The following is a 56,884-nucleotide window of genomic DNA, read 5'->3' on the forward strand; positions in this document are numbered from 1 at the left end:
CAGTGGACCTACCTGGTGCGTAGGTTGTGCTGACGTGCAGGGGATAGCTGCCGGGCGGAGTACCGGCCGGCGTGGTGACGGACCACTTGGTCGACACGTCATGGCCGGGCGGCAGCACGGGGTAGAACGTCGTCGTCGTCGCCTTGACCGTCCAGCCGGCGGGGCCGGTGAGCTTGACGTCACCGAAAAGTCCGGGCAGGACACCGTCGTTGCTGGTGACAGTGGTGACGGTGGTCGTGGTGCCGGGCTGCACGAGCGCGGGCGCGCCGGGATAGGGGACCGGCAGGTCGGCGCTGGTGTGCACGGCCGGCGGGTTCGACCACCAGTCGCCGCCCGAGTGCACCCGGAACATCGCGGTGCCGTGCGCGGGCACGGTTGCGCTGATCTTGCCGGCGGTCTCGGTGGTCCGGTGCGACCACAGGTCGTCGAGCTGGTAGCCGAACGCCTTCGGCAGGCCGACGGCGGCAGCGGTGGTGCTGATCGTCGCCGGCGTGGTGTTCTCGTTGAACAGCGCCACGGCACGGTCACCGTTGGCCAGCGGCTTGGCGATGACGTGCAGGCCGTTCGCGTTGGACAACTCGGTTCCCTGAATTCCCAACGGATCCTGGTCGACGGCGATGATGTCCCTGTTGGTCAGGATGCTCATCGTGGCCGGCGTCGCCTTGCGGATGTCGCTGCCGATCAGCAGCGGCGCCGCCATGATCGACCACAGGCTGAAGTGGCTGCGGTACTCGGTGTCGGTCATGCCGCCGTTGCCGACCTCGAGCATGTCCGGGTCGTTCCAGTGCCCCGGGCCGGCGTACTGCGCCAGCACGACGTTCTTCTTGAAGTTGGCCAGCATCGAGCTGAACTTGTCGCTGATGTCACCGGTGGTGCGCCAGGAGTTGCCGACGTCGGTGGCCCAGTTCCACGGCTGGTTCTGGCCCCACTCGCACAGGCTGTACAGGATCGGCCGGCCGGTAGCGGCGAGCGCGTCCCGCATCGCGGTGTAGCGCTGCACGGCGTCGACGCCCTGGTTGTTGCAGTTGTCGTACTTCAGGTAGTCCACGCCCCGCGACGCCCACAACGCGGCGTCCTGCTTCTCGTGCCCGAGACCGCCGGGGAAGCCCGCGGAGTTGCAGGTTTTCGTGCCGGCGCTGGAATAGAGGCCGAACTTGAGGCCCTTCGCGTGCACGTAGTCGGCGACGGCCTTGATGCCGTCGGGGAAACGCACCGGATCGGGTACCAGGTTGCCGCTCGCGTCGCGGCTGGGCAGCGCCCAGCAGTCGTCCAGGTTGACGTACTGGTAGCCGGCGTCCTTCAGCCCGGACGAGACGAACAGGTCGGCGATGCCCTTGACCATCGCCTCGTTGAAGTCGCCGCTGCAATGCGTCGCGTTCCAGTTGTTGAACCCCATCTGCGGGGTGCGCGCCAGACCGTTGTCCAGCGCGACGGCCGCCGGGGCCGAGACCAGCGCCAGACCGGCCGCCGCGGTGGCCACCGCGACCCCGATCGCCGCCAGCCGTAACCGGACAGACATCGGACCTCCTTGTCGAGATGGGCGGTGTGGCCCATCACACAAGGCGCGTCAGGATGGCACAAGACGTCGAAAGACCACTTGACAGCGGTCAGTGCAGCGCGCCGCCCGTGATGCGCAGGTCATCGGAGGTCTCGACACAGGCGCGGGTGAAGGTGGCGAGCCCGTCGGCGATGGTTCGGGTGGACAGCGCCGGTTGGTCCGGGACCGCCATCTCGGCGCTGTAGGGCACGTGCACGAAGCCGCCGCGCACGTGCGGCCGCTCCGTGGCGATCAGGTGCATCAGGCCGTAGAACACGTGATTGCAGACGAACGTGCCGGCGGTGTGCGACACCGCCGCCGGCACGTTCATCGCCTGCATCGCCTGGACACCGGCCTTGACCGGCAGACCCGTGAAGTAGGCGGCCGGGCCACCGTCGACGATGGGCTCGTCGACCGGCGACCGGCCGGCGTTGTCCGGGATCCTGGCGTCGTCCAGGTTGATCGCCACCCGCTCCGGCGTGATCGCGTCGCGCCCGCCGGCCAGGCCGACGGCGATCACCACGTCCGGGTCGTGCTCCCGGACCGCCTGCCGTAAGGCGGTGATCGAGGCGCCGAAGACGCAGGGCAGCAGCTGCTTGGCCAGCTCGACACCGGGCACGTCGACCAGGCGGACCGCCTCCCACGACGGATTGGCGGCGTCCCCGCCGAACGGCTCGAACCCGGTCAGCAGCACTGTGGTCATCAGAATCCCATCAGGTACATGATCGCGATGTTGCACACCAGCAGCGGCACCGCGGTCGGCAGCTGCGCCTTGATCGGGCCGTAGCGGTCCTTCATCTCCAACAGCACCGCCGGCACGATGTTGAAGTTCGCCGCCATCGGCGTGCACAGCGTGCCACAGAAGCCGGCGAGCATGCCCACCGCGAACACGATCGCCGGGTTGCCGTGGAACTGCTGGACCAGCACCGGCCAGCCGACCGCGGCGGTCATCACCGGGAACGCGGCGAACGCGTTGCCCATGATGATCGTGAACAACGCCATGCCGAGGCAGTAGACGATCACCGCGAGCAGCAGTGAGCCCTTCGGCAGCACGCCGGAGACGATCGTGCCGACCGCCGTGCCGACGCCCGAGGTGGCGAACACCAGGCCCAGCACGGCGAGCATCTGCGGCAGCACCACCGCCCAGCCGATGGACTGCAGCAGGCGGGTTCCCTCCTGCAGGGGGAGGGCGAGCCTGAGGCCGCCCGCGGGGCGCAGCAGCACGAGGCCGACGGCCGTGGCGACGACCGCGCCGACGCCGAGACCGGTGAGGGTGGCGGTTCCCGTTGCCAGCAGCGGCTTTCCGCCGACGGTGATCGACGCGACCATCGTGCCGAAGATCAGGGCGACCAGCGGGATCATCAGCGCCGGCACGAAGAGCTTGGCGCGCAGGGTGTTCGCGGCGGTGATGCGGTCGGCCTGGGTGGTGGTGGCGATTTCCGTCCGGCCGAGGGCGCCGAAGCCGGCGAGGCCGGCGATGACGATCACGGCGATGCCCAGCGGCCAGGGCGGGGCGGATTTGTCGACCACGAACGTGGAGTAGCAGAAGGACAGGCCCAGCAGCGCCCAGAACGCGGCGCCGCCGTACTGCGCGCGGCGGTAGCTGAAGCCCGCGCCGACGAGGAAGAACAGGCCACACAGCCAGTACAGCCACTCGGCGTCGATCATCGCGCCGCCACCTCCGGCTTCGTCGTCGTGCGGGCGAGGGTGCGGTCCAGCCAGAGCAGGCGGGCGCCGTGGATCAGGTAGGCGCAGATGGCGGTGGGGATCGCCCAGACGGCGATCTGGAGGGCGTCGAGCTTGAGGTGGTAGGTGGAGTCGACCAGGCTCGTGATCAGGAGGATCGAGCCGACCGCGATGAAGATGTCCTCACCGAAGAACAGGCCCACCGTGTCGGAACTGGCGGAGAACGCCTTGACCTTTTCGATCTGGGGGTCGGTGAGTTCGCCGTGGCGGCGGATGGCGGCGGCCAGGGCCATCGGGGAGATCAGCGGGCGGACCGTCTGGGCGGGGCCGCACATGCCCGTCAGGCCGAGGGCGGCCGTGCCCTGGCGGATGAGCATGTACGTCGCCAGGAGGCGACCTGTCGTGAGGGCTCGGAGCTTGCCGATCAGACGGGCGGCCTGTTGCTGGAGGCCGTACCGTTCGAGCAGGCCGATCGCCGGGAGGGTGATCACGTAGATCGTGACCGAGCGGTTCGTGGCGAAACCGGAGCCGAAGGTGTCCAGGATGGCGACGGGGTTGAGGCCGCCGAGCAGGGCCGTGACGATGCCGGAGACGGTGACGACCAGCATCGGATTCAGCCGCAGCGCGAAGCCGATCACCACCAGGGCGACGCCGATGAGGACGACCATGTGACCTCCTTCACGGGATGGGGTCCCTGGAGGGTAGGTCTTGTTCAACAATCCTACAAGATGGGGTTACGGTGGGTAGTGGGGGTGGGTGCGCGGTTTGGGGTAGCGGAGGTTGGTGAGGGGATGCCGTCGTTGCCGGGCCGCCCTTTCCCTCTTGCCGCTTTTTGCCTCACCGTCCTCGGCGGCATCTGCCTCGGCGGCGTATGCCTTTGTGTTCAGTGTTCGAAGGGTGGTTGGTGTAGTGGCGGCCTTGCGGGGTGGTCCAATGGGTGGTGCCGTCGGGAGTCATTCGCACCGTGGACCTTCTGGCGAACAACGGACTGCTCGGTCTGGTGGGTGGCCAGGGCTACTTCGGTCGTGTCGCCAAGCGCGTTCAACAGCCGCATGGCGACGTGCCCAAGCCGCGCCTGAGCCTTCCGGGCCACGACAATGGCGGCGAGCATCCCCTGTGCTGACAACCGTTCAGGATCCGCGCCCATGGGCAGATCAAAGACGGCGCCGGTCGGCACTGCCTTCTCCAACTCTGAGGCGAGTCCATACCTCAAAGAATACTCGTAAACAAGATCGAACTCGAATCGCCGGTGGGCGAAATGGCAATGCGAAAACAGGCTGAAGATTGGTTCGGGTATGTCACCGATTTGGGTGAAATTACCGACTTTCGGCGGGTGGCGGGGGGAGGGGAGGGGCGCTGAACTGGTGGACTACTGCTACACGGTGTCACTGTCCTGGGAAGGATCCCCTGCCATGCGCAAGCCCGGCCTCAGCGCACTGCTCGGCACACTGTTCGGCGCCCTGCTCGCGACCACGGCGGTCACAGCACCGACGGCAACCGCCGCGCCGTCGGCCATCGACTTCTCCGGCACCGTCGCCCTGAGCAACTGCTCGGGCTCCCTGGTCAAACTGGCCAGCGCCCCCACCTCGGGCCCGGCCCTCGTCCTCACCAACGGCCACTGCTACGAGGGCGGCTTCCTCAGCCCGGGCCAGGTCCTGGTGAACAAGTCCTCCACGAGGTCCTTCACCCTGCTCTCCCCGACGGGCAGCAACAGGGCGACCCTGCGCGCCACCAAGGTCGCCTACGCCACGATGACCGACACGGACATCACGCTCTACCAACTCAACACCACCTACGACGCGATCAGGTCCAGCTACGGCATCAGCCCGCTGGAGATCGCCACCACCCACCCGACGGCGGGCACGGCGATCAAGGTGGTCTCCGGCTACTGGAAGCGCATCTACAGCTGCAACATCGACGGCTTCGTCTACCGCCTCAAGGAAGGCGACTGGACCTGGAAGGACTCGATCCGCTACACGTCCACCTGCAACACCATCGGCGGCACCTCCGGCTCGCCCATCGAGGACCCCAACGGCAAGCTCATCGGCATCAACAACACGGGCAACGAGGACGGCGAGCGCTGCACCGTCGACAACCCCTGTGAGGTCGACCAGAGCGGCAACGTCACCGTGCACCAGGGAACGAACTACGGCGAGGAGACCTACCTCCTGGCCGGCTGCATGACGGGCAGCACGGTCGACCTGACCAAGGCCGGCTGCGCGCTCCCGAAGCCGTAGCGACTCAGGCCGGCGGCGCCGTGGTCGCGCGCACGATGAGCTGGGTGTCCAGCTCATCGTGCCGCACCTCGGCGTCCCGGTTGGCCAACCGGTCCAGCAGCAGGTCCACGGCCAGTCGCCCGGCCGGCACCACCGGCATCGCCACCGTGGTCAAGGGCGGCTGGCACAGCGCCCCGAACATCAGGTCGTCGAAGCCGGTGAGCGACACGTCGTCCGGCACCCGCACGCCGCGATCCCGCAGCCGTGCCAGCACACCGAGCGCCATGATGTCGTTGTACGCCACGATCGCCGTGACGTTCTCCGCCATCGCCAGGTCCGCCGCCTGCAGACCGCCTTCGTAGCGGGGCGGGAACGGTCCCATGTCCACCAGGTCCACGTCGTGCTTCTGCACGGCGATGCGCAGGCCCCGACGGCGCTCCTTGTTGGACCACGAAGTGCGAGGCCCGTTCAGGTAGGCGATGCGGTGGTGGCCGAGGGCCACCAGGTGGTCGATGACCTGCCGCATGCCGGAGCCGCTGTTCATCAGCGCTGCCGGCACGCTCCGCATCCGCCGGTTCAGCAGCACCAGGGTCGTCGTGTCGGCCAGCTCCCGCACCTGCTGCTCGTCGATGCCCGGCGAGCACAGGATCACGCCGTCGACCTGCTTGGCCATGGCGCGCACCAGCTGCTCCTCGGCCGCCGGGTCCTCGTCGCTGTCCGCGACGAACACCGCGTGGCTGGCCATCCGGGCCTGGTTCTGCACGCCCTTGAGCACCCCGGTGAAGAACGGGTTGTTCAGGTCGGGCACCACGATGCCGATGTTGCCGGTCTTGCCGGTGATCAGCCCGCGGGCCGCCAGATTGGGCTGGTAGCCCAGGTCGGCCGCGACCGCGAGGACCCGTTCCCTGGTCGTCGCGCGGACCAGGTCGGGGGACGTCAGCGCGCGCGACACCGTGGCGACCGACACCTGTGCCTGCCGCGCCACGTCGCGGATGGTCACCGCCACCGACACCCACCTGCCTTCCTGCAGCAACCGGAACTGTACGGGATCTTCGCGTCAGGTCGCGTCAGGTTCCGGAGTGCGACCCGGCTGGGCCAGGAAGTCGAAGTCGCAGCCCTGGTCCGCCTGCATGATGTGCCGGCTGAACATGGCCCCGTAGCCTCGGGTGTAGCGCGGCTCCGGCGGCGTCCACGCCGCCCGCCGGCGGGCCAGTTCCGCGTCGTCGACATGCATGTGCAAAAGCCGTTTCGTCACGTCCAACGTGATGAGGTCACCGGTTCGGAGTAATGCGAGCGGTCCGCCGACGTGTGATTCGGGTGCAACATGCAATACGCAAGTGCCGTAACTGGTGCCGCTCATTCGCGCGTCGGAAATCCGTACCACATCGCGGATGCCCTCACGCAGCAGCTTTTTCGGGATCGGCAGCATTCCGTGTTCCGGCATGCCCGGACCGCCGAGCGGGCCGGCGCCCCGCAGCACCAGCACCGAGTCCGCGGTGACGGGCAGGTCCTCGTCGTCGATGCGGCGCTGCAGGTCCCCGTAGCCGTCGAAGACGATCGCCGGGCCGGTGTGGCTGAGCAGCTCGGGGCGGGCCGCGATGGGCTTGATGACGGCCCCGTCCGGCGCGAGGTTCCCTCGCAGCACGGCCAGTCCGCCGTCGGCGGCCAGTGGATCGTCGAGCGTGCGGATGACCTCGTCGTTGAACACTTCCGCGCCCGCAAGGGTTTCGCCGAAGGTCTTGCCGGACGCGGTCATCCGGTCCAGGTGCAGGCGGTCGCGTAGCCGGGTCAGCAGGCCGCGCAGCCCGCCGGCGTAGTAGAAGTCCTCCATGAGAAACCGGCCGCTCGGGCGAAGATCGGCCAGCACGGGGACGGTTCGCGAGGCCTCGTCGAAGTCGTCGGCGGAGATCTTCACGCCGGTGCGGTTGGCCATCGCGACCAGGTGGATGACGGCGTTGGTGGAGCCGCCCAGCGCCAGCACGGTGGTGATGGCGTCCCGGTAGGCGCGCTCGTCCAGCAGCATGGACGGCCGCAGGTCCTCCCGGACCATGTCGACGATGCGCATGCCGGACGCCGCCGCCATCCGCTCGTGGCCGGAGTCGACGGCCGGGATCGACGCCGCCCCCGGCAGGGTCATGCCCAGCACCTCGGCGACGGAGGTCATCGTGGAGGCGGTGCCCATGGTCATGCAGTGGCCGGGGGAGCGGGCGAGGCCCTCCTCGAGCTCGCTCCACTGCCGGTCGTCGACGAGCCCGGCGCGGCGGTCGTCCCAGTACTTCCACATGTCGCTGCCGCTGCCCAGCACCTCGCCGCGCCAGTTGCCGCGCAGCATGGGGCCGGCCGGGACGAAGATCGCCGGCAGGTCCATGCTGGCCGCGCCCATCAGCAGCGCGGGCGTGGTCTTGTCGCAGCCGCCCATCAGCACGGCCCCGTCGACGGGGTAGGAGCGCAGCAGTTCCTCGGTCTCCATCGCCAGCAGGTTGCGGTACAGCATGGCGGTGGGCTTCTGGAACGTCTCGCCGCCCATCGAGCCGGCCGGCAGCTCGACCGGGTAGCCGCCGGCCTGCCACACGCCGCGCTTGACCGCCTCGGCGCGTTCCCGCAGGTGGCTGTGGCAGGGGTTGAGGTCGGTCCACGTGTTGACGATGGCGATGACGGGTTTGCCCAGGTGCTCGGGCCCGCCGATGCCCAGCTGGCGGGTCCGGGTCCGGTGGCTGAACGCGCGCAGGCCCTCGCCCTCGTACCACCGTTGACTGCGCAACATCCGCTCGCTCCTCCTTCGCTCTGGACACCGCCATTGAAAACGTTTACTGTGTGTTTCAGCAACCAGGGTACGCCCCAGGGAGCAGCACAGACCCCGGTGTGGGTTGACATGCGCGGCGGCTTCGTCAACCCACACCGGCCCTAGTGCCCGGCAACGTGAAACATGCCCCGAAATGCGTTGTGCTCTTTCGTCTCCGGTCTTTGGCACGGCCGTCCCAGCGTTATCCCCTATCCTGAGCCGTACGTGATCGGGATGGGGACGGTGACAGATCCGTCGGCCAATTCCGGATGAGAGGGTGCTTGCATGGGCGCGAGGGGTCCGCGTACCGACAACGACCGGTTGTGGATCGGCTACCTGTCGGCGGGCGCCCTGGTGATGCTCGCCTACTACCTCGTCCCCCCGGACGGGGCCGGCGCCGGCGTCAGAATCACCCTCTACTGCCTCGACAGCGCCTCCGCCGCCGTGATGGTGATCATCGGCCTGATCCGGCACCGGCCGCGGCCGCAGCTGCCGTGGCTGCTGCTCGGCCTGAGCCAGGTCGTCTACGCCGCCGCCGACACCAGCTTCTACGTCGCCCACTACGCGTTCGACAACCTGGAGTACCCCGGCGTCGCCGACCCGCTGTACGTCGCGCACTACCCGCTCGTGGTCGCCGGCCTGATGCTGCTGATCCGCCGCCGCACCCCCGGCCGTGACCTGCCCGGCGTGCTGGACGCCGCCGTGATCGGGGTCGGCGCGGCGATGCTGTCCTGGCTGTTCCTGATCGCCCCGAACGCCCGGCTGGACGCGCCGGTGGTCGTCAAGGCGTTCTCGCTCGCGTACCCGGTGCTCGACCTGCTGATGCTGACCGTCGCGCTGCGGCTGATCCTGGGCGGCGGGCGCAGGCCGGCCTCGTTCTTCCTGTTGACGTTCAACATGCTGGCGTTCGTCGCCGCCGACACGATGTACGTGTCACAGCAGCTTGACGGAACCTATGTGACCGGCAACTTCCTGGACGCCATCTGGCTGGCCGGGAACCTCGCGCTGGGCGCGGCCGCGCTGCATCCGACGATGGCTCGGCTCACCGATCCGTCCCCGGTTCGGGACGCCAGCATCGGCCCCGCCCGCATCGCCGCGCTGTGCGGGGCCGCGCTGATCGCCCCGGTCACGCTGTACATCCAGAGCGCCCGCGGCGACCTGCGAGACATCCCCGTGATCGCGCTGGCCTGTGCGCTGCTGTTCGGGTTGACGATCGCTCGGCTTGCCGGGCTGGTGTCCGACCAGCGGCGGCTGGCCATCACCGACGCGCTCACCGGCCTGCACACCCGACGGTTCTTCGAGGCCCAGCTGCCGATCGAGGTGGCACGGGCGCGGCGGGCCGGCAGCTCGCTCGCCGTGTTCATCGTGGACGTCGACCACTTCAAGTCGATCAACGACCACTACGGGCACCCCGCCGGCGACCAGGCGCTGATCGAGATCGCCGCCCGGCTGCGCGGCGCGGCCCGCGGCGGGGACGTGCTGGCCCGGTACGGCGGCGAGGAGTTCGCGCTGCTGGTGCCCGAGGCCAGCCTGAGCGAGCTGGCCACCATCGCCGAGCGGCTGCGGATGCGGGTCGCCAGCAGCCCGGTCGCGCTGTCCGAGGACACGTGGATCGCCGTGACCGTGTCCGTCGGCGCCGCCTGCTTCCCGTTGCACGGCGACAGTCCCAACGAGCTCGTCGCCACCGCCGACCGCGCGCTCTACGTGGCCAAGGCGCGGGGCCGGGACCGGGTGGTCGTCGGCGAGGCGGCCGCGACCAACACCGCCGTCGTCACCGACCACACGGCGATGATCGACTACCTCAGCCACGTCGCCGACGAGGTCGACGCCCTGCTGCACGCGCACGACCACAGCCTGGCCATCAGCCGCTGGGCGCACACCCTGGCGACCGCGCTCGGCCAGGACGAGGCCACCGCCCGCAACGCCGAGCTCGCCGGGCGGCTGCACGACATCGGCAAGATCGTCATCCCGGAGGCCGTGCTGACCAAGCCCACCGCCCTCACCGAGGACGAGTGGCGGCTGGTCCGGCAGCACCCCGAGTACGGCTACCGGCTGGCCCGCATGGTGCCCGGCTTCGGCGTCGTCGCCGACATCATCCGCCAGCACCACGAGCGCTACGACGGCAACGGCTACCCCTCGCGGCTGGTCGGCAACGGCATCCGGGTCGAGGCCCGCGTGCTGGCCATCTGCGACTCCTGGGCCGCCATGCTCGTCGACCGGCCCTACCAGCCGGCGCTGAGCGTCGAGGCCGCCGCCGAGCAGCTGCGCCAGGGCCGCGGCACCCAGTTCGACCCGGACGTCGTCGACCTGTTCCTGGACCTGCTGAGCAAGGGTCAGGTCGGCGACCTGAAGAGGCCGACCGAGCTGACCCCCGAGCAGCAGCCCTGACCTAGCCGACCCGGCTGCGCAACAGCTTCTTGTCGGGCTTGCCGGCGTCGGTGAGCGGGATCGCGTCCACCACAGTGATCGCGGACGGCGCGTACTGCCGGCCCATGTGCTCGGTGACGTGCGCGCGCACCGTCTCCAGGTCGAGTTCGGACCGCGGCACCAGGGCGGCGTGGACGTGCTCGGTGCCGTCGGAGTCCCGCACGCCGAAGACGGCCGCGGCGGCGATGGACGGGTGGGTGAGCAGGACCGATTCGACCTCGGCCGGGTACACGTGCCCGCCGACGACGATGATCATGTCCTTGAGTCGGTCGGTGACGTGCAGGTAGCCGTCGGCGTCGAGGAAGCCGACGTCGCCGGTGTGCACCCAGCCGTCCCGCCAGACCTGGGCGGTCAGCTCGGGGTTGTTGAGGTAGCCGCGGGAGTCGCCGCTGGAGCGTTTGACGATCTCGCCGCTGCCGCCGGGCGGCACGTCCCGGCCGTCGGCGTCGACGATGCGGATCTCGACGCCGGGCAGCACCTTGCCGACGGTGCCCAGCAGTTCGGGCCGCGTGTGCTCCTGCGGCCCGAGCGCGCTGACCGCGCCGGCCTCGGTCTGGGCGTAGAACTGCGTGAACACGGGCCCGAAGGTCTCGACGGCCTCGGCCACCTTGACCGGAGACGACGAGGCGCCGCCGTAGATGACGGCGCGCAGGCTGGAGGTGTCGCGTGGCCGGCGGCGCTGCTCGTCGGTGAGCTGGTAGAGCAGCGCGGGCAGCAGCCACACGATGTTCACACGGTGCTTCTCGATGGCGTCGAGGGCCCTGGCCGGGTCGTAGCCGGCGTGGATGACCATGCTGCCGCCGGCCGTGAGCACACCGTCGGCCATCATGCCGGCCAGGTGGGCGAGCGTGCTGCAGACCAGCATCACGCCGGGCAGGCGGGGCCGCTTCGGGTCGACCAGCCGCTCGGTGTACGGACCGTAGGGCAGCATGATGCCCTTGGGGTGGCCGGTGGTGCCGCCGGTGTGCCGAATGCAGAAGATGTCGTTGGCGGCCACGGGTTCCGGCGCGATGGGCGTGGTCGGGCCGGTCAGGTCCGCGAACGTCAGGACGTGCTTGATCGGGGCCCGCTCGGCGATGCGCGCCCCGCCGGCGGCGTGGGCGGCGTCGGTGATGAGCACGTCGGTCTCGACGTCCGCGGCGATCACGGCGAGGGTGTCGACGGCCATGCCCTCGTACAGCGAGACGACGCGGGCGCCGAGCAGGTTGGTGGCGTAGCGGGCGGCCAGCACCTCGGCCCGGTTGCCGGACATGATCGACACGGTGGAGCCGCGGCGGATGCCCCGGTCGCGCAGCGCGTGGGCGTAGCGGTGGATGAGGTCGGTGAGCCCGGCGGCGGTGATCGTGCTGCCGTCGGGCTGGTGCACGGCGACCCTGTCCGGATCCGTGCCGATGCCGCTCAGCACGGCCTCTACGTAGTTCTGGTGGTCCATCGGCCCTGTCCCCCAGGCGTATCCATAGATGATGAATGCATTTCTGGACAGGGCTGAGCGTAACGCCCCCGGCGGCGGGCCGGGGGCGTCGGATGGATCTTCGGCCTCTTCGGGTGCGCGGTCAGGCCAGCTCGGCCAGCGTGTTCCAGAACATCAGCTCGTAGCTCTGGATCAGCCGGCCGTACTCGAACGCGGCCTCGGTGCCGCGCCCGGCGTCCAGCCCGGCCTGCACGATGGCGATCGCCGGCTCGTCGCCGTCGGGCGCGGGCGCGGCGAAGAAGTCGAAGAACGAGCAGCCGTCGTCGTCGAAGCCGTAGTGCTGCCGCAGCCCGGCGGCGACCGCCTTGCAGTAGTTGCCCCACGCCGCGAAGTTCGCCACCACGGCCAGCGTGACGTCGGTCGGCTCGCCGTTCAGCGCCAGCCACGCCAGGTACGACGGGTACGCCTGGCAGCCGGCCAGCGGCTTGTAGTCGCGCAGGGCCTGCTCGTCCAGGCCCGCGGCGACGGCGAACTTGCGCAGGTTGTCCAGCGCCAGCCCCTCGCCGGCGGCCAGCCCGGAGAAGAACGCCCCGGCGGCCGGGTCGGCGCAGCGCGAGGCCAGCACGAGGAAGCTGCGCCAGTCGCTGACGATGATCCGGTGCTGCTCGGCGGCCAGCGCGGCGAGCGCTTTCCGCGAGGCCTTGCCGTCGGCGATCAGCGGCACCAGACGGTTCTCGTGCTCGCCCGGCGCCAGGTCCTTCCTAGCGTTCTCCAGCAGTTCGCGTGCCGAAGCGGTCATCGCTGCGTGCTCCCTCAGTAGGCTGTCGGAGCCGCCGGCTGAAACCCAGCACGGCCGCGGCATTCGGCGTCCCGGCGACGGCGGCGGCCAGTGCAGCGTAGATCAACCCGGCCAGCAGCCAGGTCTCGACCGGCACGATGCCGGCGCTCGGCGCGGCGTCCTGGCCGGGCAGCAGGCCGAGACCCCAGGCCCCGAACGCCACCGCCAGCACCACGGCCACCAGGCCGGGCCAGTTGGCCAGCGCCGACTCGCGCCACGTCGGCACCTCGTCCACCCGGCGCCTGCGCAGCAGGAACTGGTCCACGCACATCACCACGGTCATGCTCGGCAGCGCGATCGACGACCAGCTGGCGACCTTGTAGAAGCCGTCCTGCACGTCCGGGAACTGCCAGGTGAACACGGCGGCGATGACGGCCATCAGCAGGCAGGTGTGCCAGCGCTTCCAGCCCGGGACGGCGCCGAGCACGTTCTGGCCGCCGTTGATCATCTCGTAGTAGTTGCCGTCGTTGATCGCGACGATCAGCACCGTGGCCACGATGCCGCCCAGCCACAGCGCGCCGAACAGGGAGTACTCGACGGTGTAGTGGAAGGCGGGGCCGAAGTCGTACTGGCCGGCCCCGGACAGCTGCGCCATCATCCAGCCGCCGGCCACGAACAGCACCAGCCCCACGGCGAAGGCGATGCCGAACGCCGGCGCGGGCCAGAGGAACTTCGGCCTGCCGTAGCGCCAGGTGTCGGGCTCGTTGCCCCACATCACGGAGCCGATGGCGACCCCGACGCCGGTCAGGAACGGCAGCTCCGCGGTCGGTTTCGGCTGCGCCGACAGGGCGTCGTCCGGCATCGTGCCGATGCCCTTGACCACCAGGTAGAGCACCCAGACGATCATCAGCGGCGCGGCGACCCAGCGGGCGAAGGCGGCGATTCCCTTGAAGCCGAACAGGTTGTTGGCGATGCCGAGCACCGCCAGGACCACGCTGACCACGACGACGTGACCCCAGCCGTAGAGGCCGTCGAACAGGGTGGCCAGCAGGTTGAACGCGAACGCCGTCCAGCCGGCGGCGACGCCCACCAGCAGCAGGCTGACCAGGGCGGAGCCGACCTTGCCGAGGATGGAGCGGGTGAGCAGCGCGTGCGTCTGGCCGGTGGTGGAGCCCAGGTAGGCGGCCGGCAGCGCGTAGAGGAAGTAGGCCACGGCGCCGATCGCGCCGGCGGCGATCGCCTGCGGCAGCGAGTAACCCGCGTCGTGGTACTGGAAGCCCAGGAACAGGTAGGTGAATCCGGCGGCGAGCGTCACCCACAGGGCGACGAAGTGGTAGCGCGACCGGCGCTCGTCGGCCGGCACGATCCCGGCCGCGCCGGTCGAATAGTCGTGATCCGCAGTGTCAGCCACCAGCGTGCCCTCTCCCAGTGCTCACAGTGTTGGGAAAGCTACTACACGCAGCGTGAGGACTGACCCGTCGCCAGGGGCAAGGCTCTTAACCCGAAGAGCCCAAAGTTGATCACTTTGGGCAGCCGGATTGCCCGTGTGTACCCCCGAACCGGTGAGAACGGTCAGCCGGCGGAGTCCCGCAGCCGCCGCAGTGACAGTGCCAGCGCCAGCCGGAACCGGCCGATCGGCGTGTCCACGGCGAAGCCCAGCCCCGACTCCGCGCGGGCCAGCCGGGGCGCGATCGAGCTGTGGTGGCGGTGCACCAGCGCCGCCGCCTTGCGTACGGAATCCGTCGCGACGACCGCCGTCAGCACGTCCAGCGTGTCCTGGCCACCGGGCTCGGCGGCCAGGCGGTCCAGCGCCTGCACGTCCGGGATCGCACGGATGTCGGAGGTGTGGAGCTGCTGGGCGATCGGGCCGAGCGCGCCGAGATCGTCCCACTCGATGGAGTCGATCACGCCCGGCGCGGTGAACCGGGCGGCGACCGTCGCCGCCCGCCACGACTGCGGGGCGCGCATCGCCGGCTGCACCGGGCCGACGCCGATCGGGTGTCCGGTTGGGACGGTGGCGTCCGCGGGCGAGAGAACCGCGTGCAGGCTGCCGATCGCCGCCTGCGGGCCGGGCGGGTCGGGCAGCGGGCCGTCCAGCACCGCCAGCACGCGGATCGGCGTCAGCGGGGAGAAACCCAGCAGGTGCAAGGCCCGTGACCGCTCCGCGTCCCCGGCGGAGGCCGAGATCGCCAGCTCGACCAGCGCCGGATCGTCCAAACCGGACAATTTCGCCCGGGTCTCGCCGAGCAGCACCGCCGCCGCGATCGCGAACCGCTCCAGCACGATCTCGTCCAGCGGCAGCGGATCGCCGCCGCGCTCCAGCCAGACCCGGCCGCCGTCCACCTCACGGCTCAGGGCCGGCGGCGGGGCCGCCGCCAGCGACGTGCCGTTGGCGTCCATCCGCAGCCACACGCCCGTTTCCGGCACGCTCAGGCCGGCTGGGCACTCCGCCAGCTGCGCCGTGCTGGCCACCAGCCGCTCCAGTCCGACGTGCTGGGCGACCAGGACGTCGAAGAAGCTGATCACCCGCACCGCGCTGGCCGCGTCGGAATCCAGCGCGGACAGGCGAAGCAGCAGGCCCCTCATGCCGTCGACATTACCCGCGTGACCGGCGGCGACGGGTCCCGACGGACAAACGCCGACCGTGCCAGCCAGTTGTCGGGTTCGAGGCGGCCAACCCGCGACAGTTGTCGGTTGGGAAGTCACGCCGGGAGCGGCACGCTAGGTGTCATGACTTACGCCTTCGATCCCGAACTGTTGCCGTGGCTGACGATGCTGCCCCAGGGTGTGGGCTTCGACGACGTCCAGGCCACGCGGGCCCGGATGGCGTCGATGCGTGAGCACTTCCCCACGTACGAGCCGGAGAACCCGGTCACGGTCGAGGAGATGCTCATCCCCGGCCCGGTCGGCGCCCCCGATGTGCGGGTGCGGGTCTACACGCCGACCTCCGTGCCCGCCCCGCGGGCCGCCTACGTCTCCATCCACGGCGGCGGCTTCGCCATCGGCGATCTCGACCAGGACGCGTCGGTCTCGTTCGAGATCGCCGACAAGGTCGGCGCCGTCGTCGTGTCCGTCGACTACCGGCTCGCGCCCGAGCACCCGTACCCCGCCGGCCTGGAGGACTGCTACGCCGCCCTGGAGTGGACCGCCGCCAAGGCGTCCGAACTCGGCGTCGACACCGCGCGCATCGGCATCGGCGGGGACAGCGCCGGCGGCGGAATCGCCGCCGGCCTCGCCCTGCTCGCCCGTGACCGCGGCGGGCCGGCGATCAAGTTCCAGTACCTCGGCATCCCCGAGCTCGACGACCGGCTGGAGACGCCGTCCATGACCGCGTTCGTCGACACGCCGCTGTGGAACCGGCCCAACGCCATCCTCAGCTGGAAGTACTACCTCGGCGACCGGCCCGCCGACCACTACGCCGCGCCCGCCCGCGCCGAGGACCTCACCGGCCTGCCGCCGGCGTACGTCTCCGTGTGCGAGTTCGACCCGCTGCGCGACGAGGGGCTCACCTACGCCTACCGCCTCATCCAGGCCGGCGTGGCCACCGAGCTGCACCACTACCCCGGCACCTTCCACGGCTCCGCCATGGTCCACTCGGCCGCCGTCAGCAAGCGCATGGCCACCGAGCGCATCGACGCCGTCCGCCGGGGCCTGACCGCCTGAGCCCGGTGGGGAGGGCTCAGTCCCTCCCCACCACTTCGAAGTGGCCCAGGTTGCAGACGTGAGGCGCGTCGGTGATGTCCTTGAACCAGTCCGGTAGCGTCAACCGTTCCCCGCTGGCGCGTTCGTCCAACTCCAGCGCCACCTGGAGCACGCCGCGCACCATCGCGTGCATGTGCCACGAGCCGTTGACCTCCCGCAGGTGATGGAACGCCGCGAGCAGGAAGTCCCGCAGCACCGGCGGGTCGATCCGCACCTCGTCCCAGCCCGTGTCCACCACCCCGCTCGGCTGCTGGATCACGTACTTCTCCAGCAGCGCGATCTGTCCGCAGAACATCTGCGAGGTCCCCTGCGCCTTGGACCAGACCTCGCGACCGTCCACTGTGAACAACTTGCCCACGTGTGCCCCCTCGTTGACCGGGGGCAATGGTAGCCGGGCCGGCCTGCGTCGGCCGGCGAATTTCTGGCGTGCCGATCACGCCCGTTGCGACCCGGTCTCGGGTCGCAACCGGTTCCGGCTGGTCGAACGGGAAGGTTCCTCGGGTCAGGCGGTCCGGGGCGGTGTTGCCGGGTGGGGTGGGCGGGCGTAGGGTCCGGGCGACTGGACAGGTCTGGACAGGATCAGAGGAGTCGCGGATGGCCTCCGGTGCGGACTCGGCCGCCCTCCAGGTGGAGGCCAACGGCATCAACGTGATCGGCGACGACGAGCGGAAGGGCACGCCGAGACAGCTGTTCTGGCCGTGGTTCGGGGCCAACGTCTCGGTGCTGGGGCTGAGCTACGGCTCGTTCACGCTGGGCTTCGGCATCTCGTTCTGGCAGGCGGCGATCGCCGGCGTGGTGGGCATCGTGTTCTCCTTCCTGCTCTGCGGCTTCGTCGCGGTGGCGGGCAAGCGCGGCTCGGCCCCGACGATGATCCTGAGCCGGGCGGCGTTCGGCGTCCGCGGCAACTGGGTGGCGACGGCGATCTCCTGGGTGCTGACGGTGGGCTGGGAGACCGTGCTGACGGTGCTGGCCACGCTGGCCACGGCGACGGTGTTCACGCAGCTCGGCTGGGGTGGCGGCCCGGTGGTGAAGATCCTCGCGCTGCTGGTGGTGGCGGTGCTGACGATCGGCGGCGGCGTCATGGGCTTCGACCTGATCATGCGCATGCAGACCGTGATCACGATCGTCACGGCCGTGCTGACGGTGGTGTTCATCGCCTTCGTGATCCCGCACATCGACTGGGCGAAGGTCGCAAGCATCCCGGCCGGGTCGACAGGCAGCGTGGTCGGTGCGCTGGTGTTCCTGATGACGGGCTTCGGCCTGGGCTGGGTGAACGCGGCGGCGGACTACTCCCGTTACCTGCCAAGGAGTTCCTCCAGCCGGGCGGTGATCGGCTGGACGACGTTCGGCTCGGCGCTGGCCCCGGTGGTGCTGCTGGTGATGGGCCTGCTGCTGGCGGGGTCGTCGCCGGACCTGAACAAGGCCATCGCCGCCGACCCGATCGGCGCGCTGGCCAGCGTGCTGCCCACCTGGTACCTGGTGCCGTTCGTCATCGTCGCCGTGCTCGGCCTGGTCGGCGGCGCGGTGCTGAACATCTACTCCTCGGGCCTGGCGCTGCTGGCGGCCGGCCTGAAGACGCCGCGGTTCGTGGCCGCGCTGATCGACGGCACGATCATCGTTCTCGGCACGATCTACGTGGCCTTCTTCGCCGACGACTTCCTCGGCCCGTTCCAGGGCTTCCTGATCACACTGGGCACGCCGATCGCGGCCTGGTGCGGCGTGATGCTGGCGGACATCGCCTCCCGCCGCAACGGTTACGCCGAGCCCGACCTGTACGACCCGAACGGCCGCTACGGCAGCGTGCGCTGGCTCGCGGTCGGCATCATCGTGGTGTCCACAGTGGTCGGCTGGGGCCTGGTCACGAACACGTACGCGGAGTGGCTGTCCTGGCAGGGATACCTGCTCGGCCCGCTCGGTCTCGGCGGCCGTGACGGGGCGTGGGCGGCGGCGAACCTGGGCGTGCTGGCGGCGCTGGTGATCGCGTTCGTCGCCACGTGGGCGTTGCAGCGGTCCCGGGTTCGCGCCCAGGAGCTGGTGACCGTATGAGGGCTCACCTCGCGGTGATCGACATGCAGAACGTGTTCGCGAACCCGCAGAGCCTGTGGTTCACCCCCGGTTTCGCGGACATCGTGGCCCCGGTCCACAAGCTGGTGGCGGCGTTCCAGGACGTCACGTTCACGCGGTTCGTCGCGCCGGAGGAGCCGATCGGCGCGTGGCGGCTGTACTACGAGCGCTGGCCGTTCGCGCTGCAGCCGCCGGACGCCGAGCTCTACCAGCTGGCCGGCGGCTTCCAAGGCTCCACAGTGGACGAAACTACCTTCGGCAAATGGGGACCGGCGCTGGCCAAGCGCGTCGGCGACGTCGACGTGTTGGTGTTGGCCGGTGTGGCGACGGACTGCTGCGTGCTGTCGACGGCGTTGGCCGCGGCGGACGCGGGCATGGTGACCTGGATCGTGGCGGACGCCTGCGCGGGCATGAACGACGAGGCGCACGAGCGTGCGCTGGACATCGCCCGCGGCTACAGCCCGCACATCGAGGTCAAGACGCTGGACGAGGTGCTGACGTGCTGCGCCTGAAGTACGAGCAGATCGCCGACCAACTGGCCCGGGACATCCGCCGCGGCCGGCTGCCGCGCGGCGCCCGGCTGCCCGGCGAGCACGTGCTGGCCAGCCGGTTCGCGGTCAGCCGCAACACGATCCGGCAGGCGCTGGCCGAGCTGGGCAGCCGCGGCCTGATCGCCACCCACTCCGGCAAGGGCTCGTTCGTCACGTTCGACGGCCGCCCGCTGGACGACCGGATCGGCTGGACGCGGGCGCTGGCCGAGCAGGGCGTGCACACCACGGTCGCGGTCATCCGGCTGGAACTGGTCACCGACAAGGAGATGGCCGAGCGGTTCCGTCTCGACGACGACGAGTTCGTCGCCGTCGACCGGGTCCGGACCATCGTCGACGGGCCGGCGATCTCGTTCGAGTGCACCAGGGTGGCGGCCGGCGACCGGCTGCGCAAGCTGCCGGAGTCCGGTCTGGACGGATCGCTGTACGACGTGCTGCGCGCCGAGGGGCTGGTGCCCGAACAGGGGGAGGAGTGGGTCGAGTTGGGGCGGATCACCGAGGTGGAGGCGGCTGTCCTCGGCCGCACGCCGGGGGAGCGCTTCCTGCGCGCCCGTCGGCTGTGCCGGGACCGCAACGGTGTTTTCGTGGAGCACACGGAGAGCCTGCTCGACCCGGACCGGTTCCGGCTGCACCTCAAGTTCGGTGGCGTGGAGTGAGCCGCGCGCTGGCCGCGTTCACCGGCCTGGCCATCGGCGACGCGCTGGGCATGCCGACGCAGTCGATGCCGCGGGAGGCGATCCAGGCCCGCTACGGCGTCCTCACCGGCTTCGAGCCCGGGCCCGACGACCAGCCGATCGCGCCGGGCATGGCCGCCGGCTCGATCACGGACGACACCGAGCAGGCGGTGCTGGTGGCGAGGCTGCTGGTCGCCGGTGACGGGCACGTCGACCCGCACCGGCTCGCGGCGGATCTGCTCGCCTGGGAGGAGGACATGCGTCGCCGCGGCTCGCTCGACCTGCTCGGCCCGTCCACGAAGGCCGCGGTGAGCGCGGTGGCGGCGGGCGAGAGCCTGGAGCGGGCGGGCAGGTCCGGCACGACCAACGGGGCCGCGATGCGTATCACCCCTGTCGGCATCGCGTACCGAGCCGACGACCTTCCGTCGCTTGTGGACAGTGTCGTCGAGGCGAGTTGGGTCACGCACAACACCGGTGTCGCGCTGTCCGGCGCGGCGGCGGTCGCGGCGGCGGTGAGCGCCGGCATCGCGGGTGCGGATGTCAGCGAGGCGACGAAGATCGCGGCGGAGGCGGCGCGGCTGGCATCGGGCCGTGGCAACTGGATCGCGGCCGGCGACGTGGGCACTCGGCTGGCCTGGGCGAGCGAGCTCGTCGAGGGCCTTCCGCCCGGGGAGGCCGCCGAGACGATCTACCGCCTGGTCGGCACCAGCGTCGCCACGCAGGAGTCGGTGCCGGCGGCTTTTGCCGTGCTGGCGGTGCATCCGGACGATCCGTGGCGGGCCTGCCTGCTCGCGGCGTCGCTCGGCGGCGACTGCGACACGATCGCCGCGATGGTCGGGGCGATCGCCGGCGCCTGTCACGGCGACGACGCGTTCCCGGACGAGGCGGTGCGTACCATCCACGCGGTCAACGACCTCCCGTTGGCCGGCCTCACGGCGGAATTGCTGGCGCTGCGCGGATGAGCCGCTTGGTGCACGTCGGTCAGGTGATCGTCGACATCGTCATGTACGTGCCGCACCTGCCCGAGCGTGGCGGCGACGTGTTGGCGTCCAGCGGCGGCACCGAGGTCGGCGGTGGCTTCAACGTGCTCGCCGCCGCCGTGCGGCAGGGGTTGACCGCCGCGTACGGCGGCATGCACGGCACCGGCCCGCTCGGCGACCTGGCCCGCAAACGCTTGGCGCAGGAGCAGATCGACGTCCTCCAGCCGAAGGTGTCCACAATGGATACCGGCTTCACGGTGGCGCTGGTCGACGCCGAGGGCGAGCGAACGTTCGCGACCACCTTCGGCGCGGAGGGCCGGCTGCGCGCCAACGACCTGGCACGGATCCGGCTGTTCCCCGACGACATCGTGTACGTGTCGGGCTATGGGCTGGCGTTGCCGGTGAACGGGCCGGCGGTGAGTTCCTGGCTGTCCACTGTGGAGTCCGGGGTCATGGTCGTGGTGGACCCGGGGCCGCTGGCGGCGGAGATCCCGGAGGCCGTGCTGAAACCCGTGCTCGACCGGGCCGACTGGATCAGCTGCAACGAGCGTGAGGCTGGGCTGCTGACCGGCGAGGACGACCCCCTCAAGGCGGCCGAAGCCTTGAGACGACGCAACGCGATCGTCCGTGTCGGGGCCGGCGGCTGCGTGCTGGCGACGGCCGACGAGGTGATCACGGTGCCGGGCTTCCCGGTCGAGGTGGTCGACACCAACGGGGCCGGTGACGCGCACACCGGTGCGTTCATGGCGGCCCTGGCCGCCGGCCTGCCGCCGGCGAAGGCGGCCAGGCGGGCAAATGCCGCTGCCGCGATCGCCGTCACGCGACGGGGGCCGGCTTCCGCGCCTACGATCGAGGAGGTGCACAAGCTGCTGAGCGACGAGGAGCCTGGGGATGTCGCTGACTGACAAGGTGGCCGCCGCGGTCGCGAACCCGCTGACCACGGACGCCTTCGACCCGCACGCCGCGCTCGCGGACGTGTTGGCCGGCATCGGAATGAGCCCCTCCGACACCGGCGGCGAGATCACCTTCGTCGGCGCGGACCCGGTGGTGCCGAGCACGTTGCGGCTCGGCGGCGCGGCCGGTGTCGCGCTGGTCGCCAAGTCCGCGGCGATGGCCAAGCTGTGGCGGCTGCGCGGCGGCGACGGCCAGGACATCGCCGTCGACCTGCGGGTGGCACCGCACCGGCTGTGCCCGTTCTACGACCGCAAGTGGGAGAAACTCAACGGCCACGTCCCGGTGACGGCCGCCAATCCCACCAACGCCTTCGGCTTCGGCTTCTACCGCACGGCCGACGACCGCTGGGTGATGCCGCTCAACCCGTACCCGAAGATCAAGGTCGCCGCGCAGAAGCTGCTGGACGTCCCGGACGACCCGGAGCGGGTGGCGCAGGCGGTGTCCAAATGGGATGCCCGTGAGCTGGAGGCCGCGGCCGTCGAGGCGGGTGTCGTGTTGCCGATGCTGCGTTCCACCGAGGAGTTCCTCGCCGAGAACACCGGCATCGAGAACCTGCCGCTGATCGAGATCACCAAGATCGGTGACTCCGAGCCGGAACCGCTGCCCGGCGGCGTCGAGCTGCCGTTGGCCGGGATCCGCGCGCTCGGCATGGGGCACGTGATCGCCGGCGCCGGGGCCGGCCGGGCGCTCGCGCTGCACGGCGCCGACGTGCTGAATCTGTGGCGGGTCAACGAGTTGGAGCACGACGTCACGTACATCACGGCCAACGTCGGCACCCGCTCGGCGACCATCGATCCCCGCGCGGACCGCGAGCTGGTCAACGGCCTGCTGGCCGGCGCGGACGTGTTCTACGCCAACCGACGGCCCGGCTATCTGGAGCAGATCGGCGTGTCCGCCGAGCAGGCGGCACAGGTCCGGCCGGGGATCGTGCACGTCACGGCGTCGCTGAACGGGGAACGGGGGCCGTGGGCCGGCCGGGTCGGTTTCGACCAGACCGCCGGCAGCCTCGTCGGCATGATGAACCTGGAGGGCGACGCCGCCGGCCCGGCGCTGCCGCCTATCCTCGTCGTCAACGACTACATCGTGTCGTGGCTGATGGCCACCGGCGCGGCCGAGGCGTTGGCCCGGCGCGCCGTCGAGGGCGGCAGCTACCGCGTGCACGTGTCGTTGACCCGGGCGGCTCTGTGGATCTTGAGCCTCGGCGTTTTCGACAAGGCGTACGCGGCTTCGGTGGCCGGAAGCGGTGAGGAGCACCGGTATCTGGATCCGGAGACGTTCACTGTGGACACTCCGCTGGGTGAGTACCAGGGCGTGACCGAGCAGGTCCGGATGTCGCTGACGCCCGGGCGCTACGCCGTTCCGCTGGTGCCGCGCGGGTCGTGCAAGCCGGTGTGGCTGACCGAATAGGTGAGTTCCAGGCGGATCCATGGGCACCGGCTCGGTTCGGGTCCCGATCCGAGCTAGGCTCGCGACATGACCGATGTCCTCCTGGAGATCCCGGCCGTCGTCGACCGGCTGCGGGCCGCGTTCCGATTCGGCCGCACCAAGCCGTTGTCGTGGCGGCGTGGGCAGCTCGGCGCGCTGCGGGCGATGCTGACGGAGCAGGAGGGCGCGTTCGTCGAGGCGCTGCGTGCCGACCTCGGCAAGCCGGCCGACGAGGCCCGCCGGACCGAGATCGACTTCGTGTGCCGGGAGATCGACCACACCCTTGAGCACCTGGACTCCTGGCTCGCGCCGGAGGACGCCGAGCTGCCGGCGACGCTGCGGCCCGGACGCGGCACGGTCGTGCGGGAGCCACTCGGCGTGGTGCTGATCATCGGGCCGTGGAACTACCCGCTGCAGCTGGTGCTGGCGCCGCTGGTGGGCACGCTCGCCGCCGGCAACGCGGCCGTGCTCAAGCCGAGCGAGCTGGCCCCGGCGACGGCGTCGGCGATCGCCCGCTTCGTGCCGCAGTACCTCGACCAGGAGGGCGTCGCCGTCGTCGAGGGCGCGATCCCGGAGACGACAGCGCTGCTGGAGCAGCATTTCGACCACATCTTCTACACCGGCAACGGTGTTGTCGGCCGGATCGTGATGACGGCCGCGGCCAAGCACCTCACGCCGGTCTCCCTCGAACTCGGCGGCAAGAGCCCGGTGATCGTCGACACCGACGCCGACCCGGCGGTCACCGCCGAGCGGCTCGTCGACACCAAGTTCCTCAACGCCGGCCAGACCTGCGTCGCGCCGGACTACGTGCTCGCCGTGGGCGACGCCGCCGCACGGCTCGAACCGGCGCTGGCCGCCGCCGTGCGGGCGAAGTTCGGTGACGAGCCTTCGGACAGTCCGCTGTACGGCCGCATCGTCAACCACCGGCACTTCGACCGGTTGAACAACCTGCTGGCCAGCGGCCGCGTTGTCGTCGGCGGGCAGACCGACCGGGACGCCAAGTACATCGCGCCGACCGTGCTCGCCGACGTGTCGCCGGACGCGCCGGTGATGAGTGAGGAGATCTTCGGGCCGATCCTGCCGATCATCGCCGTGCCCGACGTCGACGCCGCCATCGGGTTCATCACCGCGCGGGACAAGCCGTTGGCGCTCTACGCCTTCACCGAGTCCGAGTCGACGAAGGCACGGATCCTGGCCGAAACCTCCTCCGGCGCGGTCGGATTCGGCCTGCCGGTGTTGCACCTGACCGTGCCGAGCCTGCCGTTCGGCGGGGTCGGGGAAAGCGGCATGGGCCGGTACCACGGCAAGTACTCCATCGACACCTTCAGCCACCTCAAAGCCGTGCTGGACAAGCCTTTGGCGTGAAATCGCTCCCCGTTAGCCTCGGGGTGTGCCGGAGGCTGCCGAGCTGTACAACGCGATGAACCCGTGGGCCGATCGTGCCGACGAGCGGTTCTACCTCGGTTTGGCGCTCGCCGCCGCGTCCGTGCTCGATGTCGGTTGTGGGACCGGGACTTTGCTGTCCCAGGCCCGGGCCGCCGGGCACGCGGGACGGCTCGTCGGCTTCGACCCCGATGCCGTCATGACCGGGCACGCTTTCCAGTGCCTGCTCACCGATTCCGACGTGCTGACCACGCTTCGCGGTGTGCGGGACGCGTTGACGCCGGCCGGCCGGTTCGTGTTCGAGACGCGGAACCCCGCGGCCCGGGCGTGGGAACAGTGGCCGGAGGGCGGCTTCGAGTTCCCATGGGAGGGCAAGCCCGTCCGGGTGCACTACGAGGTGCAACCCATCGTCGGGGACGTTGTCGACGTCGTGGAGAACATCGTCGGCGACGGCTGGCGGCGGGCCGACTGGGGCCGGATCCGGTTCCTGTCGGTGGAGCGGCTGGGGGAGTTGCTCACGGAGGCCGGGCTGGTCGTCGAGGAGCGGTACGGGGACTGGGATCGGAGCCCGGTCACGCCGGACAGCGCGGAGATCATCTCGGTGGTCCGCTGGGGATAGCGGATCACGCGTGCCGCAGGCCGCCGAGCACCAGGTCGATGAGGCGGGCGGTCTGCTCGTCGTCGCTCGTGGCCAGGGAAATGCCGTTGAGAACGGTGAGGATGTCGAGACCGTCGACGTCCCGCCGCAGCCCGTCCCCGCAGGCCGTCACGAGTTTCGTGAGGGCGTCCAGCACGATCCCGCGCATCGGCACGAAGGGGTTTTCGCCGGAGGCGAGGACCATGCGGAACGCGTCGGCCATGCCGTGCTTGGCGGTCATGAAGTCGGTGAACCGGCCCATCCACAGCCGCAGGGCGTCGAGCGGCTCATGGTCGGCCAGCAGCGCGTCGGCATGCTCGGCGACGCGAACCATCTCGGCCCGGTGCACGGCGACGAACAGGGCCTCGCGTGTCGGGAAGTGCCGGTAGAGGGTGCCGATCGCGACGCCGGCCTGGCGGGCGATCTCCTCCAGCGAGGCGTCCGCGCCCCGGCTCGCGAAGGCGGCTGCGGCCGCCGCCAGGAGCCGGTCGCGGTTGCGCTGCGCGTCGGCGCGCAGGGGGCGGTCGGTCACGGCGGCTCCAAGCTGGTCGAACGGGCAACGTGAGCACCCTCATGTTATCAGGCGGAGGCCCCTCAGGTTAGTATTCGGAGGAGCCTCCGGTTAGGGGGCGCCGTCCGAACGGAGAACAGACCATGTCGCAGACATCTTTCGGCTGGGGGACGACCGCCGAGCAGGCGATCGCCGGCATCCGGCTCGACGGGAAGCGGGCCGTCGTCACCGGGGCGTCGTCGGGCATCGGCGTCGAGACCGCCCGGGTGCTGGTCGAAGCCGGCGCCGAGGTCACGCTGGCCGTCCGCGACCCGGAGGCCGGCGCCCGGGTGGCCACGCAGATCAACGCGGCGAACTCGGCTGGCTCGGCCCGGGTCGCGGCGCTCGACCTCGCCGACCTGGCGTCAGTCGCCGCCTTCACCGACGCGTGGACCGGCCCGCTGGACCTGCTCGTCAACAACGCCGGCGTGATGGCGATCCCGACCCGGCAGCTCAGCCCCGCCGGCTGGGAACTGCATTTCGCCACCAACCACCTGGGCCACTTCGCCCTCGCCACCGGCCTGCACGACGCGCTGGCCGCCGCCGACGGCGCACGCATCGTCTCGCTGACCTCCCGCGGGCACCTGCGCGCACCCGTCGACTTCGACGACGTGAACTTCGACGCCCGCGACTACGACCCCCTCCTCGGCTACGGCCAGTCCAAGACCGCGAACGTCCTGTTCGCGGTCGAGGCGGCGCGGCGGTGGGCCGACGACGGGATCACCGCCAACGCCGTCCACCCCGGCGGGATCATGGACACGAACCTCTCCCGCCACATGCCCGCCGAGCTTCTCGAAGCGGCCAAGGCCACCAGCCGCCAGGTGGCGAAGACTCTCGGCCAGGGCGCGGCCACCACCATCGTGGTCGCCACCTCGCCCCAGCTGTCCGGCGTGACCGGCCGCTACTTCGAGGACTGCCAGCCGGCGGAGACGATCGGTCGCGAAGCCACCGACATCCCGGGCCACGCGCACGGCGTCGCCTGGTACGCGGTCGATCCCGACAACGCCGCCCGGCTCTGGGAGCTGTCGTCGAAGGCCGTCGGCTAGGAATCCCGAAACGCCCGCAGAATCCGCTCCGCCGCCAGCGTCGCCGTCAGCTCCCCGTCGCGGACCTGGCGCTCCAGCTCCGGCGCGATCGACCGCACGGCCTCGCTGCCGTGCAGCGACGCCAGGAGCTGGTCGTGGACCATGGACCAGGTCCAGTCCACCTGCTGCTGCCGTCGCCGCCGGGCCAGCTCGCCGGAGGACTCCAGCTCCGAGCGGTGCTCGCGGACGGTGTCCCACACGACGTCGAGGCCGGCGCCGGTCAAACCGCTGCAGGTCAACACCTTGGGCGCGGCGCCGGCGCCACGGAGCAGGCGCATGGCGCCGGTGAGCTCCCGTGCGGCCTTGCGGGCGTCCTGCTCGTGCGGGCCGTCGGCCTTGTTGACGGCGACCACGTCGGCGAGTTCCAGCACGCCCTTCTTGATGCCCTGCAACTGATCCCCGGTCCGGGCCAGCGCCAGCAGCAGGAAGCAGTCGACCATGTTGGCGACGGCGATCTCGGACTGGCCGACGCCGACGGTCTCCACCAGCACCACGTCGTAACCGGCGGCCTCGACCAGGACGATGGACTCCCGGGTCGCCCGGGCCACGCCCCCGAGCGTGCCGGAGGTCGGCGACGGGCGGACGAAAGCGTTGTCGTCGACGGCGAGCTGAGCCATCCGGGTCTTGTCGCCGAGGATGCTGCCGCCGGTCCTGCTCGACGACGGATCCACGGCCAGCACGGCGACCCGGTGGCCGGCGCCGGTCAGGGTCGTGCCCAGGGCCTCGATGAACGTGGACTTGCCGGCGCCGGGCACGCCGGTGATGCCGACCCGGTGCGCCCCGCCGGCATGGGGCAGCAGCTCCACCAGCAGCTGCTGCGCCAGCTCGCGGTGCGCGGGCTTGGTCGACTCCACCAGCGTGATCGCCCGCGCCAGCGTGGTCCGCGACCCGTCGAGCACGCCCTTGGCGTACTCCTTGACGTCGATGGGCTTACGAGCCATCGGCAGCGTGGTCCAGCTGGTCGGCGAGCCGGTCGAGCAGGCCCATGGCGGCGTCGGCGATCACGGTGCCGGGCGGGAAGATCGCCACCGCGCCGGCCTCGTACAGCGCCGCGAAGTCGGCCGGCGGGATCACGCCGCCGACCACGATCATGATGTCCTCCCGGTCCAGCGCGTCCAGCTCCTGCCGCAGCGCCGGCACCAGGGTCAGGTGCCCCGCCGCCAGCGACGACACTCCGACGATGTGCACGTCGGCCTCGACGGCCTGCCGCGCCACCTCCGCCGGCGTCTGGAACAGCGGGCCCACGTCCACGTCGAAGCCGAGGTCGGCGAAGGCCGTCGCGATCACCTTCTGGCCGCGGTCGTGCCCGTCCTGGCCCATCTTGGCCACCAGGATCCGGGGCCGCCGGCCCTCCTCGCGCTCGAACGCGGCGACCCGCTCCAGCACGGTCGACACGTTGCCGCCGGTCCCGGCCTCGTCGCGGTACACACCGGAGATGGTACGGATCTGCCCGGAGTGCCGCCCGTAGACCTTCTCCAGCGCGTCGGAGATCTCGCCGACGGTCGCCTTGGCCCGGGCCGCGTTCACGGCCAGCTCCAACAGGTTGCCGTTGCCGGCGGCGGCCTCGGTCAACGCGCGCAAGGCGTCCTGAGTGGACTGTTCGTCGCGTTCCTCGCGCAGCCGGCGCAGCTTCTCGATCTGCTGCGCGCGCACGCCGTGGTTGTCGACCTTGAGGACCTCGATCTCCTCGTCGGCGTCCACCCGGTACTTGTTCACGCCGATCACCGGCTGCCGGCCGGAGTCGATGCGGGCCTGCGTGCGGGCGGCCGCCTCCTCGACGCGCAGCTTCGGGATGCCGGCGTCGATCGCCTTGGCCATGCCGCCGGCCTGCTCCACCTCGGCGATGTGCGCCCACGCCTGCCGCGCCAGGTCGTACGTCAGCCGCTCGACGAAGGCGCTGCCGCCCCACGGGTCGATCACCCGCGTGGTGCCGGATTCCTGTTGCAGCACCAGCTGGGTGTTACGGGCGATGCGGGCGGAGAAGTCGGTCGGCAGCGCCAGCGCCTCGTCCAGGGCGTTGGTGTGCAAGGACTGCGTGTGCCCCTGCGTCGCCGCCATCGCCTCGACGCACGTCCGGGCCACGTTGTTGTAGACGTCCTGCGCGGTCAGCGACCAGCCGGAGGTCTGCGAGTGCGTCCGCAGCGACAACGACTTGGGATTCTTCGGGTCGAAGCCCTTCACCAGCTTCGCCCACAGCAGCCGCGCCGCCCGCAGCTTGGCCACCTCCATGAAGAAGTTCATGCCGATGGCCCAGAAGAACGACAGCCGCGGCGCGAAGATGTCGATGTCGAGCCCTGCGCCGACGCCGGCCCGCAGGTACTCCACGCCGTCGGCGAGGGTGTAGGCCAATTCCAGGTCGGCGGTCGCGCCGGCTTCCTGGATGTGGTAGCCGGAGATGGAGATCGAGTTGTACTTGGGCATCCGCTGCGAGGTGTACGCGAAGATGTCCGAGATGATCCGCATCGACGGCTGCGGCGGGTAGATGTAGGTGTTGCGGACCATGAACTCCTTGAGGATGTCGTTCTGGATGGTGCCGGCCAGCTGCTCCGGCGCCACCCCCTGCTCCTCGGCGGCCACGATGTACAGCGCCAGCACCGGCAGCACCGCGCCGTTCATGGTCATCGACACGCTCATCCGGTCCAGCGGGATGCCGTCGAACAGCTGCCGCATGTCGTAGATCGAGTCGATCGCCACACCGGCCATGCCGACGTCGCCGGCCACCCGGGGGTGGTCGCTGTCGTAGCCGCGGTGCGTGGCCAGGTCGAACGCCACCGACAGGCCCTTCTGCCCGGCCGCGAGATTGCGGCGGTAGAAGGCGTTGGACTCCTCGGCGGTGGAGAAACCGGCGTACTGCCGGATGGTCCACGGCTGGTTGACGTACATCGTCGGGTACGGCCCGCGCAGGTACGGGGCGATACCCGGGTACGTGCCCAGGAAGTCAAGGCCGGCAAGGTCCTCCGCGGTGTAGAGCGGCCGGATGCCGATGCCCTCCGGCGATTCCCACACCAGCGCGTCGGTGTCCTTGCCGGTCGCCGCGTGCAGCGCCTTGCGCCAGTCGTCGGCGCCGCCCGCGACCTCCGGGTCGCCCAGCGGCACGTCCGCGAAGTTCGGGATCATTTCGTTGCCCCCAACTGCTGATACGTGGCGTGCAGCACGGAAAGCGCGTCGCAGCCGGCGAAGACGAACGCGTCCGCGCCGGTGTCGGCCCACTTCTTCGGGCTGCCGGCCAGGAACACGTGTGTCGCGCCGGCTTCCTTGAGCGCGGCGACCGCGGCGGCGGCCTCCTCCGCGTACAGCTTGTCGGACGAGCAGACGCAGGCGACACCACCGGGGAAGTCGCCCACCGACCCGGCCGGCGTCTCGATGCCACCGGCGTTGAACAGGTTGGCCGCGAACGTCGACCGTGCCGTGTGGACGGCCACCGGGCCGATCGTCGCCAGGAAAACCTGTGGTCGGGAACCGGTTTCCGCCAACTGGGCGTCGGATCGGTCCCGGAGTTCCTCGAACGCCTGCGCGTAGCGGACCTTCGGCAGCCCACCGGTCGGCGCCGGCGGCAACGGCTTGCGCCGCACCGGCTTCTCGGCGAGGTTCGGGAACTCCGAGACGCCGGTCAGGGCGTCCTTGCGGTGCGCGATGTTCTCGCCCCGCCGCTGCCAGGTCGCCGCGAGCCGGTCCCGGACAAGGGGAAACGCCTCGACGAGCCCGCCGGCGCGCTCGATCTCCTGGAACCACGCCCACCCGGCGCGGGCCAGGTCGTCGGTCAGCCGCTCCACGTACCAGGAACCGCCGGCCGGGTCGATCACCTGCCCGAGGTGCGACTCCTCCAGCAGCAACGCCTGCGTGTTCCGGGCGATGCGCCGGGAGAACGGGTCCGGCAGGCCGATCGCGGCGTCGAACGTCTGCACGGTAACGGAATCCGCGCCGCCGACGCCGGCGGCGAAGCACGCCAGCGTGGTGCGGAGCATGTTCACCCACGGGTCGCGCTGCGTCAGCATCGCCGACGACGTGACGGCGTGCTGCAGCTGAGCCGACGGCGCGCCGCTGACCTGCGTCACGCGGGTCCACAGCCGCCGCGCGGCCCGCAGCTTCGCGATGGTCATGAACTGGTCGGCCGTTGCCGCGTAACGGAATTCCAGCAGGTTCGCGGCCGCCGAGACGTCGAGGCCGGCCGCGGTCAGCGCCCGCAGGTACGTCACGCCGGCGGCGAGGGAGCAGCCCAGCTCCTCGGCGTCGCTGCCGCCGGCATCGTGATACGGCAAGGCATCCACGACGATCGCCCGCAGCTTCTGATGGGTCCGCGAGGTCCGCACCGCCAGCTCCACGGCCGCTTCGAGATCCGGCGCGGTCCCGGTGCGGGCATGCACGCCCAGCGGGTCGATGCCGAGGTTGCCGGTCGCCGTGCTCGGCTGCACGTCGAGCACCTCGAAGTACGCCTCGGCGGCGGCCGCGAACTCCGCGCCCGCGTCGAGCACGACCCCGGCCAGGTCGAGGTACACGCCGTTGAGCGCGTCGCCGAGGCCGGCGATGGGAACGCCGCCGTCGCCGAGCACCAGCCACACCGAGCCGGCGCCGTTCTCCAGATCGGCCAGCACCTCGCGGTTGGTCACGGCCGGATCGGGGTCGGCGTGCCGCTGCCGCACGTCCCAGCCGTCGGTGGCGGAACCGTCCGGGGTGCCGCCGCGCACGTACGGCGCGATGCCCGGGAAGCCACCGGCGGGGGCGGCATCGTCGGCCGTGTACAGGGGGCTGATCGTGATGCCGTCGTAGGTCGTGGTGGCGAGCAGGTCCTCCGGGGAGTCGTGCCGCTCGCCCTCGCCGAGAACCCCCGACTTGCGCAGCACCGACTCCACCGACCGGCGCCACTGTGCGCGGTCGACCTGCGGGAACTCACCGGCGAGCGAGAGCTCCGCCGGTCCGGTCTTGGACGGCGTCGTCATGCGGACCGATGGTAGGGGAAGCTACTTAGGCGTAGCTTGTGACCTGGCTCGCTAAGGGGTCTTGTTCGGTAAAGATAGGGGGCGACGCCGGCGCGCCGCCCCCTGACACAGGGGTCGGTCACCGGGCCAGCCACACCGCCGTGTTCGGCGGCAGCTGGCTGTCCGCCAGCGGGTCGCTGGCCAGCAGCACCTTGGTGTGCTCGGGCAGCTCGACCGCCGCCCCGGACAGGTTGATCACGCACACGAAGTGCTCGTCCCGGGCGAACGCCAGCACCCCGTCCGGCGACGGGCACCAGGTCAGCGTGCCGTCACCCAGCGCCGGAAGTTCGTGCCGCAGCCGCAACGCCTTCTGGTACAGCCGGAGCATCGAACCCTCGTCCGCCGACTGGGCCGCGACCGTGTACGGCTCCCAGCCGTCCGGCTGTGGAAGCCACGTGTCGTCGCCGCCGAACCCGTACGGTTGCGCCGCTCCGTCCCACGGCAGCGGCACGCGGCAGCCGTCCCGGCCGGGGTCGGCGCCGTTCGTCCTGCTGAACACGGGGTCCTGCCGCGCCTCGTCCGGCAGGTCCTCGACCTCCGGCAGTCCTAACTCCTCACCTTGGTAGATGTACACGCCGCCGGGCAGCGACATACTCAGCAACGCGGCCGCCCTGGCCCGCCTGGTGCCCAGCGCCAGGTCGGTCGGCGCGCCCTGCTGTCGGTCGGCGAAGCTGAAGGAGGTGTCCGCACGGCCGTAACGAGTCACGTGCCGGGTCGTGTCGTGATTGGACAGCACCCACGTCGCCGGCGCACCGACCAGCGCGTGCGCCTCCAGCGTGGAGTCGATGACGGCGCGCAGCCGGTCGGCCTCCAGCGGACAGGACAGGAAGTCGAAGTTGAACGCCGAATGCAGCTCGTCCGGCCGCAGGTAGCGGGCGAACCGCTCCTGGTCGGGCAGCCACATCTCGCCGACGAAGACCCGCGGGTCCGGGTAGGAATCGGCGATGCGCCGCCATTCCCGGTAGATCTCGTGCACGCCGTCCATGTCGGAGAAGGGAAGCCGGCCCTCGGTGCGACCGTGCACGTCGGGCAGCGCCGGATCCTTGACCAGCCCGTCGGCCACGTCGATGCGGAAGCCGTCCACCCCGCGGTCGAACCAGAACCGGAGCACCTCCCGGAACTCCTGGTGCACCACCGGGTTCTCCCAGTTCAGGTCCGGCTGCTCCGGGGCGTACAGGTGCAGGTACCACTCGCCGTCGGGCACCCGGCTCCAGGCCGAGCCGCCGAACCGGGACTGCCAGTCGTTGGGCGGTTCCGGGCTCGCCGGGCGGAACCAGAACATCTCCCGCTGCGGCGAGCCCGGACCGGCCGCCACCGCGTCGAGGAACCAGCGGTGCCGGTCGGAGCAGTGGTTGGGCACGATGTCGATGATCACCTTCAGGCCGAGGGAATGCGCCTCCTCGATGAACTTCTCGGCCTCGGCCAGCGTGCCGAACGACGGCTCGATGTCCCGGTAGTCCGACACGTCGTAGCCGGAGTCGGCCATCGGCGACGGGTACCACGGACACAGCCAGATCGCGTCGACCCCCAGGCCGGCGATGTGCGGCAGGTGCTGGCGCAGACCGGTCAGGTCGCCGGTGCCGTCGCCGTTGCCGTCGGCGAAGCTGCGCACGTACACCTGGTAGATGGCCGCACCACGCCACCACGCCGATCCAGTGTCGGTCACATTGACTCCTCAGCCCTTGACGCTGCCCGCGGTGAGGCCAGCAAGGATGTTCCGTTGGAAGATCAGGAAGAGCACGATCGTCGGCACGCTGGCCAGCACCAGCCCGGCCAGGATCAGGTTGATCGGGGTGTCCGGGGCGAACCGCTGCAGCGCCACCGACAGCGTCTGGGCCTGCGGGTCGGAGAACACCAGCAGCGGCCAGATGAAGTCCTTCCACGCCGTCACCACCGACAGGATGGACACCACGCCCAGCACCGGCCGGGACAGCGGCAGCACCACCCGCCACATGGTCCGGATCGGCCCCGCCCCGTCCAGCGTGGACGCCTCGATCAGCTCGCCGGGGATCTGGTCGAAGAACCGTTTGAGCAGGTAGATGTTGAACGCGTTGGCGGCGCCGGGCAGCCAGATCGCCAGCGGCGAGTTGGCCAGGTTCACGCCCAGCAGCGGCACGTCGGTGATGGTCAGGTAGGTCGGCACCAGCAGCGCGGAGGCCGGCAGCATCAGCGTCGCCAGCATCATGCCCAGCACGACCCCGCCCAGCTTGGGCTTGAGCTTGGACAGCGCGTAGGCCGCCGGCACGTCCACCGCCAGCTGCACCAGCCAGGCCCCGAACACCACCACGATCGTGTTCAGGAAGAAGTGAGCGAGGCTCATGAAGTCCCAGGCCTCGACGTACGCGCCGACGTTCGGGCTCTGCGGCAGGATCGTCGGTGGCACCCGGGCCAGCTCCGGGGCGGTTTTCATGGCCCCCAACACGAGCCAGACCAGCGGGAACACGAACGCGGCGGTGAAGGCGACCGCGGTGACCGTGAACACCGTCCAGTAGACGGCCTTCCCGCGCGGGCTGCGCAGCTGGGACGGCGACACGAGAGTGCGCATCAGTCCGCCCTCCTCGTCAACCTCACGTAGCACAGGCCGAACACGCCGAGCACCACGAACAACATCAGGCTCAGCGCGCTGGCCGTGCCGAAGTCGTTGTAGAAGAAGGCGTACTTGTACAGCAGCAGCAACACGGTCACGGTCGAGTCGCCGGGGCCGCCGCCGGTCATGATGTACGGCTCGGTGAACACCTGCATCGTGGCCACGATCTGCAGCAGCAGCATCACCAGCAGCGCGAACCGGGTCTGCGGCACCGTCACGTGCCACAGCCGGCGCCACAGGTTCGCGCCGTCCAGCTCCGCTGCCTCGTACAGGTCGCCGGGGATGGTCTGCAGCGCCGCCAGGTAGATCAGCGTCGCCGACCCCATGTTCGCCCACGTGGACACCAGAACCAGCGACAGCATCGCCGTCGTGGGGGAGTTCAGCCAGCTCAGGCCGGGCAGGCCGACGGCGTGCAGCGCCGTGTTGAACAGGCCGGGACCCGGGTCGTAGAACCACTTCCACAGCAGCGCCACCACCACCGGCGGCAGCATCACCGGAAGGTAGACCACCAGCCGGAAGTAGGCCTTGCCGTGCCGGAGTTCGTTGAGCAGCACGGCGATCACGAACGGCACCGCGAAGCCGAACACGAGGGCCAACCCGGTGAACAGCAGCGTGTTCAGCCACGCCTCGCCGAACTGGGGGTCCGCGAACAGCTTCTCGAAGTTCTCCAGGCCGACCCAGGTCGGCGCGGTGACGAAGTTGACCTGCTGGAAGCTGAGCAGGACGCCGCGCACGATCGGGTACCAGGAGAACGCCGCGAACACCAGCAGGGCCGCGCAGAGCAGGCCGTAGGCCGTGACGTTCTCCCGGACGCGGCGCCGGAGCCGGGCCGCCGGCCGCACCCCTAGCGCGGCCGACGGCAACCGGACGGCGGTGCTCACTTCACCGTCGCGAGCACGGAGTTCACCTTCTGGCTCGCGTCGGAGAGCAGGCTGTCGAAGTTGGCGTCCTGCTGCGTCAACACAGTGGACATCACGGTGTCGAGGATGGCGTAGACCTGCTGGGCGCTCGGCGGTTCCAGGCTGCCCTTGAGCGACTGCACGCCGTCCAGGTAGGGCTTGTAGTTGGCCACCGGCACGGTGGCGAACTTCTCCTTGGCCTGCTCCTGCTGGTCACGCACGGCGCCGGTCCACAGGTCGGGCACCGGCGACACCGGCAGGCCGACCGGCTGGCCCTGCTGCTTGTACGTGTTGAGCACCTCGGAGTCGACCCGCTCCGGATTGAGGTACTTCCACTGGATCCAGGTCAGGCCGGCCTTGATCTGCGCGGGCGTGGCCTTCGGGTTGATCATGTAACCCTCGCCGCCGATCAGCGTGCCCTTGCCGCCGGGCATCGCGCCCAGGCCGTAGTCGGCGTAGTTGCCCTTGAACTGGTTGACCAGGGTGGGGATGTTGTCGGCGGCGGCCAGGTACATGCCGAGCTGGCCGGCGCCCATCATCCGCTGCACGTCCTCGATCTGCAGCAGCTGCTGGCTGCCCATCGAGTTGTCCGTCCACCGCATGTCGTGCAGGGTCTGCAGGACCGCCTTGCCCTTGTCGTTGTCGAAGTCGGCCTTCCAGGTGTTGCCGTCCTTCTTGGCGATGTCGCCGCCGTGGGCGTACATCCAGGCCGTGAAGTGCCAGCCGCCCTGGTTGTTCTTGGAGTAGTCGGCGAAGCCGACGGTGTTGTTGCCGAGGTCGGCGATCTTCTTGGCGTCCGCGCGCACCTCGTCCCAGGTGGTCGGCGGCTTGTCCGGGTCGAGGCCGGCCTTGCTGAACAGGGCCCGGTTGTAGAGCAGGCCCATCGAGTAGTTCGCCGTCGGCAGGCCGTAGACGTGGCCGGCCGCGTCCTTGAAGACGTCCAGCAGGGCGGGCTGGATGTCGTTGACGTGCGGGACGTCCTTCACGTAGTCGGTGATGTCCGCGGCCTGGTGGCGCGCGATCAGGTTCGCCGGGTCGGTGAAGTAGACGTAGTAGACGTCCTCGAGCTGGCCGCCGGCCAGCTTGGCGGAGAACGTCTTGGGGTCCATGAAGCCCTCGTGCGCCTGGATCTTGATGTCCGGGTGCGCCTTCTCGAAGGCGGCGACGTCGGCGTCGAAGATCTTGCGGTCGAACGGCTGGGTCTGCGGCGGCTGGCCGTCGATGGTGATCGTCACCGGGCCGCCGGCCTGCTGGTCGGCGCCGCTGCTGCAGGCCGCCGTGAGGCCGAGCGCGAGGCCGGTGGCCAGCACTAACGCGGTGGTGGACCGGAATCTGTCAGTACTCATCAGGTGATCTCCCCTGACGCGGTGGAGTGTGGCGCACACCATAGATCTTCTGGACACGTGGCCGCAAGATGTTGACACGAGATTGCAAGATCGTGACTTGATTGCCCCGAACGGCGTTTCGCGCCGTCGACTCGCCGCAAGTGACTGCAAACTGCTTGCGCCACCTGTCGTATAGTTGCGGCATGACAAGACGCCTTGCGGAGGTCGCGCAGAAGGTCGGAGTCAGCGAGGCGACCGTCAGCCGCGTGCTCAACGGCAAGCCCGGGGTCTCCGAGGCCACCCGGGCGGCCGTGCTCACCGCGCTGGACGTGCTCGGCTACGAGCGGCCCACCCAGCTGCGCGGGGAACGGGCCCGGCTGGTCGGCCTCGTGCTGCCCGAGCTGCAGAACCCCATCTTCCCCGCGTTCGCCGACGTGGTCGGGAACGCGCTGGCCCAGCAGGGCTTCACGCCCGTGCTGTGCACCCGGACCGCCGGTGGCGTGTCCGAGGCCGAGTACGTGGAACTGCTGCTCCAGCAGCACGTTTCCGGGGTGGTGTTCGCCGGCGGGCTGTTCGCCCAGGCCGACGCCTCACACGAGCACTACCTGCGGCTCACCAACCGCAAGCTGCCCGCCGTGCTGGTCAACGCCGCCGTCGAGGACCTGGCGTTCCCCAAGGTCGCCTGCGACGACGCCGTCGCCGCCGAGCAGGCGCTGGGGCACCTGCTGTCGCTCGGGCACACCCGCGTCGGCATGGTGCTCGGACCGCCTGATCACATGCCCTCGCGCCGCAAGGAAGCCGCCTTCCTGGCGCATGCCGCCCGCGCCGGCGTGGAAATCCCCGACGACGCCATCCAGCACACCATGTTCTCGCTGGAAGGCGGCCACGCCGCCACGTCCAAGCTGCTCAACCAGGACATCACCGGCATCGTCTGCGCCAGCGACCCGCAGGCCCTCGGCGCCATCCGGGCCGTCCGGCGCAAGGGCCTCACCGTCCCCGGCGACGTGTCCGTGGTCGGCTACGACGACTCGGCGTTCATGAACTGCATCGACCCGCCGCTGACCACGGTCCGCCAGCCCATCGAGGCCATGGGCCGGGCCGCGGTCGAGCTGCTGGTCAACCAGATCGAAGGCGCCGCCGTGTCCACCGAGGAGCTCCTCTTCGAACCCGAGCTGGTCGTCCGCGGCTCGACGGCCCCCGCCCGCCCCTAATTTTTCCCTACGTGAGTGGCTCATTTCGCATTTACGCGCACCTGAGCCACTCACGTGCCCCATGCGTGGTGCACGTGAGTGGCTCAGGTGGCGTTGGAGGCGAAATGAGCCACTCACGTAAGGGGGCCCTCGCATAGGAGCCACTCACGTAGGGAAGCTCTCACGTGGGTGGGCAGCACGTGGGGGCTAGCGGGTGAGGCGGCGGATGCCGGGGGCCGCTGCGGGGTAGGCGGCCGCCAAGCCGGAGTCGGCGAAGCTGACGCAGTCGTCGGTGTAGGGCGGGGCCATGAACGTGCCCAGCAGGCTCCACTCGCCGGTCGTCTCCGTCGCCTGCCACACCCCGGCCGGCACGGCCACCTGCGGGCGTTGGCCGGCGGCGAGGTCGATGCCGAGGACCGGTCGGGTCACCGAGCCGTCGGGGTGCAGGAGCAGCATCCGGGCCGGGGCGCCGGCGTGGAAGCTGTAGATCTCGGGGTGTTCCAGCCGGTGGAGCGCCGAGAACTCGGGGGCGACGAGCAGGTAGTAGATGCCGGTGCCGTTGGCGTCACGCCAGGTCTGCGCCCAGTGCCCGCCCTCGACGGGCAGCGGCTGCAGGCCGAGCGTCTCGATGATCGTGTTCGGATTCACCATGCCGGCCGCACCGACATGCCACCGTCGACGACCAGGTTCTGGCCGGTCATCCAGCGCGCCAGGTCGGAGGCGAGGAACACACACGCGTCGCCGACGTCGTCGGGAGTGCCGAGCCGGCCGAGCGGCGCGTGGTCGGTCCAGCTCCGCACGCCCTCGGGCCATGCCTGCTCGATGCCCGGCCGGGCGATGAGGCCGGGGGAGACGGCGTTGACGCGGATGCCGTGCGGCCCGTACTCGAGCGCGGCGGCCTTGGTGTGCATGAGCAGGGCGGCCTTCGCCGAGGCGTAGTGCGCGTGGCCGACGGCCGGCACCGTGCCCTCGATGGAGCCGATGGCGATGATCGAACCGCCGGTGCCCCGCTCGACCATGAGGTTTGCGGCCGCTTTCGTGACGAGAAACGCGCTGTCGACGTTTCCGGCGAACACCGCCCGCCAGTCGGCCAGCGTCAGCTCCGAAAGCGGCTGCACCGGTTGCACGCCGGCGTTGTTGACCACGATGTCGAGCCCGCCGAGCTGGTCCGTGGCCGTTGCCAGCAGCCGGTCCACCTCCTCCGGTTCGCGCAGATCCGCTTGCGCCGCAAGGACATTCGGCTCCTCCGGCGGGCGAGAGCGGTAGTGCGCGAGCACCCGTGCGCCGTGCGCGGCCAGCCGGGCGGCGATGCCGGCCCCGATCCCGGTGGTGGCGCCGGTCACCAGCGCCGCCTTGCCCGTCAACATCGTCACCGCGCCAAGGTTAGAGTGCCGGTCATGTCCGAGATCGACCCCGCCGAGCTGGAGACGTGCCTGAAGGTGCTGGCGGCCGTGACCAAGCTGCCCGCCGAGCACCCGACGGCGATTCAGGTTCGCCGGGCCTCCTCCCAGATCGCCAAGGAGGCCCGGCGCGAGCGGCGCAGCCAGGCCCGCCGGGCCGTGACCGCCGCCGACCGCGAGGTGACCGCGCAGACCGCGACCGGGTCCCCGGTCCGGATCGATGACGAGACGCAGGGCATTCCGCTGGTGTCCACCGCCGTCGGCGCGACCGCCGGCACCCTGCTGCGACCCCGCTCCTGCTACGTCTGCAAGACCCGGTATGTCGAGGTCGACGCCTTCTACCACCAGCTCTGCCCGTCGTGCGCGGCGTTCAACCGGGCCAAGCGGGACGCCCGCACCGATCTGACCGGGCGGACCGCCCTGCTCACCGGTGGCCGGGCCAAGATCGGCATGTACATCGCGCTGCGGCTGCTTCGGGACGGGGCGCACACCACCATCACCACTCGGTTCCCGAGCGACGCCGTACGGCGGTTCGCCGCCATGCCCGACAGTGCCGACTGGCTGCACCGGCTTCGTGTCATCGGCGTCGACTTGCGTGATCCCGCCCAGGTCGTGGCCCTCGCCGACACCGTCGCCGCGGCCGGGCCGTTGGACATCCTCATCAACAACGCCGCCCAGACCGTGCGTCGCTCGCCCGGCTCCTACTCGCTGCTCGTCGAGGCCGAGTCCGACCCGCTGCCCGCCGGCCCCCTGCCGGAGATGATCACCCTCGGCAGCCCCCACGACGCCCACCCCCTGGCCCTGGCCGGCACCGAGCTCACCTCGCTGGCCGCGGACGTGACCGCGCTGGCCCTGACCGCCGGCTCCGCCTCGCCGGCCCGGTACGCCGCCGGCACCGCCGTCGACGCCGCCGGCCTGACCCCCGACCTGGCCGATGTCAACAGCTGGACCCAGACCGTCGACCAGGTCGACCCCGTCGAGCTGCTCGAAGTCCAGCTGTGCAACCAGACCGCCCCTTTCATCCTGATCAGCCGGCTCCGCCCCGTCATGGCCGCCGCCGAGGCCCGTCGCAAGTACGTCGTCAACGTGTCCGCCATGGAGGGGCAGTTCGGCCGTGGCTACAAGGGCGCCGGGCATCCCCACACGAACATGTCCAAGGCGGCGCTGAACATGCTCACCCGCACCAGTGCCGGGGAGATGCTCAGCGACGGCATCCTCATGACCGCCGTCGACACCGGCTGGATCACCGACGAACGCCCTCACCCCACGAAGCTCCGCCTGGCCGACGAGGGTTTCCACGCCCCTCTCGATCTGGTCGACGGCGCTGCCCGCGTCTACGACCCCATCGTCCGTGGCGAAGCGGGTGAGGACCTCCACGGCTGCTTCCTCAAGGACTACGCCCCGTCGCCGTGGTGAGCGGTTCGTCTTGCCCGCATCTCCGGGGCGCCGAACCTGGCGACGTAATGCCAGACCCGTTTGAGGGCCTGCTCGTCGTATCGACCGGTGCGAGATGCGTCGCCGATGACGCATGGATCGAGACGACCGTCACGGGCGAGGGATATGCCGAGGCGTACGAACTCGTGCCCGCGGTACTCGGGGTGTCGGCGCAGCTCGGCCGTGGTCAGGGTGAACCCGCCGTGCCATTCGATCGGGCAAGCCAACCGCCTGGCCGCAGCCTCTGCCGGGGTGCTTCGGTAGCAGGGGTCAAGGACCAGCGCTTCGACGTCACGGCTGAGGTCGACCACACCGTGCACATGGGCTTCGACGTAGTCGTCGAGCGAATCCTTGCCGTCCGCCTCAGCCAACGTGATCAGCGTCGACAGCCTCGACGCCACGCCGAAGTGCCGAGGCTCGAACACGCTGTCCGGATAACAGAACGTGGTACGGGCCAGGGTGTGGCCGGCCAGGCGCAGGTAGGCCGAGCCGAAGCGCGGTGAGCCGCCCACCAGGCGGCGACGGAAGTTGAGCGATCCGTACTTCGGCCGGTCCGTCGCCGGCGCGTCATCGTAGGCTCCGGCGAAGATCCGGCTCTCCCATCGCCAGCGGTCACCGCCAGGATGCGCGGTCAGCCCCCGTTGCTGGTCCCGGTCTCGAACTGCGACCTGTATACGCCGTCGCGGGCCATGAGCTCCAGGATCGGCACCCCGGCCACGAGCCGATCGGGGTGAAAGTGCAGCGTCACCCGCAACGACGGGTCTACCGGCTCGCCCGTCGCCAGCGACGTCACGTGGGCAATGGCCCGCTCCGCCAGGTGCGGCATGGCCGCAGTATCTACGATCGCGACGACGGCAGCGACGGCATTTCCGACACCCGGGTGGGGCGAAAAGCCCTCATGCCGCACCGTTTTCGGTATGCGGATGGGGGCGTGACTCTGCCCGCGCCGCCCCCTACGAGTCATGTGCTGCGGGCAGAGTCAACCGGCCCTTCGCCCGATCACCGGGGTAGCGCCGTCGGCATGCACGATGACGAAGTTCCCGCCCGGGTCAACGACCTCGGAGATGGTGACGCGGCCGGTGGTGTCCAGCGCGGTCGCCAAGGCGGCGTGGCCCTCGACGACCTGGTCGAGCTTGGCGTAGTGCCGGGCGACACCCGGCGCCGGTCCGGTGATGCCCAGCCGGAGGTCCGCGCCTCGGCGGAGGGCCGCGATCACCCGGTCCCGCAACGGGCTCGCTGCGGCGGCCAAGACCCTGTCGTGCAGCCGTTCCTGCGCCGATGGCTCGGTGGGCGCGGCCGCCGCCGCTGTGGCGCACGTCGAGCATCCCGAGCTGGGACGGAAGAGGTGGCGGTAGATGTCCAGCCGCGTCATGTCGATGCCGCACAGCGTTCGGTCTCGACCGGCCGCGTGTTCGACGCCGGTGCGGCGATCGATGGCCGCGGCGAACTCGGCCGGCTCTCGCGCCGTCTCGAAGGACCAGGTCATGGCCGGGAGCCTACGGGTCGGTGAGAGCCGGGTGGGGGATCGTCCGACTTGACGACGACGTCGGCGACGGTGGTGGGCTCGACCTCGCAGCGGTGGCGGTCAAAGGCGGCAAGGTCCAGTGGTCATCGGGAGGGTAGGGGCCGCGCAGCCTTCGACTGCGCGGGCTGATGAATTTACGTGGCGTTTTCGCGACGCTGGAAGTGGGCGACACGTGGTGCCCCAACCATGTGCGGGTGGCCGGTGACATCAATGTGCTGTCCCTCTACGAGGGGTTCTTCAGCGGTGGAGCGCGCATTCTGCACAGTGATGTGCTGGCCGGCCTGCACGGCCAGGGTCAGCGGCATCGCGTGCTGAGTATCCACGGACAGTCGCGGCGTGAGGCGACAGTGCAGCGGATGCAGGACGACGCCAGCTATCGCAAGCTGGTCGCTGCCGGCATGCCGGTGTCCGCGCTGCGTGCCGGTAGCACCGGGCCGGCCGAGTTCGACGAGGCGGAGCTGGCGGCGTTCGAGCGGGAAGTGTCCGGTGTGGACGTTGTCCTCACGCTCAAGGAGCAGCCGCTGCGTCTGGTCAACCAGGCCGGCGCTCGCGGCAAACCCGTGATCACCTGCCTGCACCGATCCGATCCCGAGAACCAGGGGTCCGCGCTGGCCGAGTTGCGCACCGCGGTGAGCACCGGCGTCATCGCGGCGCTGGTGTGCTGCGCCGAATCGACCCGGGCTGCCTATCATGCCGCAGGGATCCCCGCCGACCTGCTCGAGGTGATTCCCAACGGGGTCGACGCACGTCGGTTCCGTCCCGACCGGCTGGCCCGGGCCCGGCTGCGCCGCGCGCTGGGCATCACCCCCGACGCCGCGGTGATCGTGTTCGCCGCGCGCTACGACGTGATGAAGAACGTGCCGCTGTTCCTGGCGGCCGCGGCGGCTTTCCTGGTGGCGCGGCCGGACGCGCACGTCGTGATGTGCGGGGCCGGGATGACCGCGGCGAACCCGCTCCTCACCGCCGATCTGGCCGTGGTCGGCCTGGAGACGTCGTCGCGGCTGCATCGGCTCGGGGTGCGCGACGACCCCCAGACGCTGTTCGCCGCGGCCGACGTGGTGTCGCTGACGTCGGCGTTCGGCGAGGCGGCCCCGCTGTGCCTGATCGAGGGCATGATGTGCGGCGCGATCCCGGTCGCCACCGACGTCGGCGACTGCGCGCCCATCGTCGCCGGCCGCGGCCTGCTCACCGCGCCCGAACCCACGGCCATCGCCGCCGCTTGGGCGGAAGCACTGACCCGCCGCGACGAATTCGGTCCCGCGCTCCGGGACAGCCGCACCCGGTTCGGCCGCCGCCGCATGATCGCCTCGTACGCGCGCCTCATCCGACACGTGAGCAGGCGCACCGGGATGACGCTGAGCGGCGTGGCCGCCTGAGCCTCCGGCGTGGCGAACGACCACTGCTCGGTCATGGCCGGGAGCTTACGGGTCGATGATGGCCGGATGGTTCGGATCGTCCATTTTCACCACGACGTCGGCGACGGCGCCGGGGTCGACCTCGGCGCGGTAGCGGTCGAAGGCGGGCAGGGTCCAGTGCTCGTCGGGGGGAGTGCGGCGGCGAAGGGCGGCGGGGGACATGTCCAGATGCACGGTGAGCTCGAACGGAAGCCACCGCCCGAGCAGCAAAGCGCCGTCCAGCACCACAACCCCGTGCTCGGGAAGGTCCACATAGGACGCCCGACTGGCACGGTCGGTCTCGGCGTTCCACAGCGACGGCAGCACGGAGCCGGAGCCGTCAGGGGCGGCGGGGTCGAGGACCTCACGGGCCAAGCCGCCGATGTCGAGCCAGTCGTCGAAGTACGAGTCGGGATCGGTGCGGCCGTGCTCGAAACGGAGCGAAGCCGGTCGAAGGAAGTCCTTGGCGGACACGCGAAGCACGGAACGGCCGCGTAGCCGTAAGGGATCGACCAGGGCATCCGCCATCGCCTCGGGACGAGCGGCGGGGGCGGCGTCGATCAACACCCGAAGCCGGGAAGAACCCAGGTCGGTGATGCGATCGGCCAGCTGCTCGGTGAGGATGTCGAAGGAAACCGGACGAACCCTCACTCCGACAGGCCCTTCGCGGGGTCGGGGGCGACCTGCGGCGCGGGTTCGGGGTCGGTCGCGGGCCGGGGACCGACGCCGGCGGCCAGGACGGCGCTGTTGGGCAGCCGGACAACGCCGTCGTCGGTCTCCAGCACGACGTACACCAAACCCATCTCCAGCACCATTCCCATGTGCGGCCCGCCCAAGGCCCCGGAGTGCACGACGATCTGGTCGCCGATGTTGAACGGCCGCGACACCAGCAGCACGAGACCGGCGAAGAGGTTGCCGAGGGACTGCTGGCAGGCGATGCCGAGGACGACGCCGGTGAGCGCGCCGCCGACGAGCAGTTGGCCGATGCCGACGTTGAGCATGCCCAGGGCGGTGACGACGGCGACCTGGTAGCCGATGAGGGAGATGCCGAGCCGGATGATGCCGGCGTGGCTGATGCCGATGTGCGACTGGGTGTGCCGCACGACGACGTTGCCGAGGTTGCGGATGGCCACGACCATGACGGCGACGAAGAGGAACGCCCCGGCGACGGACACCGCCTTCTCCCACAGCATGGCCCCGGCGCCGAGCCGCCCGAACATCTCGACGGCGATGACGATCAACGCAGCCAGCGTCCCGGCGCCGATGGCACGTTTGGTGTCGGGAAACAGCCGCCTTGTCATGTGATCTCCTGCCGCCGAACGAACTCAGCGACAGACTCTCACGCCACCGAGCGGGCCTGCTCGATGACCTCCAGCACGGCGATGGCCTCCTCGGGCGTGACCGGCACATGGCCCTCGCCGCGCACGGCGTCCCGCGTGAGGGCGTAGAAGTCCTGGTACGCGCCGGGAACGGAGGTCACGCGGCGCAGCGAGCCGTCGACACCGAGCTGACCGGACAGCGAACTGGGCTCGACGCCCCACTCGGGCCCGCCGGGCCGGTTGCCGGCGCGCAGGGCGTCCTCCTGCCCGTCCAGCCCGTACTTGGTGAACCCGGCCTTGTCGCCGAGCACCCGCATCCGCGGCCCGAGCTGCGGGGTCAGCGCCCCCATCCACAGGTGCGAGCGGACGCCGCTCTTGTGCGTGAGGGCCACGAAGGAGTCGTCGTCGACCTGCACGCCGGCGCGCCGCCGGTCCAGCTCGGCGTACACGGACCGAACGGGCCCGAACAGCTGCAGGGCCTGGTCGATGAGGTGCGAGCCGAGGTCGTAGAGCGAGCCGCCGGCCTCGGCGGGGTCGCCGAGCTCCCGCCAGCCGCCCTTGGGGATGGGCCGCCAGCGCTCGAACCGGGACTCGAAGCGGTGCACGGCGCCGAGCTCGCCGGCGTCGATGAGCTGTCGGACGGTCCGGAAGTCGTTGTCCCACCGGCGGTTGTGGAACACGGTCAGCGGCAGCCCGAGCTCGCGGGCGTGCTCGGTGAGCTTGCGCGCCTCCTCGGCGGTCGGCGCGAACGGCTTGTCCACGACCACGGCGAAGCCTGCGTCGAGGGCCTCGGTGGCCAGCGGCACGTGGGTGCGGTTGGGCGTGGCGACGACGACCAGGTCCAGTTCCTCGGACCAGAGCTGCTCGGCCCGGTCGAGGACGAGGGCGCCGGGGTGGTCGGCGGCGACCTGGGCCTTGCGCTCCGCGTTGGCGGTCACGACGGCGGACAGCCGCAGGCCGGGGGTGGCCGCGATCAGCGGGGCGTGGAAGACGGCGCCCGCGATGCCGTAGCCGAGCAGCCCCACCCGCAGATCGGTGCTTGCGTGCATGGCCCGAGTTAATCAACACTGTTGCGTAAATGCAAAGCAAACCCGGAGCGAATCTCGGCGCACTGCGCGACCACAACGCCGCCGTCGTGCTCGACCTGATCCGTCGACGCGACGGCATCAGCCGCGTCGACCTGGCCAACTGCAGCGGCCTGACCGCGCAGGCGGTGTCCAAAATCGTGACCAGGCTCATAACCGCCGGCCTGGTCGCCGAGTCGGGCCAGCTTGCCCCTACGGTCGGCCGCCCGACGACCCTGCTGCGACTGGTGCCGCACGCCCGGCACGCCATCGGCGTCCACATCGATCGCGACGAGCTGCGCCTGGTGCTGATCGACCTGGCCGGCCGGGTGATCGCCGCCGACCACCGGCCGGGCCTGGTCGGCTCGATCGGCGAGCTGGCCGAGCCGATCCGGAAGCTGGCGTCCACAGTGGACCCCGCCACGCTGGCCGGCGTCGGCGTCGGCTGCCCCGGCCCCCTCGACCACCGCAGCGGCGTGCTGCATCACGCGAATCGCTTGCCTGGTTGGGAAAACGCCGAACTCGGTCCGATGTTGACGGCCGCCATCGGCCTGCCGGTGATCGTCGACAAGGACACCAACGCGGCGGTGCTCGCGGAGCTGTGGACCACGGACCTGCCGAGCCAGATGGCGATGATCTACGTGGGCACCGGCATCGGCGCGGGACTGGTGCTGGACGGCCGCGTCTACCGCGGCGGACGGACCAACGCCGGCGAGTTCGGCCACACGGTCATGGCGCTCGACGGGCCGCCGTGCGTGTGCGGGCGGCGCGGCTGCCTGGAGGCGCTGTGCGGGCCGGCGGCGGTGGTGGCGAAGGCGGCGGGTGAGCCGGTGCCGGAGTCCCTGGTGCTCACCCGCTTCGCACAGCTCGACCACGCCGAGGTCGCCTGGGCCGGCGACATTCTCGGCGTGGCCGTGATGGACCTGGTGAACCTGCTCGACCTGGACCGCGTAGTACTGGCCGGGCGGGCGGCGCCGGCCTACCTGGACGGGGTGGGCCGGGCCCTGCTCGGAACGGGGGTCGAGATGACGCTCAGCGGCTGGGGGCCGCAGCTGGTCGCGGTCGGGGCGGCGACGTCACCGCTGGCCGCGTCGTGGACGGCCACCGACGCGCTCGCGGCTCGACGGGGCTGAACCGGGTGCTGGCCGACGCCGACAGCTGCCACCGGTGCGGCAGCCACAGCGGATGGCTGACCAGGTCGTCCAGCTGGAAGCCGCACTGCCACTGGGTGAACTGCGGCCGGTCCAGGGTCTTGTCCCACTGCGTCGCCTGCGCCAGCAGCAGGTTCACCACGGCCAGCGCGGTGTTGCTGTCGCCGACCGCCATGATCGAGCCGTCGGTCTGGATCCAGGCCGTGCCGTGGGCGGGCTCGTGCTTGGCCAGGCAGCCGCGGGCCGGGTCGAAGTCCGGGTCGTCCAGCTCGGCACGGGTGATGCGCGCGTCCCGGGCCGCCAGGAAGAACCAGAGGTCCTGGTAGTTGTCCTCGTTGAGGTCCAGGTGGCCGCCGGGTACTCGGTAGGTGGCCGGGCCGCGCAGCACGCGATGCGGGTCGTGGAACAGCGCGTCCGGGCGCAGCGGGCCGGTGGCGGGCGGGAAGTCGCCCCACAGCACCGGGCGGGCGTGCGGGCCGGCGGCGCGCTTGGTGACGGCGAGCACCGGGTGCATGCCGCCGTGGGCCACCGGGGCGTAGATGACGCCGCCCGGGGCCAGCTGGTCGAGCCAGTGCGGCGAGATGCCGGCCACCCCCGCGGTGACCACGATGCGGTCGTACGGGGCGCCCGTGGGGTCGCCGAAGTAGGCCGCGTCGCCGGCGACGGTCGTGACCTCGTCCGGATCAAGCAGACGATCACCGACCGCGACCTGCAATACGCGCTGACCAGCACTGATATCCACCGCGGCGAGGAACTCGTCGGTGGCAGGGCAAGCAGTGTTCTGCTGTTTGATCATGTGAGGCGTACCCCCGAGTGGGTTTCCACTCAAACAGTGTGCCAGACGGGCCAATACCCGCGAGCCGGTCGACGGCAGTCGTGGGCCGTCCCCCATCCTACCTCCAACCTGGGGGAGTATCTCCACAGAGGGTAGTCAACGTCATAGTGTCGATCACCTGATCGAAATGAGCGTGCTGAGCACGGTGTGGAAGGCGTCGCTCGCCTGGGCCGCGCTGGTGCCGCCGTGCAGGATCCTCGTCAGCGTGCCGGCGCGCAGCGCGAGCAGGAACGTGGCCAGCTGTTTGGGCGGCACCGACGCCAGCGCGGAGTCCTCGGGCAGGACCTTCGCCAGAAGTTCACCGAAGGCTGTGGACGCCTCGTCGTCGTGCTGGTCCAAACGGGTGACGAGGGCGTGGTTGCGCACCGCGTGGATGCGGAACTCCAGGATCACCGTGCTCAGCGCGCTGTCCTGCTCGTTGAGCTCCAGCAGCTCCCTGGCCAGCGTGTCCGGGCTGATGTCCCTCGCGGCGAGCGCCGCCAGCCGCTCTCTGCGCTGGGCCGCGTAGTGGTCGAACACCTCCACCACCAGCTCGTCCTTGCTGCTGTAGTTGGAGTAGAACGCGCCGCGCGTATAGCCCGCCCGCGCGCAGATCTCGTCGATGGACGACGCGTGATAACCACGCTCCGCGAGGACCTCGACCGCCGCACGGAGTAGTCGCGCCTTCGTGTGCACCCGTTTGCGTGGCGCCGTATCCGGTGCGTGGCTGACGTCACTGTCAGAAAGCCCCATGGCTGACACGATACAGCTCTACACTCAGTACGTCGGTGCATTCAGTGCATTGGTGTATCCAACCCGGAGGGGATTGGCCGTGGCCAGCAGGAAGCAGCCCGCTCGAATCGTCGTGCTCGGTGGAGGCTACGTCGGCCTCTACACCGCGCTGCGTCTTCAGAAGAAGCTGCGCTCCAACGAGGCGTCCGTGACGGTGATCGACCCGCAGCCGCACATGACGTACCAGCCGTTCCTGCCGGAGGCGGCCGCCGGCTCCATCGAGCCCCGCCACGTCACCGTCCCGCTGCGCCGCACCCTCGACCGCTGCCACGTGCGCACCGCGCGCGTCACCGCCGTCGACGCCGACCGCAAGATCGTCACCGTCAAGACCGAGAGCGGCTCGATCGACGAGATCCCGTACGACACCCTCGTCGTCGCCCTCGGCGCGGTCACCCGCCTGCTGCCGATCCCGGGCCTGGCCGAGCACGGCATCGGCCTGAAGACCATCGGCGAGGCCGTGTACCTGCGCAACCACGTGCTGTCGCGGCTGGACCTGGCGGCCAGCACCACCGACGCCGCCACCCGCCGCAAGCTGCTCACCTTCACCGTCATCGGCGGCGGCTTCGCCGGCGTCGAGGCCCTGGGCGAGCTCGAGGACATGGCCCGCTCGGCGCTGAAGTACTACTCGACGATCGAGGCCAACGACATGCGCTGGGTGCTGGTCGAGGCCGCGCCGCGCATCCTGCCCGAGGTCCGCGAGAGCCTCGGCGTGTACACGGTGGACAAGCTGCGCCAGCGTGGCATCGAGGTCTACCTCAAGACCTTCGCGCAGAGCGTCGAGAACGGCCACGTCGTGCTGTCCGACGGCACCGAGTACGACAGCGACACGATCATCTGGACCGCGGGCGTCACCGCCAACCCGGTGCTCGCCGACGCCGGCCTGCCGCTGGACCAGCGCAAGCGGGTCGTCGCCAACGCCGCCATGCAGGTGCAGGGCCACGAGGGCGTCATCTGGGCGGCCGGCGACTGCGCCGCCGTGCCGGACTTGTCCAAGCGGGACAAGGACCCGGAGGCCACCTGCCCGCCCAACGCGCAGCACGCCGTGCGCCAGGCCAAGGTGCTCGCCGACAACATCCTCGCGTCGCTGCGGGACAAGAAGGTCACCGACTACTTCCACAAGAACGTCGGCGCGGTCGCCAGCCTGGGCCTGCACAAGGGTGTCGCGGACGTCTACAACACCAAGGGCAAGGGCTGGGCCGCCTGGGCCGCGCACCGCGCGTACCACGTGGCCAAGATGCCGACCTTCAACCGCAAGGTGCGCATCCTGTTCGGCTGGATCGGCAGCGGCCTGCTCGGCCGTGAGGTCGTCTCCATGGTGCACGTGGCCGAGCCCCGCGCCCTGGACGCCGGCCAGATCAGCAACATGCTGAGCCGCCAGGACTTCGCCAAGAAGTAACGCAGTTCGACGCCGACAGCCCCTCACCGCTGACCTGCGGTGAGGGGCTGTTTACGGTGTGCACTATCGGGAATATTCGGACAGCGTGTGGCGCTGGCCGTGACATGATGGTGGTCTCAGTCCTTTTGCTGTGACCGCTGCCAGCGCCGAGAGCTGCCATCAACGCGGACGCTGCCGACGGGGGGATAACCGCTCATGACACACACTGTTCCGACTGCGCGCGCGGAGGACACCGGCGCGCCCGCCAGATCCTGGCTGCTGATCGGGATTCTGGTGATGTCCGCGTTCGTGATGATCCTCAACGAGACCATCCTGAGCGTCGCGTTGCGCGACCTGACGATCGACCTGCGCATCCCGACGACCACGGCGCAGTGGCTGACCAGTGGCTTCCTGCTGACGATGGCGGTGGTCATCCCGACCACCGGCTTCATGCTCGAACGGCTGACGCCGCGCCAGGTGTTCCTGGTGTCACTGGCGGCGTTCAGCCTCGGCACGCTGCTGTGCGCGGTGGCGCAGGGCTTCCCGATGCTGCTGATCGGCCGGGTGGTGCAGGCCTGCGGCACGGCGGTGATGCTGCCGCTGCTGATGACCACGGTGATGAAGCTGGTGCCGGCGGAGCGCCGCGGCGCGACGATGGGCACGATCACGATCGTCATCGCGGTGGCCCCGGCCATCGGCCCGACGATCGGCGGGGCGGTGCTGTCCTCGCTGGGCTGGCGCTGGATGTTCGGCATCGTGCTGCCGCTGGCGGTCGCCGCCCTGGTGGCCGGCGCCGTCCTGATCAAGCTGGACAGCGACACCCGGTCGGTGCCGCTGGACATCCCGTCGGTGATCCTGTCGGCGTTCGGTTTCGGCGGCGTGCTGTTCGGCCTGTCCGGCAGCGGCGACCCGTCGAGCCAGCCGCTGCCGCCGTGGCTGTCGATCGTGATCGGCGTGGTCGCGCTGGTGCTGTTCACGTGGCGCCAGCTCCGGCTGCAGCGCGAGGACCGGGCGCTGCTGGACCTGCGGCCGTTCACGCACCGCAGCTTCGTCGTCGCCCTGGTCCTGACCAGCGTGCTGTTCATGTGCCTGATCGGGGCCGGCGCGATCCTGCTGCCGCTGTACCTGCAGACCGTGTTGCACCAGAGCACCTTCGTCACCGGCCTGGCCGTGCTGCCCGGCGGCCTGGTGCTGGGCCTGCTCGGCCGTCCGGTCGGCGCGCTGTTCGACAAGATCGGCGCGCGGCCGCTGGTGATCCCGGGCGCGATCGCGATGGCGATCTCGCTGTGGCTGTTCGCCGCGCTCGGCCCGTCCTCGCCGCTGATCGCGGTCATCGGCATCCACGTGCTGCTGATGGGCGGCCTGGGCCTGATGATGACGCCGCTGTTCACGGACGGCTTGAACGACCTGCCGGAGAACCTGTACTCCCACGGCAGCGCGATCATGTCGACGTTGCAGCAGGTCATGGGCGCGCTGGGCACGACGCTGTTCGTCGCCGTGGCCACGCTGGCCACCGTCGGCAACGCCGCCGGACCCGACGCGGCAGGCCTGCGGGCCGCGTTCATCGTGGCCGGCTGCCTCGGCGTGATCGGCGCGGTCGGCTCGCTGTTCGTGCGGAAACGCCAGGTAGAGGCGTGAGAGAGCGACCCCCGCCCCATCGGCGGGGGTCGCTCCGTTTCACAGCTCGACGGTCTGGCTGGCGTCGTTGGCGGTGATCGTCAACGACGCCGCTCCTGGCCGGCAGCGCTGGTAGGCGCCGCTCGACGGATCGAACGCCACGACGTCACCCCAGCGGCATTGCGCGTCGCCGATGTGCACGCCACGACTGCCGCTCCACGTCACGCTCATCGGATACTGCAGCGGGATCGTCGCCGTCCCCTGCGCGCCGGTCGCCGTGATCTCGTCGGTGCCGACTGTGATCGAGATCCCGTCCAGGACCGGCCGGAACTGCACCAGCGAGGTCGCCGTCGTCCAGCCGACCGGCGCCGTCGGCACGTGGATCCACGGCACACCCTCGTCGCGTTCCACGCGCACAGCTCCGTTGGCGTCGATCACCTGGGCGTTGTGCGGCAACCATTCATCGAGCATTCGCCGCTCGTTCGAATCGGTGATCCCGTACGTGATCACCACCACCCGCCCGGTCAATTCCGCTTGCAGCGACGCGAGTTGCCCGTAGTCGGACGTCCGTAGCGCACCGGTGGCGGAGTTCAGCAACACATAGCGGACGCCATCACGCACGAACGTCTGGTGATCCGGCCCGAACACGCTCGCCCAGTCAGGCCCGTAGTCCTTGCCGGGGGAGTAGTACACCGGGAACCGTCCCCGCACGGCGGCGTCGATCTTCGCCTTGGCCTGCTGGAGATCGGTCAGCGACGGACTCGCCGCCGCGTTCCCGTCGACCACCAGGAACTTCGGGTGCGAGGCGACGACCTCGGCCAGGGCCTTGGCCGTCACCGCCGACAGCACGGCGACGCCACCGTCCGCAGTGGACTGCTCACGGACCAGCGGATCGATCACCGGCGGATCCGGTGGCACGGCGACCGGCAGCGCCGCCCCGGCGGTCAGGTCGTCGAAGTCCAACTGCCCGCTGTACTGCGACCTGGTGGCCTCGATCGCCTCCACGCCGCGCACGACGATCGGGTACTTCACGGTCGTCGGCACCGTGAAAATCGTTCGCTGCCAACCGTTCCACGACACGTGGTCGCCGTAGACCGAACTGTTGGCGCCGGACGCGTCGGTGATCAGCGCCGCCAGCCACTCGCCCTTGCCGTCGCCGTTCACCGACACCTCGAACTGCCGGGCGGTGCCGTCGACCGGGATCGGCGTCGGCGCGGCCGCGACGGCGGTCCTGGTGTCGATCGACTTCGTGAAGTCGAAGTTCAGCCGCAACGCGTTGCCGGTCTGCCCTTGCGCGGCGGTGACGGACCCGGATCCCCGGGCGGAGCTGAACTTCCACCCGGTCACGTCGTCGAAACCGGTGACCGGCTCGGACTTCAGGCCGACGGTCACGCCGAACGCCGTCACGCGGTCGGCAACGTGAACGGTCACGATCCCGGTGCCCTGAGCCGTCTTCGGCGTGATCGCCAGCGTGCCATCGGGATTCGGGGTTATCGACACCAGCGAGCGGTCGTAGTCGAGCCGGGTGTCGACCGGGTCGATCGCCGCCGAGTCGCCGATCGCGTCGTAGCCGGTGACCTGCACGAGCCCGGTCTGGCCGGCCAGCAGCGACACCGTCTTCGGCGTGGCGGTGATCCGCGCCAGGCGAGGCAGCACTTCGATCTTGCCGCTCCGGGTGACGCCCTTCGACGCCACGGCGACGTCGACGGCGCCGGGTTGACGGCCGGTGACCAGGCCGTCGCGGTCCGCCCCGAACCAGTGCGGCGTGCCGAGGTCGGCCGGGCCGTACTGCTCGTCGTAGCCGGTCGCCTTGAGCTGCCGGTGCAGTCCGGTGAACACCTTGTCGCCGGTCCGCAGGTCGATGCCGGTGAGCCGGCCGCTGCCGGCGGCGGCGAACAGGCCGATCCCGTTGCCCACCTCGCGTTCCACGCCGTCCGACGGCACGTTGCGCTGCCACACGTTCGGCGTGCCGGGGTCGCGGCTGACCAGGCTGGAGGAGCCGCCACCGTCGATCACGACCGCGTTGTAGGCGCCACGCTGCTGCATGATGTACGCCAGCTGCTGCTCGGTCACGCCCCGGCTGGCGGTGGACCGCCCGTCGATGACGACGAGCTGCATCTTCCTGCCGTCCTGGGAGAAGCCGACCGCGGTCTCCGGGTTGAGGGCGGTGTCGTCGAGGGTCTGCACCTGCCCGTCCCGGATCAGCACGTCCCGCACGCCCAGCAGCGCCTTGAACGTGTCGGCCGGATCGGTCTTCGGCGCGTACGTCACGGAGACGGGGGCGCCGATGGCGACCGCCGCAAGCAAATCCGCGTCGGATCCGGTTCCGGCGAGCACAAATCCGTTGTCCGGGATCGGTCCCGCGCCGGAACCCGTTGCGTGCGCGGTGGCAATGCCATTGACCACGGTCAGTTCGTGAACCTTGGTCACGTTGTAGAAAGCCCGGGATGCGGTGCCCCACGCCGGTGTGAACACCGCGAGGCCATTGGGCGGCGCCTGCTCCTGGTTCAGGCCGTCCAACGGGAATTTCCCGGACGGCAGCGTCACCGAGCCGTCCAGATAGGCGTTGACGATGCGGCCGATGTTGCCGGTGTCGACGCCGACGGACGGCCGCCACGGCTGCGGATCCGTCCACGGACCCTTGATGAGCTGCCCGTTCGACACCTCGATGCCACGCGGCGCACCGGTGTTGTTGATGTCGAAGAAGTCGCCGTTCACGCCGGCGAAGGCGTGCTGCGCGGTGGCCATCTGCGTCACGGTCTGGACCTGGCCGACGTGCGGCGGCGTCAGCAGGCCGACGGTCAGCCGTGGATCGCTCAGGTCCGCGGTCAGGACGTCGCCGCGCAGCCAGCCGTTCGGGTCGACGCGGGTGAAGGTGGACAAGGTGGTGCCGGGGCCGATCGGCTTGGACGTGCCGTCGACCTGGACGGGTAGTTCGGTGGGTGGCGCCGCCGCGGTGGCGGTCGGGGGAGCCGTCAGCGAGAAGACGACCAGGAAAGCGGCGAGTGCGGACAGCGAAGCCGGCCTCATGAGGTTGATAATTTGCCTACAGGGTAGTCTTCATGCAAGTTGCTCACCGATTCGGCCCAGCGTGGCGTCACGCTCCGCGAACGGCGGCTAGAATCGCGGCAGGGCGGGGCGGCGCCATTTGTCCAGCCCACATGACGTTTTCTCGAGCTTGTAAGGATGGCTGTCGTATGCCCCCGACTCCCGCCTCCGTCGTCGAGCAGTGGCAGAACCTGCCGAGGGCGGTGTTGCAGGACAAGGTCCGTCAGGTCGTCAAGCGCCGGGACGCGGAAGCCAAGCAGATCTGGGCGCACGTGCGGGCCAATTCGGTGCTCGCCGCCCAGGTCCGCGGCGCGCTGTCGGCGCTGCGGGCCGAGGTCAGGGGCACCCGCGACGAGGTCATGTGGACGATGTGGATCGACCAGGCCCGGTCGGTGCTCGACGCCTCCCCCGAGAAGGCCTCCCCCGAGAAGGCCTCCCCCGAGAAGGCGGCTCAGGCCGAGAAGCCCGCGGCGGACAAGCCCGCGGCCGAGAAGCCGGCGCCGGACAAGGTCGTCGCCGAGAAGGCCGCCGACGAGAAGAAGCCGGCGCCGGTGGCCGAGCTCACGTTCACCCCCCAGCCGGTGGAGAAGCCGCGCACCGCGCCGCCGGTGGTCCCCCCGGTGATGTTCCAGGCCCCCGGCACCTGACTTCGACGCTGGGAACGGACTATTCCCAAACTCCGAGTTGAGGAACGGTCCGTTCCGAGCTTGTCGGCTTGACCGGGGTCACCCGGGTGCGCTATCGCGGGGCGGCGGATGGACCGCTAGCGTCCCCCGAATGGCCCCTCGGTGGCAGCTCGGCCTGGTGGCCCTGGTCCAGATCCTGGTCTTGGCGCTGTGGTTCTCCGCCTCCGCGGTGGCCCCCGCGTTGCGGGCCGACTTCACACTGACCGGCACGCAGTCGGTGTGGCTGACCGCGACCGTGCAGGTCGGCTTCGCGATCGGGGCGGTCGTCTCGGCGCTGGCCAACCTGGCCGACCGGATCCGGCCGAACGTGCTGATCGCGCTCAGCGCCGTTCTCGGCGCGGCGTCGACGGCGGCCCTCGCGCTGGCCGCCCACGACGCCTGGACGGTGTTGGCGCTGCGGCTGCTCACCGGCGTGTTCCTGGCCGGCGTCTACCCGCCCGGCATGAAGATCGTCGTGTCCTGGCTGCCCAACGCCCGGGGGCTGGCGCTGGGCCTGGTCGTCGGCGCGCTGTCGGTCGGCTCCGCCGCGCCGCAGCTGATCAACGGCCTGACCACGCTGCCCTGGCGGGGCGTGCTGCTGGCGGCGGCGGTTCTGGCCGTGGTCGGGGCCGCGATCTCGCTGGCGTTCATGCGATCGGGCCCGGCGATGCGGCCGACTCGGGTTCCCGATCCCCGTTATGTCGTGACGATGTTCGCCGACCGGAAGCAACGCCTGGTCAACCTCGGCTACTTCGGCCACATGTGGGAGCTGTACGCCCTGTGGTCCTGGCTGCCGACCTATCTCGCCGCGAGCGGGGCCGTGTGGGGGCGTCTCGGCGTCGGCGTCGCCGCGTTCGTGATCGCCGGCGTGTTCGGCCTGGTCGGCTGCCTCGTCGCCGGCTACTGGGCGGACCGCCACGGCCGTGCCTACGTCGCGATGCTCGCCATGCTGTTCAGCGCCGCCAGCGGCCTGCTGTCGGCGGCGGTGTTCGACGTGCCGGTGCTGTTCCTGATCGTGCTGGCCGTATGGGGAGCGACGGTGATCGCCGACTCGGCGCAGTTCTCCGCCGCGTTGACCGAAGTCGCCGACCAGGAGTACGTCGGCACCGCGCTGACCGCCCAGACCGCGATCGGCTTCCTGGTCAGCGTGGTGACGATTCAGGCGCTGCCGGTGCTCGCCGACCTGGTCGGCTGGCGGCTGGCCGTGCCGCTGCTGGCGGTCGGCCCGCTGCTCGGGGCAGCTGCCATGGCCCGCCTGCGGTCGCTCGTCAGGGCGTAGCGGCCGGCGGCAGCTGCGCCGGGTCGCCCACCGGCCAGTCGTTCGGGTGTCCGCCCAGCTCACGCAGCTGGAGCAGCTGCAGGCGGCACCATGTGGACAGCCGCGGGTCGTCGAGCATGCCCAGCAGCTCCGGCCACTCCACCCAGCGCGCGTCCTCGACCTCGGTCGGGTCGGCGGTGACCTCGCCGTAC

At 70.5% G+C, this 56,884-nt stretch carries 50 protein-coding genes and 1 pseudogene (2 of these 51 running past the window's edge); 21 read left to right on the forward strand and 30 right to left on the reverse strand.

What is annotated here, in order from left to right; translation table 11 throughout:
• The 4 genes from BJ998_RS32290 to BJ998_RS32305 form a co-directional block, all read right to left on the reverse strand.
• Positions 1-1,519 carry the 5' portion of an NPCBM/NEW2 domain-containing protein gene (locus BJ998_RS32290; RefSeq protein ID WP_184867096.1) on the reverse strand. Its footprint begins 482 nt before the window's first position, so 1,519 of the gene's 2,001 nt are visible here — the first part of the coding sequence; it begins with the start codon at positions 1,517-1,519; the stop codon falls past the left edge of the window.
• Positions 1,520-1,607: 88 nt separating this feature from the next.
• Positions 1,608-2,240, reverse strand: coding sequence for a pyroglutamyl-peptidase I (gene pcp / locus BJ998_RS32295; RefSeq protein ID WP_184867097.1), 633 nt, complete (start codon positions 2,238-2,240; stop codon positions 1,608-1,610).
• Positions 2,240-3,205: a DUF979 domain-containing protein gene (locus BJ998_RS32300; protein ID WP_184867098.1), complete on the reverse strand. Its 966-nt coding sequence runs from the start codon at positions 3,203-3,205 to the stop codon at positions 2,240-2,242. Before BJ998_RS32300 ends, pcp begins: the two co-directional genes overlap by 1 nt.
• On the reverse strand, positions 3,202-3,891 hold the full coding sequence (locus BJ998_RS32305) for a DUF969 domain-containing protein (RefSeq protein WP_184867099.1): 690 nt from the start codon (positions 3,889-3,891) through the stop codon (positions 3,202-3,204). Before BJ998_RS32305 ends, BJ998_RS32300 begins: the two co-directional genes overlap by 4 nt.
• Positions 3,892-4,187: 296 nt before the next feature.
• On the opposite strand from BJ998_RS32305, the gene BJ998_RS32310 reads away from it, so the two are divergent.
• Entirely contained in the window at positions 4,188-4,346 is a 159-nt protein-coding gene (locus BJ998_RS32310) for a hypothetical protein (protein ID WP_184867100.1), read from the forward strand.
• Positions 4,347-4,635: 289 nt separating this feature from the next.
• Positions 4,636-5,460, forward strand: a complete 825-nt coding sequence (locus tag BJ998_RS32315; protein ID WP_184867101.1) for a S1 family peptidase — start codon at positions 4,636-4,638, stop codon at positions 5,458-5,460.
• A gap of 4 nt (positions 5,461-5,464) precedes the next feature.
• Here the strand turns inward: BJ998_RS32315 and BJ998_RS32320 are convergent, their stop codons facing one another.
• Together BJ998_RS32320 and araD are read right to left on the reverse strand one after the other, a co-directional pair.
• On the reverse strand, positions 5,465-6,445 hold the full coding sequence (locus BJ998_RS32320) for a LacI family DNA-binding transcriptional regulator (RefSeq protein ID WP_184867102.1): 981 nt from the start codon (positions 6,443-6,445) through the stop codon (positions 5,465-5,467).
• A 51-nt stretch (positions 6,446-6,496) separates the two neighbouring features.
• Positions 6,497-8,269 carry an L-arabinonate dehydratase gene (gene araD / locus BJ998_RS32325; RefSeq protein ID WP_281393383.1) on the reverse strand — a complete coding sequence of 591 codons (1,773 nt, stop codon included), beginning with the start codon at positions 8,267-8,269 and terminating at the stop codon, positions 6,497-6,499.
• A 237-nt stretch (positions 8,270-8,506) separates the two neighbouring features.
• Here araD and BJ998_RS32330 point away from each other — a divergent pair, with 237 nt between their 5' ends.
• On the forward strand, positions 8,507-10,609 hold the full coding sequence (locus BJ998_RS32330; RefSeq protein WP_184867104.1) for a diguanylate cyclase: 2,103 nt from the start codon (positions 8,507-8,509) through the stop codon (positions 10,607-10,609).
• Between the two features lies 1 nt (position 10,610).
• Here BJ998_RS32330 and BJ998_RS32335 read toward each other — a convergent pair whose 3' ends face one another.
• From BJ998_RS32335 to BJ998_RS32350, 4 genes are all read right to left on the reverse strand, one after another.
• The gene (locus BJ998_RS32335) at positions 10,611-12,080 is read right to left on the reverse strand and encodes an AMP-binding protein (protein ID WP_184867105.1); all 1,470 of its coding nucleotides are present in this window, start codon (positions 12,078-12,080) and stop codon (positions 10,611-10,613) included.
• 121 nt (positions 12,081-12,201) lie between these two features.
• Positions 12,202-12,858 carry a thiaminase II/PqqC family protein gene (locus BJ998_RS32340; protein ID WP_184867106.1) on the reverse strand — a complete coding sequence of 219 codons (657 nt, stop codon included), beginning with the start codon at positions 12,856-12,858 and terminating at the stop codon, positions 12,202-12,204.
• Positions 12,821-14,248, reverse strand: a complete 1,428-nt coding sequence (locus BJ998_RS32345) for a cytosine permease (RefSeq protein ID WP_184867107.1) — start codon at positions 14,246-14,248, stop codon at positions 12,821-12,823. The genes BJ998_RS32340 and BJ998_RS32345 overlap by 38 nt, the downstream gene beginning before the upstream one ends.
• A 161-nt stretch (positions 14,249-14,409) precedes the next feature.
• A complete protein-coding gene (locus tag BJ998_RS32350) occupies positions 14,410-15,423 on the reverse strand; it encodes a helix-turn-helix domain-containing protein (protein ID WP_184867108.1) in 1,014 nt (337 codons plus the stop codon).
• 144 nt (positions 15,424-15,567) lie between these two features.
• Between BJ998_RS32350 and BJ998_RS32355 the strand changes: the two genes are divergently transcribed.
• Complete coding sequence (locus BJ998_RS32355; RefSeq protein WP_184867109.1) at positions 15,568-16,500, forward strand: alpha/beta hydrolase; 933 nt, start codon at positions 15,568-15,570, stop codon at positions 16,498-16,500.
• Between the two features lie 16 nt (positions 16,501-16,516).
• Here BJ998_RS32355 and BJ998_RS32360 read toward each other — a convergent pair whose 3' ends face one another.
• Positions 16,517-16,897 (reverse strand): DUF6086 family protein, encoded by a 381-nt coding sequence (locus BJ998_RS32360; RefSeq protein WP_184867110.1) that lies wholly within the window; start codon positions 16,895-16,897, stop codon positions 16,517-16,519.
• A gap of 236 nt (positions 16,898-17,133) precedes the next feature.
• Here BJ998_RS32360 and BJ998_RS32365 point away from each other — a divergent pair, with 236 nt between their 5' ends.
• From BJ998_RS32365 to BJ998_RS32400, 8 genes are all read left to right on the forward strand, one after another.
• On the forward strand, positions 17,134-18,585 hold the full coding sequence (locus BJ998_RS32365; RefSeq protein ID WP_184867111.1) for a purine-cytosine permease family protein: 1,452 nt from the start codon (positions 17,134-17,136) through the stop codon (positions 18,583-18,585).
• Positions 18,582-19,115, forward strand: coding sequence for a cysteine hydrolase family protein (locus BJ998_RS32370; protein ID WP_184867112.1), 534 nt, complete (start codon positions 18,582-18,584; stop codon positions 19,113-19,115). Before BJ998_RS32365 ends, BJ998_RS32370 begins: the two co-directional genes overlap by 4 nt.
• Positions 19,103-19,807 (forward strand): GntR family transcriptional regulator, encoded by a 705-nt coding sequence (locus BJ998_RS32375; RefSeq protein ID WP_184867113.1) that lies wholly within the window; start codon positions 19,103-19,105, stop codon positions 19,805-19,807. Before BJ998_RS32370 ends, BJ998_RS32375 begins: the two co-directional genes overlap by 13 nt.
• 50 nt (positions 19,808-19,857) lie before the next feature.
• Positions 19,858-20,787, forward strand: a complete 930-nt coding sequence (locus tag BJ998_RS32380) for an ADP-ribosylglycohydrolase family protein (protein ID WP_184869085.1) — start codon at positions 19,858-19,860, stop codon at positions 20,785-20,787.
• On the forward strand, positions 20,784-21,710 hold the full coding sequence (locus tag BJ998_RS32385; RefSeq protein WP_184867114.1) for a PfkB family carbohydrate kinase: 927 nt from the start codon (positions 20,784-20,786) through the stop codon (positions 21,708-21,710). The genes BJ998_RS32380 and BJ998_RS32385 overlap by 4 nt, the downstream gene beginning before the upstream one ends.
• Entirely contained in the window at positions 21,697-23,166 is a 1,470-nt protein-coding gene (locus BJ998_RS32390) for a CoA transferase (protein WP_184867115.1), read from the forward strand. Before BJ998_RS32385 ends, BJ998_RS32390 begins: the two co-directional genes overlap by 14 nt.
• 66 nt (positions 23,167-23,232) lie before the next feature.
• Entirely contained in the window at positions 23,233-24,549 is a 1,317-nt protein-coding gene (locus tag BJ998_RS32395; RefSeq protein WP_184867116.1) for an aldehyde dehydrogenase family protein, read from the forward strand.
• Positions 24,550-24,574: 25 nt separating this feature from the next.
• Positions 24,575-25,186 (forward strand): class I SAM-dependent methyltransferase, encoded by a 612-nt coding sequence (locus BJ998_RS32400; protein ID WP_312890433.1) that lies wholly within the window; start codon positions 24,575-24,577, stop codon positions 25,184-25,186.
• 4 nt (positions 25,187-25,190) lie between these two features.
• Here the strand turns inward: BJ998_RS32400 and BJ998_RS32405 are convergent, their stop codons facing one another.
• Positions 25,191-25,736 carry a TetR/AcrR family transcriptional regulator gene (locus BJ998_RS32405; protein ID WP_184867117.1) on the reverse strand — a complete coding sequence of 182 codons (546 nt, stop codon included), beginning with the start codon at positions 25,734-25,736 and terminating at the stop codon, positions 25,191-25,193.
• 122 nt (positions 25,737-25,858) lie between these two features.
• Here BJ998_RS32405 and BJ998_RS32410 point away from each other — a divergent pair, with 122 nt between their 5' ends.
• A complete protein-coding gene (locus BJ998_RS32410) occupies positions 25,859-26,800 on the forward strand; it encodes an SDR family NAD(P)-dependent oxidoreductase (protein WP_184867118.1) in 942 nt (313 codons plus the stop codon).
• Here BJ998_RS32410 and meaB read toward each other — a convergent pair.
• The 7 genes from meaB to BJ998_RS32445 all read right to left on the reverse strand — a co-directional run bounded on the left by meaB (position 26,797) and on the right by BJ998_RS32445 (position 36,647).
• Entirely contained in the window at positions 26,797-27,780 is a 984-nt protein-coding gene (meaB, locus tag BJ998_RS32415; protein ID WP_184867119.1) for a methylmalonyl Co-A mutase-associated GTPase MeaB, read from the reverse strand. The genes BJ998_RS32410 and meaB overlap by 4 nt on opposite strands.
• Complete coding sequence (scpA, locus tag BJ998_RS32420) at positions 27,770-29,956, reverse strand: methylmalonyl-CoA mutase (protein WP_184867120.1); 2,187 nt, start codon at positions 29,954-29,956, stop codon at positions 27,770-27,772. Before scpA ends, meaB begins: the two co-directional genes overlap by 11 nt.
• On the reverse strand, positions 29,953-31,776 hold the full coding sequence (locus BJ998_RS32425; RefSeq protein ID WP_184867121.1) for a methylmalonyl-CoA mutase subunit beta: 1,824 nt from the start codon (positions 31,774-31,776) through the stop codon (positions 29,953-29,955). The genes scpA and BJ998_RS32425 overlap by 4 nt, the downstream gene beginning before the upstream one ends.
• Before the next feature lie 118 nt (positions 31,777-31,894).
• Positions 31,895-33,481: a glycoside hydrolase family 13 protein gene (locus BJ998_RS32430; protein WP_184867122.1), complete on the reverse strand. Its 1,587-nt coding sequence runs from the start codon at positions 33,479-33,481 to the stop codon at positions 31,895-31,897.
• A 9-nt stretch (positions 33,482-33,490) separates the two neighbouring features.
• Positions 33,491-34,360 (reverse strand): carbohydrate ABC transporter permease, encoded by an 870-nt coding sequence (locus BJ998_RS32435; RefSeq protein ID WP_184867123.1) that lies wholly within the window; start codon positions 34,358-34,360, stop codon positions 33,491-33,493.
• Complete coding sequence (locus BJ998_RS32440) at positions 34,360-35,283, reverse strand: carbohydrate ABC transporter permease (RefSeq protein WP_184867124.1); 924 nt, start codon at positions 35,281-35,283, stop codon at positions 34,360-34,362. Before BJ998_RS32440 ends, BJ998_RS32435 begins: the two co-directional genes overlap by 1 nt.
• The gene (locus BJ998_RS32445) at positions 35,280-36,647 is read right to left on the reverse strand and encodes an ABC transporter substrate-binding protein (RefSeq protein WP_184867125.1); all 1,368 of its coding nucleotides are present in this window, start codon (positions 36,645-36,647) and stop codon (positions 35,280-35,282) included. The genes BJ998_RS32440 and BJ998_RS32445 overlap by 4 nt, the downstream gene beginning before the upstream one ends.
• A gap of 164 nt (positions 36,648-36,811) precedes the next feature.
• Here BJ998_RS32445 and BJ998_RS32450 point away from each other — a divergent pair, with 164 nt between their 5' ends.
• On the forward strand, positions 36,812-37,837 hold the full coding sequence (locus BJ998_RS32450) for a LacI family DNA-binding transcriptional regulator (protein ID WP_281393386.1): 1,026 nt from the start codon (positions 36,812-36,814) through the stop codon (positions 37,835-37,837).
• A gap of 186 nt (positions 37,838-38,023) precedes the next feature.
• Here BJ998_RS32450 and BJ998_RS32455 read toward each other — a convergent pair whose 3' ends face one another.
• Together BJ998_RS32455 and BJ998_RS32460 are read right to left on the reverse strand one after the other, a co-directional pair.
• On the reverse strand, positions 38,024-38,467 hold the full coding sequence (locus tag BJ998_RS32455) for a cupin domain-containing protein (RefSeq protein WP_184867127.1): 444 nt from the start codon (positions 38,465-38,467) through the stop codon (positions 38,024-38,026).
• The gene (locus BJ998_RS32460) at positions 38,461-39,183 is read right to left on the reverse strand and encodes an SDR family NAD(P)-dependent oxidoreductase (protein ID WP_221339388.1); all 723 of its coding nucleotides are present in this window, start codon (positions 39,181-39,183) and stop codon (positions 38,461-38,463) included. The genes BJ998_RS32455 and BJ998_RS32460 overlap by 7 nt, the downstream gene beginning before the upstream one ends.
• 30 nt (positions 39,184-39,213) lie before the next feature.
• On the opposite strand from BJ998_RS32460, the gene BJ998_RS32465 reads away from it, so the two are divergent.
• Positions 39,214-40,632: an SDR family NAD(P)-dependent oxidoreductase gene (locus BJ998_RS32465; protein ID WP_184867129.1), complete on the forward strand. Its 1,419-nt coding sequence runs from the start codon at positions 39,214-39,216 to the stop codon at positions 40,630-40,632.
• On the opposite strand, the pseudogene BJ998_RS32470 reads toward BJ998_RS32465, so the two are convergent.
• Positions 40,611-41,476: pseudogene (locus BJ998_RS32470) on the reverse strand (DUF3626 domain-containing protein). The gene BJ998_RS32465 and the pseudogene BJ998_RS32470 sit on opposite strands and share 22 nt — an antisense overlap.
• A 153-nt stretch (positions 41,477-41,629) precedes the next feature.
• Positions 41,630-42,136: a hypothetical protein gene (locus tag BJ998_RS32475; RefSeq protein WP_184867130.1), complete on the reverse strand. Its 507-nt coding sequence runs from the start codon at positions 42,134-42,136 to the stop codon at positions 41,630-41,632.
• A 233-nt stretch (positions 42,137-42,369) separates the two neighbouring features.
• On the opposite strand from BJ998_RS32475, the gene BJ998_RS32480 reads away from it, so the two are divergent.
• A complete protein-coding gene (locus BJ998_RS32480) occupies positions 42,370-43,551 on the forward strand; it encodes a glycosyltransferase (protein WP_221338197.1) in 1,182 nt (393 codons plus the stop codon).
• A 45-nt stretch (positions 43,552-43,596) separates the two neighbouring features.
• Here the strand turns inward: BJ998_RS32480 and BJ998_RS32485 are convergent, their stop codons facing one another.
• The 3 genes from BJ998_RS32485 to BJ998_RS32495 are packed head-to-tail and all read right to left on the reverse strand — an operon-like array spanning position 43,597 to position 45,937.
• The gene (locus BJ998_RS32485) at positions 43,597-44,220 is read right to left on the reverse strand and encodes a nucleoside/nucleotide kinase family protein (RefSeq protein WP_184867131.1); all 624 of its coding nucleotides are present in this window, start codon (positions 44,218-44,220) and stop codon (positions 43,597-43,599) included.
• The gene (locus BJ998_RS32490; protein ID WP_184867132.1) at positions 44,217-44,870 is read right to left on the reverse strand and encodes a mechanosensitive ion channel domain-containing protein; all 654 of its coding nucleotides are present in this window, start codon (positions 44,868-44,870) and stop codon (positions 44,217-44,219) included. Before BJ998_RS32490 ends, BJ998_RS32485 begins: the two co-directional genes overlap by 4 nt.
• Before the next feature lie 38 nt (positions 44,871-44,908).
• Positions 44,909-45,937: a Gfo/Idh/MocA family protein gene (locus BJ998_RS32495; RefSeq protein ID WP_184867133.1), complete on the reverse strand. Its 1,029-nt coding sequence runs from the start codon at positions 45,935-45,937 to the stop codon at positions 44,909-44,911.
• A 29-nt stretch (positions 45,938-45,966) separates the two neighbouring features.
• Between BJ998_RS32495 and BJ998_RS32500 the strand changes: the two genes are divergently transcribed.
• Positions 45,967-47,085: an ROK family transcriptional regulator gene (locus tag BJ998_RS32500; protein ID WP_184867134.1), complete on the forward strand. Its 1,119-nt coding sequence runs from the start codon at positions 45,967-45,969 to the stop codon at positions 47,083-47,085.
• On the opposite strand, the gene BJ998_RS32505 is transcribed toward BJ998_RS32500, so the two are convergent.
• Entirely contained in the window at positions 46,985-47,899 is a 915-nt protein-coding gene (locus BJ998_RS32505) for a protein-L-isoaspartate O-methyltransferase family protein (protein ID WP_246488699.1), read from the reverse strand. The genes BJ998_RS32500 and BJ998_RS32505 overlap by 101 nt on opposite strands.
• A gap of 153 nt (positions 47,900-48,052) precedes the next feature.
• The gene (locus tag BJ998_RS32510; RefSeq protein WP_184867136.1) at positions 48,053-48,670 is read right to left on the reverse strand and encodes a TetR/AcrR family transcriptional regulator; all 618 of its coding nucleotides are present in this window, start codon (positions 48,668-48,670) and stop codon (positions 48,053-48,055) included.
• Between the two features lie 79 nt (positions 48,671-48,749).
• On the opposite strand from BJ998_RS32510, the gene BJ998_RS32515 reads away from it, so the two are divergent.
• Together BJ998_RS32515 and BJ998_RS32520 are read left to right on the forward strand one after the other, a co-directional pair.
• Positions 48,750-50,105, forward strand: coding sequence for an NAD(P)/FAD-dependent oxidoreductase (locus BJ998_RS32515; protein WP_312890434.1), 1,356 nt, complete (start codon positions 48,750-48,752; stop codon positions 50,103-50,105).
• A gap of 195 nt (positions 50,106-50,300) precedes the next feature.
• A complete protein-coding gene (locus BJ998_RS32520; protein WP_184867138.1) occupies positions 50,301-51,722 on the forward strand; it encodes a DHA2 family efflux MFS transporter permease subunit in 1,422 nt (473 codons plus the stop codon).
• A gap of 39 nt (positions 51,723-51,761) precedes the next feature.
• Here the strand turns inward: BJ998_RS32520 and BJ998_RS32525 are convergent, their stop codons facing one another.
• On the reverse strand, positions 51,762-54,731 hold the full coding sequence (locus BJ998_RS32525; RefSeq protein WP_184867139.1) for a phosphodiester glycosidase family protein: 2,970 nt from the start codon (positions 54,729-54,731) through the stop codon (positions 51,762-51,764).
• A 167-nt stretch (positions 54,732-54,898) separates the two neighbouring features.
• On the opposite strand from BJ998_RS32525, the gene BJ998_RS32530 reads away from it, so the two are divergent.
• Both BJ998_RS32530 and BJ998_RS32535 read left to right on the forward strand, forming a co-directional pair.
• Complete coding sequence (locus tag BJ998_RS32530; protein ID WP_184867140.1) at positions 54,899-55,396, forward strand: hypothetical protein; 498 nt, start codon at positions 54,899-54,901, stop codon at positions 55,394-55,396.
• A gap of 130 nt (positions 55,397-55,526) precedes the next feature.
• Positions 55,527-56,693 carry an MFS transporter gene (locus BJ998_RS32535; RefSeq protein ID WP_184867141.1) on the forward strand — a complete coding sequence of 389 codons (1,167 nt, stop codon included), beginning with the start codon at positions 55,527-55,529 and terminating at the stop codon, positions 56,691-56,693.
• Here the strand turns inward: BJ998_RS32535 and idi are convergent.
• Positions 56,683-56,884 carry the end of an isopentenyl-diphosphate Delta-isomerase gene (idi, locus tag BJ998_RS32540; protein WP_184867142.1) on the reverse strand. 371 nt of this gene lie beyond the right edge of the window, so the window shows 202 of its 573 coding nt (coding positions 372-573); its start codon lies beyond the right edge, outside the window; it ends in the stop codon at positions 56,683-56,685. The two genes, BJ998_RS32535 and idi, sit on opposite strands and share 11 nt — an antisense overlap.

It is taken from the genome of Kutzneria kofuensis (assembly GCF_014203355.1).
In the GTDB taxonomy this organism is placed as follows: domain Bacteria; phylum Actinomycetota; class Actinomycetes; order Mycobacteriales; family Pseudonocardiaceae; genus Kutzneria; species Kutzneria kofuensis.

Coding starts and splice junctions, on each gene's coding strand:
- BJ998_RS32475 (WP_184867130.1), bottom strand. CDS start 42,136: ATGACCTGGTCCTTCGAGACGGCGCGAGAGCCGGCCGAGTTCGCCGCG.
- BJ998_RS32465 (WP_184867129.1), top strand. CDS start 39,214: ATGTCCGAGATCGACCCCGCCGAGCTGGAGACGTGCCTGAAGGTGCTG.
- BJ998_RS32340 (WP_184867106.1), bottom strand. CDS start 12,858: ATGACCGCTTCGGCACGCGAACTGCTGGAGAACGCTAGGAAGGACCTG.
- BJ998_RS32490 (WP_184867132.1), bottom strand. CDS start 44,870: ATGACAAGGCGGCTGTTTCCCGACACCAAACGTGCCATCGGCGCCGGG.
- BJ998_RS32495 (WP_184867133.1), bottom strand. CDS start 45,937: ATGCACGCAAGCACCGATCTGCGGGTGGGGCTGCTCGGCTACGGCATC.
- BJ998_RS32455 (WP_184867127.1), bottom strand. CDS start 38,467: ATGGTGAATCCGAACACGATCATCGAGACGCTCGGCCTGCAGCCGCTG.
- pcp (WP_184867097.1), bottom strand. CDS start 2,240: ATGACCACAGTGCTGCTGACCGGGTTCGAGCCGTTCGGCGGGGACGCC.
- BJ998_RS32300 (WP_184867098.1), bottom strand. CDS start 3,205: ATGATCGACGCCGAGTGGCTGTACTGGCTGTGTGGCCTGTTCTTCCTC.
- BJ998_RS32460 (WP_221339388.1), bottom strand. CDS start 39,183: ATGTTGACGGGCAAGGCGGCGCTGGTGACCGGCGCCACCACCGGGATC.
- BJ998_RS32500 (WP_184867134.1), top strand. CDS start 45,967: ATGCAAAGCAAACCCGGAGCGAATCTCGGCGCACTGCGCGACCACAAC.
- BJ998_RS32370 (WP_184867112.1), top strand. CDS start 18,582: ATGAGGGCTCACCTCGCGGTGATCGACATGCAGAACGTGTTCGCGAAC.
- BJ998_RS32385 (WP_184867114.1), top strand. CDS start 20,784: ATGAGCCGCTTGGTGCACGTCGGTCAGGTGATCGTCGACATCGTCATG.
- BJ998_RS32510 (WP_184867136.1), bottom strand. CDS start 48,670: ATGGGGCTTTCTGACAGTGACGTCAGCCACGCACCGGATACGGCGCCA.
- BJ998_RS32410 (WP_184867118.1), top strand. CDS start 25,859: ATGTCGCAGACATCTTTCGGCTGGGGGACGACCGCCGAGCAGGCGATC.
- BJ998_RS32315 (WP_184867101.1), top strand. CDS start 4,636: ATGCGCAAGCCCGGCCTCAGCGCACTGCTCGGCACACTGTTCGGCGCC.
- BJ998_RS32505 (WP_246488699.1), bottom strand. CDS start 47,899: ATGATCAAACAGCAGAACACTGCTTGCCCTGCCACCGACGAGTTCCTC.
- BJ998_RS32525 (WP_184867139.1), bottom strand. CDS start 54,731: ATGAGGCCGGCTTCGCTGTCCGCACTCGCCGCTTTCCTGGTCGTCTTC.
- BJ998_RS32350 (WP_184867108.1), bottom strand. CDS start 15,423: ATGAGGGGCCTGCTGCTTCGCCTGTCCGCGCTGGATTCCGACGCGGCC.
- BJ998_RS32355 (WP_184867109.1), top strand. CDS start 15,568: ATGACTTACGCCTTCGATCCCGAACTGTTGCCGTGGCTGACGATGCTG.
- meaB (WP_184867119.1), bottom strand. CDS start 27,780: ATGGCTCGTAAGCCCATCGACGTCAAGGAGTACGCCAAGGGCGTGCTC.
- BJ998_RS32335 (WP_184867105.1), bottom strand. CDS start 12,080: ATGGACCACCAGAACTACGTAGAGGCCGTGCTGAGCGGCATCGGCACG.
- BJ998_RS32535 (WP_184867141.1), top strand. CDS start 55,527: ATGGCCCCTCGGTGGCAGCTCGGCCTGGTGGCCCTGGTCCAGATCCTG.
- BJ998_RS32530 (WP_184867140.1), top strand. CDS start 54,899: ATGCCCCCGACTCCCGCCTCCGTCGTCGAGCAGTGGCAGAACCTGCCG.
- BJ998_RS32365 (WP_184867111.1), top strand. CDS start 17,134: ATGGCCTCCGGTGCGGACTCGGCCGCCCTCCAGGTGGAGGCCAACGGC.
- BJ998_RS32425 (WP_184867121.1), bottom strand. CDS start 31,776: ATGACGACGCCGTCCAAGACCGGACCGGCGGAGCTCTCGCTCGCCGGT.
- scpA (WP_184867120.1), bottom strand. CDS start 29,956: ATGATCCCGAACTTCGCGGACGTGCCGCTGGGCGACCCGGAGGTCGCG.
- BJ998_RS32380 (WP_184869085.1), top strand. CDS start 19,858: ATGCCGACGCAGTCGATGCCGCGGGAGGCGATCCAGGCCCGCTACGGC.
- BJ998_RS32520 (WP_184867138.1), top strand. CDS start 50,301: ATGACACACACTGTTCCGACTGCGCGCGCGGAGGACACCGGCGCGCCC.
- BJ998_RS32445 (WP_184867125.1), bottom strand. CDS start 36,647: ATGAGTACTGACAGATTCCGGTCCACCACCGCGTTAGTGCTGGCCACC.
- BJ998_RS32305 (WP_184867099.1), bottom strand. CDS start 3,891: ATGGTCGTCCTCATCGGCGTCGCCCTGGTGGTGATCGGCTTCGCGCTG.
- BJ998_RS32330 (WP_184867104.1), top strand. CDS start 8,507: ATGGGCGCGAGGGGTCCGCGTACCGACAACGACCGGTTGTGGATCGGC.
- BJ998_RS32390 (WP_184867115.1), top strand. CDS start 21,697: ATGTCGCTGACTGACAAGGTGGCCGCCGCGGTCGCGAACCCGCTGACC.
- BJ998_RS32435 (WP_184867123.1), bottom strand. CDS start 34,360: ATGCGCACTCTCGTGTCGCCGTCCCAGCTGCGCAGCCCGCGCGGGAAG.
- BJ998_RS32395 (WP_184867116.1), top strand. CDS start 23,233: ATGACCGATGTCCTCCTGGAGATCCCGGCCGTCGTCGACCGGCTGCGG.